Annotated in this window: 41 protein-coding genes and 1 pseudogene (1 of these 42 cut by a window edge); 16 read left to right on the top strand and 26 right to left on the bottom strand. The window is 62.4% G+C overall.

Features of this window, described 5'->3' with window-relative positions; all coding sequences use genetic code 11:
- Positions 1-45: 45 nt before the first annotated feature.
- The gene (locus BGRAMDRAFT_RS15340) at positions 46-1,035 is read left to right on the top strand and encodes a zinc-dependent alcohol dehydrogenase family protein (RefSeq protein WP_006049692.1); all 990 of its coding nucleotides are present in this window, start codon (positions 46-48) and stop codon (positions 1,033-1,035) included.
- Between the two features lie 49 nt (positions 1,036-1,084).
- On the opposite strand, the gene BGRAMDRAFT_RS15335 is transcribed toward BGRAMDRAFT_RS15340, so the two are convergent.
- From BGRAMDRAFT_RS15335 to BGRAMDRAFT_RS15325, 3 genes are read right to left on the bottom strand one after another with little or no spacing between them, the layout of a single operon-like run.
- Positions 1,085-3,280 carry a TonB-dependent siderophore receptor gene (locus BGRAMDRAFT_RS15335; protein WP_457920686.1) on the bottom strand — a complete coding sequence of 732 codons (2,196 nt, stop codon included), beginning with the start codon at positions 3,278-3,280 and terminating at the stop codon, positions 1,085-1,087.
- Positions 3,281-3,340: 60 nt separating this feature from the next.
- Positions 3,341-5,614, bottom strand: coding sequence for a sensor histidine kinase (locus BGRAMDRAFT_RS15330; protein ID WP_232292274.1), 2,274 nt, complete (start codon positions 5,612-5,614; stop codon positions 3,341-3,343).
- Between the two features lie 7 nt (positions 5,615-5,621).
- Positions 5,622-6,431 carry a response regulator transcription factor gene (locus BGRAMDRAFT_RS15325; protein WP_006049689.1) on the bottom strand — a complete coding sequence of 270 codons (810 nt, stop codon included), beginning with the start codon at positions 6,429-6,431 and terminating at the stop codon, positions 5,622-5,624.
- 444 nt (positions 6,432-6,875) lie between these two features.
- On the opposite strand from BGRAMDRAFT_RS15325, the gene BGRAMDRAFT_RS15320 reads away from it, so the two are divergent.
- The 3 genes and pseudogenes from BGRAMDRAFT_RS15320 (at position 6,876) to BGRAMDRAFT_RS15310 (ending at position 16,775) form a co-directional block, all read left to right on the top strand.
- A complete protein-coding gene (locus tag BGRAMDRAFT_RS15320; RefSeq protein ID WP_006049688.1) occupies positions 6,876-8,750 on the top strand; it encodes a YadA family autotransporter adhesin in 1,875 nt (624 codons plus the stop codon).
- Positions 8,751-9,762: 1,012 nt separating this feature from the next.
- Positions 9,763-15,979: pseudogene (locus tag BGRAMDRAFT_RS35940) on the top strand (ESPR-type extended signal peptide-containing protein).
- Positions 15,980-16,046: 67 nt separating this feature from the next.
- On the top strand, positions 16,047-16,775 hold the full coding sequence (locus BGRAMDRAFT_RS15310; protein WP_006049684.1) for an OmpA family protein: 729 nt from the start codon (positions 16,047-16,049) through the stop codon (positions 16,773-16,775).
- 66 nt (positions 16,776-16,841) lie between these two features.
- Here the strand turns inward: BGRAMDRAFT_RS15310 and BGRAMDRAFT_RS15305 are convergent, their stop codons facing one another.
- Positions 16,842-19,490 (bottom strand): hybrid sensor histidine kinase/response regulator, encoded by a 2,649-nt coding sequence (locus tag BGRAMDRAFT_RS15305; RefSeq protein WP_006049683.1) that lies wholly within the window; start codon positions 19,488-19,490, stop codon positions 16,842-16,844.
- Between the two features lie 525 nt (positions 19,491-20,015).
- Here BGRAMDRAFT_RS15305 and BGRAMDRAFT_RS15300 point away from each other — a divergent pair.
- The gene (locus BGRAMDRAFT_RS15300) at positions 20,016-21,728 is read left to right on the top strand and encodes a ShlB/FhaC/HecB family hemolysin secretion/activation protein (RefSeq protein WP_083803823.1); all 1,713 of its coding nucleotides are present in this window, start codon (positions 20,016-20,018) and stop codon (positions 21,726-21,728) included.
- A gap of 17 nt (positions 21,729-21,745) precedes the next feature.
- Here BGRAMDRAFT_RS15300 and BGRAMDRAFT_RS15295 read toward each other — a convergent pair whose 3' ends face one another.
- A complete protein-coding gene (locus tag BGRAMDRAFT_RS15295; protein WP_006049679.1) occupies positions 21,746-22,438 on the bottom strand; it encodes a phosphatase PAP2 family protein in 693 nt (230 codons plus the stop codon).
- 163 nt (positions 22,439-22,601) lie between these two features.
- Between BGRAMDRAFT_RS15295 and hmpA the strand changes: the two genes are divergently transcribed.
- Positions 22,602-23,816 carry an NO-inducible flavohemoprotein gene (hmpA, locus tag BGRAMDRAFT_RS15290; RefSeq protein ID WP_006049678.1) on the top strand — a complete coding sequence of 405 codons (1,215 nt, stop codon included), beginning with the start codon at positions 22,602-22,604 and terminating at the stop codon, positions 23,814-23,816.
- 32 nt (positions 23,817-23,848) lie between these two features.
- Here hmpA and BGRAMDRAFT_RS15285 read toward each other — a convergent pair whose 3' ends face one another.
- The 4 genes from BGRAMDRAFT_RS15285 to BGRAMDRAFT_RS15270 form a co-directional block, all read right to left on the bottom strand.
- Positions 23,849-24,382 carry a GNAT family N-acetyltransferase gene (locus BGRAMDRAFT_RS15285; protein ID WP_006049677.1) on the bottom strand — a complete coding sequence of 178 codons (534 nt, stop codon included), beginning with the start codon at positions 24,380-24,382 and terminating at the stop codon, positions 23,849-23,851.
- Between the two features lie 69 nt (positions 24,383-24,451).
- Positions 24,452-27,025, bottom strand: coding sequence for an ATP-binding response regulator (locus tag BGRAMDRAFT_RS15280; protein ID WP_006049676.1), 2,574 nt, complete (start codon positions 27,023-27,025; stop codon positions 24,452-24,454).
- A 29-nt stretch (positions 27,026-27,054) separates the two neighbouring features.
- A complete protein-coding gene (locus BGRAMDRAFT_RS15275) occupies positions 27,055-28,092 on the bottom strand; it encodes a 3-oxoacyl-[acyl-carrier-protein] synthase III C-terminal domain-containing protein (protein WP_006049675.1) in 1,038 nt (345 codons plus the stop codon).
- A gap of 175 nt (positions 28,093-28,267) precedes the next feature.
- Positions 28,268-29,323: a porin gene (locus tag BGRAMDRAFT_RS15270; RefSeq protein WP_409372868.1), complete on the bottom strand. Its 1,056-nt coding sequence runs from the start codon at positions 29,321-29,323 to the stop codon at positions 28,268-28,270.
- Positions 29,324-29,557: 234 nt separating this feature from the next.
- Between BGRAMDRAFT_RS15270 and BGRAMDRAFT_RS15265 the strand changes: the two genes are divergently transcribed.
- Positions 29,558-30,916, top strand: coding sequence for a dipeptidase (locus BGRAMDRAFT_RS15265; RefSeq protein ID WP_232292273.1), 1,359 nt, complete (start codon positions 29,558-29,560; stop codon positions 30,914-30,916).
- 26 nt (positions 30,917-30,942) lie between these two features.
- Here BGRAMDRAFT_RS15265 and BGRAMDRAFT_RS15260 read toward each other — a convergent pair whose 3' ends face one another.
- The 10 genes from BGRAMDRAFT_RS15260 to BGRAMDRAFT_RS15215 all read right to left on the bottom strand — a co-directional run bounded on the left by BGRAMDRAFT_RS15260 (position 30,943) and on the right by BGRAMDRAFT_RS15215 (position 41,445).
- Complete coding sequence (locus BGRAMDRAFT_RS15260) at positions 30,943-32,091, bottom strand: branched-chain amino acid ABC transporter substrate-binding protein (protein ID WP_006049672.1); 1,149 nt, start codon at positions 32,089-32,091, stop codon at positions 30,943-30,945.
- 201 nt (positions 32,092-32,292) lie between these two features.
- Positions 32,293-33,060, bottom strand: a complete 768-nt coding sequence (locus BGRAMDRAFT_RS15255) for an ABC transporter ATP-binding protein (RefSeq protein ID WP_006049671.1) — start codon at positions 33,058-33,060, stop codon at positions 32,293-32,295.
- Positions 33,057-33,965, bottom strand: coding sequence for an ABC transporter ATP-binding protein (locus tag BGRAMDRAFT_RS15250; RefSeq protein ID WP_006049670.1), 909 nt, complete (start codon positions 33,963-33,965; stop codon positions 33,057-33,059). The genes BGRAMDRAFT_RS15255 and BGRAMDRAFT_RS15250 overlap by 4 nt, the downstream gene beginning before the upstream one ends.
- Position 33,966: 1 nt before the next feature.
- Positions 33,967-34,881, bottom strand: a complete 915-nt coding sequence (gene nikC / locus BGRAMDRAFT_RS15245; protein WP_006049669.1) for a nickel transporter permease — start codon at positions 34,879-34,881, stop codon at positions 33,967-33,969.
- A gap of 58 nt (positions 34,882-34,939) precedes the next feature.
- On the bottom strand, positions 34,940-36,010 hold the full coding sequence (locus BGRAMDRAFT_RS15240; protein ID WP_006049668.1) for an ABC transporter permease: 1,071 nt from the start codon (positions 36,008-36,010) through the stop codon (positions 34,940-34,942).
- 20 nt (positions 36,011-36,030) lie between these two features.
- Positions 36,031-37,638: an ABC transporter substrate-binding protein gene (locus tag BGRAMDRAFT_RS15235; protein ID WP_006049667.1), complete on the bottom strand. Its 1,608-nt coding sequence runs from the start codon at positions 37,636-37,638 to the stop codon at positions 36,031-36,033.
- A 53-nt stretch (positions 37,639-37,691) separates the two neighbouring features.
- Entirely contained in the window at positions 37,692-38,258 is a 567-nt protein-coding gene (gene ddpX / locus BGRAMDRAFT_RS15230; RefSeq protein WP_006049666.1) for a D-alanyl-D-alanine dipeptidase, read from the bottom strand.
- A 5-nt stretch (positions 38,259-38,263) separates the two neighbouring features.
- Positions 38,264-39,142 carry a sap1 transcriptional regulator SapR gene (gene sapR / locus BGRAMDRAFT_RS15225; protein ID WP_006049665.1) on the bottom strand — a complete coding sequence of 293 codons (879 nt, stop codon included), beginning with the start codon at positions 39,140-39,142 and terminating at the stop codon, positions 38,264-38,266.
- Positions 39,143-39,279: 137 nt separating this feature from the next.
- Complete coding sequence (locus tag BGRAMDRAFT_RS15220; RefSeq protein ID WP_006049664.1) at positions 39,280-40,158, bottom strand: alpha/beta fold hydrolase; 879 nt, start codon at positions 40,156-40,158, stop codon at positions 39,280-39,282.
- 33 nt (positions 40,159-40,191) lie between these two features.
- A complete protein-coding gene (locus BGRAMDRAFT_RS15215; RefSeq protein ID WP_006049663.1) occupies positions 40,192-41,445 on the bottom strand; it encodes an MFS transporter in 1,254 nt (417 codons plus the stop codon).
- A gap of 72 nt (positions 41,446-41,517) precedes the next feature.
- Here BGRAMDRAFT_RS15215 and BGRAMDRAFT_RS15210 point away from each other — a divergent pair, with 72 nt between their 5' ends.
- Positions 41,518-42,441, top strand: coding sequence for a LysR family transcriptional regulator (locus BGRAMDRAFT_RS15210; protein ID WP_006049662.1), 924 nt, complete (start codon positions 41,518-41,520; stop codon positions 42,439-42,441).
- A gap of 53 nt (positions 42,442-42,494) precedes the next feature.
- On the opposite strand, the gene BGRAMDRAFT_RS35935 is transcribed toward BGRAMDRAFT_RS15210, so the two are convergent.
- Positions 42,495-42,797, bottom strand: coding sequence for a VF_A0006 family four-cysteine protein (locus tag BGRAMDRAFT_RS35935; protein WP_006049661.1), 303 nt, complete (start codon positions 42,795-42,797; stop codon positions 42,495-42,497).
- A gap of 71 nt (positions 42,798-42,868) precedes the next feature.
- The gene (locus BGRAMDRAFT_RS15200) at positions 42,869-43,792 is read right to left on the bottom strand and encodes a LysR family transcriptional regulator (protein WP_006049660.1); all 924 of its coding nucleotides are present in this window, start codon (positions 43,790-43,792) and stop codon (positions 42,869-42,871) included.
- 107 nt (positions 43,793-43,899) lie between these two features.
- On the opposite strand from BGRAMDRAFT_RS15200, the gene BGRAMDRAFT_RS15195 reads away from it, so the two are divergent.
- Positions 43,900-44,643 carry an SDR family oxidoreductase gene (locus tag BGRAMDRAFT_RS15195; protein ID WP_006049659.1) on the top strand — a complete coding sequence of 248 codons (744 nt, stop codon included), beginning with the start codon at positions 43,900-43,902 and terminating at the stop codon, positions 44,641-44,643.
- Positions 44,644-44,731: 88 nt separating this feature from the next.
- Here BGRAMDRAFT_RS15195 and BGRAMDRAFT_RS15190 read toward each other — a convergent pair whose 3' ends face one another.
- The gene (locus BGRAMDRAFT_RS15190) at positions 44,732-46,060 is read right to left on the bottom strand and encodes an SUMF1/EgtB/PvdO family nonheme iron enzyme (protein WP_006049658.1); all 1,329 of its coding nucleotides are present in this window, start codon (positions 46,058-46,060) and stop codon (positions 44,732-44,734) included.
- 125 nt (positions 46,061-46,185) lie between these two features.
- Positions 46,186-47,034: a fumarate/nitrate reduction transcriptional regulator Fnr gene (fnr, locus tag BGRAMDRAFT_RS15185; protein WP_107706929.1), complete on the bottom strand. Its 849-nt coding sequence runs from the start codon at positions 47,032-47,034 to the stop codon at positions 46,186-46,188.
- Between the two features lie 476 nt (positions 47,035-47,510).
- Here fnr and BGRAMDRAFT_RS15180 point away from each other — a divergent pair, with 476 nt between their 5' ends.
- From BGRAMDRAFT_RS15180 to BGRAMDRAFT_RS15170, 3 genes are all read left to right on the top strand, one after another.
- Positions 47,511-49,151, top strand: a complete 1,641-nt coding sequence (locus tag BGRAMDRAFT_RS15180; RefSeq protein WP_006049656.1) for a methyl-accepting chemotaxis protein — start codon at positions 47,511-47,513, stop codon at positions 49,149-49,151.
- A 231-nt stretch (positions 49,152-49,382) separates the two neighbouring features.
- Positions 49,383-51,977 carry a 2-oxoglutarate dehydrogenase E1 component gene (locus BGRAMDRAFT_RS15175; RefSeq protein ID WP_006049655.1) on the top strand — a complete coding sequence of 865 codons (2,595 nt, stop codon included), beginning with the start codon at positions 49,383-49,385 and terminating at the stop codon, positions 51,975-51,977.
- A gap of 253 nt (positions 51,978-52,230) precedes the next feature.
- Entirely contained in the window at positions 52,231-52,620 is a 390-nt protein-coding gene (locus BGRAMDRAFT_RS15170) for a response regulator (protein WP_006049654.1), read from the top strand.
- 27 nt (positions 52,621-52,647) lie between these two features.
- Here the strand turns inward: BGRAMDRAFT_RS15170 and BGRAMDRAFT_RS15165 are convergent, their stop codons facing one another.
- The gene (locus BGRAMDRAFT_RS15165; protein WP_006049653.1) at positions 52,648-53,127 is read right to left on the bottom strand and encodes a universal stress protein; all 480 of its coding nucleotides are present in this window, start codon (positions 53,125-53,127) and stop codon (positions 52,648-52,650) included.
- A 233-nt stretch (positions 53,128-53,360) separates the two neighbouring features.
- Between BGRAMDRAFT_RS15165 and BGRAMDRAFT_RS15160 the strand changes: the two genes are divergently transcribed.
- On the top strand, positions 53,361-54,050 hold the full coding sequence (locus BGRAMDRAFT_RS15160; protein WP_006049652.1) for a FadR/GntR family transcriptional regulator: 690 nt from the start codon (positions 53,361-53,363) through the stop codon (positions 54,048-54,050).
- Between the two features lie 112 nt (positions 54,051-54,162).
- Here the strand turns inward: BGRAMDRAFT_RS15160 and BGRAMDRAFT_RS15155 are convergent, their stop codons facing one another.
- Positions 54,163-54,756 (bottom strand): acyl-homoserine-lactone synthase, encoded by a 594-nt coding sequence (locus BGRAMDRAFT_RS15155; RefSeq protein ID WP_006049651.1) that lies wholly within the window; start codon positions 54,754-54,756, stop codon positions 54,163-54,165.
- Between the two features lie 154 nt (positions 54,757-54,910).
- On the opposite strand from BGRAMDRAFT_RS15155, the gene BGRAMDRAFT_RS15150 reads away from it, so the two are divergent.
- On the top strand, positions 54,911-55,228 hold the full coding sequence (locus tag BGRAMDRAFT_RS15150) for a helix-turn-helix domain-containing protein (protein WP_006049650.1): 318 nt from the start codon (positions 54,911-54,913) through the stop codon (positions 55,226-55,228).
- Here BGRAMDRAFT_RS15150 and BGRAMDRAFT_RS15145 read toward each other — a convergent pair.
- Positions 55,212-55,916, bottom strand: coding sequence for a helix-turn-helix transcriptional regulator (locus BGRAMDRAFT_RS15145; RefSeq protein WP_044021136.1), 705 nt, complete (start codon positions 55,914-55,916; stop codon positions 55,212-55,214). The genes BGRAMDRAFT_RS15150 and BGRAMDRAFT_RS15145 overlap by 17 nt on opposite strands.
- 589 nt (positions 55,917-56,505) lie before the next feature.
- On the opposite strand from BGRAMDRAFT_RS15145, the gene BGRAMDRAFT_RS15140 reads away from it, so the two are divergent.
- Both BGRAMDRAFT_RS15140 and BGRAMDRAFT_RS15135 read left to right on the top strand, forming a co-directional pair.
- Positions 56,506-57,438: a dihydrodipicolinate synthase family protein gene (locus BGRAMDRAFT_RS15140; RefSeq protein WP_006049648.1), complete on the top strand. Its 933-nt coding sequence runs from the start codon at positions 56,506-56,508 to the stop codon at positions 57,436-57,438.
- Between the two features lie 39 nt (positions 57,439-57,477).
- Positions 57,478-57,671 carry the 5' portion of an SMP-30/gluconolactonase/LRE family protein gene (locus BGRAMDRAFT_RS15135; protein ID WP_006049647.1) on the top strand. It continues 757 nt past the right edge of the window, so only the first 194 of its 951 coding nucleotides appear in the window; it begins with the start codon at positions 57,478-57,480; the stop codon falls past the right edge of the window.

Raw genomic sequence — 57,671 nt, 5'->3', positions numbered from 1 at the left:
GCTCAAATTATAGTGAGTTCGTCACTTACTCGTTGGAGAGCGAACATGCCGCGTGTCGTACGTTTTCATCAGAATGGCGGTCCCGAAGTGCTGCGGATCGATAACGTCGAAGTGCCGCCGCCCGCCGCGGACGAGATCCAGTTGCAGATTCGTGCGCTGGGCGTGAACAGAGCGGAGTCCATGTTCCGCTCCGGCTTCTATGTGGAGTCGCCCGTGTTTCCCGCGCGGCTCGGTTATGAAGCGTCCGGCGTCGTCAGCGCCGTTGGTTCGTCCGTGACCAACGTCGCCGTCGGCGACGCGGTCGCCATCATTCCGCCCATGTCGATCACGCGATGGGGCGCGTATGGCGATACCGGCAATTTTCCGGCGGCGCATGCGGTGAAGAATCCACCGTCGCTAGGATTCACCGAGGCCGCGGCGGTGTGGATGCAGTATGTAACGGCGTGGGGCGCACTGGTCGACATCGCGCAACTGCGCGCAGGCGAGGCGGTCATCATCACGGCGTCGTCGAGCAGCGTGGGGCTTGCGGCGATTCAGGTGGCAAAGAGCGTGGGCGCCATTGCGATTGCGACGACCCGCACCGACGCGAAGAAAAACGCGCTGCTGGAAGCGGGCGCCGACCACGTGATCGTCACGCAGCAGGAAGATCTGGTCGCGCGCGTCAACGAAATCACCGGCGGCGCGGGCGCGCGCGTCGCGTTCGATCCGGTGCTCGGGCCGGAGTTCGAGAAAGTGGCCGATGCGCTGTGCGAGCGCGGCATCGTGTTCGCTTATGGCGCGCTGAGTCCAGAACCGACGCCGTTCCCGCTGTTCGCGATCCTCGGCAAGATGCTGACCGTGTATGGCTACCAGTACAAGCTGATCGTGAGCGATCCGGCGCGTCTGGAAAGGGCAAAGCGCTTCGTTCTCGATGGCCTTTCGTCGGGCGTGCTGAAGCCGGTGATCGACAAGGTCTTCCCGCTTGAGCAGATCGTCGACGCTCATCGTTATCTCGAGTCGAACCAGCAGTTCGGGAAGATTGTTGTCACGGTGTGAGGACGTTTGCAGGCATAGCGTTCGGAGCCTGCAATCGCTCACATCGCCATCACCAGTTGTATTTCGCACTGGCCAGCACGGTCCGCTCGTTGCCGAACACGCACACTGCATACGACTGGCAACCGCTCACATAGCGGCGGTCGAATACGTTCGCCACATTCAATGCGAGCCGCCAGTCGCGAGTGTCGTAGTGCAATGCGGCGTCGTAAAGCGTATAGCTTGCAATCGTCAGCGAGTTGTCCGGTGCGCCCGCCAGCGCGCTTTGATAACGGACTCCGGCGCCGATGCCGAAACCCGCGAGCGCGCCCGTATGCCATGTCCAGTCCGTCCATAGCGACGCCATTTGCCGTGGACGTGGAACGTCCACGGGCCACCTGTTTAGCGACGCATCGTTGGCCTTGATGTTCTTCACGTCCTGATAGACATACGACGCAATCACCGACAGTTCCCGCGTTATCTGTCCCACGGCATTCAACTCGATGCCACGCGAACGGACCTCGCCGGTCTGCACGAACGAAGTGCCGGTCGGATCGAGATTGATCGGCGCCGGCGTGACGACATTGCTTTGATTGATCTGATAGACGGCTGCGCTTAACGTCACGTTTTTGCCTGCGGGTCGCCAGCGCAGACCCGCCTCGATCTGCCGGCCGCGCGTCGGCTTGGGCAAGCCACCGCCGTTCATCCTCACGCCAATGACCGGATTAAACGATGTCGAATAACTTGCGTAGGGCGACAGTCCATAGTCGCCCTCGTAGGTGAGCCCGACGCGACCCGAAAAGGCGCTGACATTCTGTTTGATCTGCGAGTTGTTCGCGCGGTCGTCCTGGCGCATATCGACCCAGTCTTCGCGGCCGCCGAGCGTCAGTGTCCATCGGCGGGCCTTGATCTGATCCTGCGCATAGGTGGCCAATGTACTCACCGTTGTTTGCGCATCGGTATGGCCGAACGAAGTCGGACCCGAAAAGATCGCGGTCGTGACCGGCGTGTAGACCGGCTTGTAGAGATTGAGATAGGGTGCGAGTGCGAGCCACACGCTTTCGGTCGTCGTCTGCCTGTTGTACTGGAAGCCGAGTAGCAGCGTGTGCTCGAGCGGTCCTGTCGCGAAGCGCGCTTGCGCATTGTTGTCGACGTCCAGGCGGCTGTAGTTCATCTGGAACAAGCCTGCATAACGCGTCATGGTGGTCGTGCTGTGAGGCGCGAGACCGTTGCCGAAGACAGATCCATCGTCACCCGACAAGTGCATCCAGCGCACGTTCTGGCGCAACGTCCAGATCGGATCGAGCTCGTGCGAGAACTGATAGCCGAGCGATTCCTGCTTCTTCTGATAGTGGTTGAATGCGGGATCGCCCATATAAATGTCCTGAGACAACGGGCCATTCGGGTTCGGCAGTACCGTGCCTTGCGCGGGCAGGAAGTTATATGAAATATCGCCGCGATCTTGCAGGTAGGTTGCAGTGACCGTCAGCGACGTTTTTGAGTCTGGCCGCCAGCGAAACGATGGTGCAAGCGCGACGCGCTGGTCCGCGTTGGGGCCGGTCAGCGCATTGCCGTCGCGCGCCACGCCGAGAAAGCGATACGCGTACTTGCCGTCGGCGTCGAGCGTATCGCCGACGTCGATCATCGTCTGCTTGCGTGCGTAATTACCGATCTGCACGCCGATTTCGCGGATGCGCTCGCCGTCAGCCTGCCGCGTCTGTGCATCGACGATCGCGCCGGGGTCGCCGGCTCCATATAGCACCGACGTCGGCCCGCGCAGCACGGTGAGGCTCTCGATCATATAAGGATCGACACGCCAGTTCGCGAGTGTTGCGGTATTAGGCGTTTGCAACCCATCGACGAACAGCGTCGGCGTAAAGCCGCGCAATGCCGCATACCAGTCGGTGCGGCCGTCCGATCCGAACGATGAAAAACCAGGTACGTAGCGCAGCGCCTGATTGATGTCGGTCGCGCCGGTCATCTCCATCTGCTGCGCGGTGACGATGTTGACGGTTTGAGGAATCTCGTTGATTGGCGTATCGGTTTTTGTACCCGTCGTTGTGCGCTTGCCGACGAGTCCGACGGACGATTCCTCTCGCACATCCTTCACGGTGATCGCCGGCAACGCGTTGAGAGGCATGGCGTCCGTCACGTTCGCGTCGTCGACGGGTTGCGTCGGCTGTGCGTGCGCATGGCCGACAGTCGCTGCGAGAACGATACCCTTCACCGCGACCATGATCGTGCGTCGTCCGGTGCGCATAGCCCACATCATTCGGTACTGCTCCTGTTTATTGTTGGCGGCCTGCGGGGCCTGGCCATTTGCGCACTTTCACGAGATGTTCTCTGGTTCAAGCGGCGCGAGTGCAAGCGCTTCGGCGCCCGGAAAGTCCAATGCCTCGACGCAACGGCGAACTTCGGTCAGAAACGCGGTACACGAGGGATGAATCGCGAGCATGGTTTCAATCCATTGCTCGATATCGGTGAGGCGCCCGTCTTTTGCAAGTACTGCCAGATCGCGGCGATCGCTGCGCGGGGGAATAGCCGAGGCAAGCCACCGCTTAGGCTGCGGACGAGCAGGCGCTGATCCGATGGAGGTGTACGGTACGACGCTCAACTGCGAAGCATCGAGATCTTTTGCAAAAGGAACAATGAGCTCGAATGAAAACGAAGTGCCTTGCTGCAGCGCGCTCGAAACGCGCAACTCACCGCCCATTGTGTTGACAATGCGCTGGGCGATGAACAGGCCGAGTCCGGTACTGCCGTTCACCGACTGTATCTGTCTAAAGGCGGTAAACAGTTTCGACTGTTCTTCGATGGCGATGCCAATGCCCGTATCCGCGACTTCAAAGCCCATGTGCCAATGCTGTTCATGGCGGCGCGCCCGCACTGTCATCATGACGGTGCCGTCGTGTGTGAACTTCGACGCATTGGACAATAGATTCAGCAGTACCTGCTGTAATCGACGGCCGTCTATCGTCAATTGACGCGGTAGCGATGTCAACGCCTGATAGTGGAACTGGTTATTCAGTTGCGCACAGAGTGCGACCGCGTATTCGGCGATGTCGTCGAGAAGTGCGGGCAGATCGGTCGCAGTCGGTGCGATATCCAGTGGTTGCAACTCTGCTTTCGCGTATCCAATTAGCTCGTCGATCAAGGCCAGTTGATAGTTCACACTGCGCTCGATAGCCTGTATCAGCGTGGCTTGCTTCGAATCGGCTCTATTCAGTAGAAGGCTGGCGTAACTGGAAATGGTCGCCAATGGCGCGCGGAGATCGTGGCTGACATAGCCGAGCGTTTCGATCTTTTGCCGGTTCTTCTCTTCGGCGTAACGCAGTGCTTCGTTCAATTCCAATGTGCGCCGTGCGACTTGCTCGCGTAGGCGGTCGTGTTCGGTTCTCTGCCAGTCCGCGAGTTCGGTTCTCGCCGCCCTTCGTTGTTTGCCGACGTGATTGACCCATGCCGCAAGCACGATTAGATGCGTCGCTAATCCAATGATCGCGACCGCCGGGTTCGGATGAATATCCGACTTTAACCATGCGAGAGCCGGCGGCAACGATCCGAGCGTTTCGAGCACGCGCAACGCAGAGTTGAGCAGCGAGAAGATCACGGTGAGCAACATGATCCGCGCGGTGGGCGTCGATTGACGGGCGAGACTTGCAGCCATCCCCACTGTGACGAAACCGAATACTGCGTTCACGTACAGGCCGACTTGCGCGAAGACGAACAGATTGCCGAAGGCGGCACCCGCCGCCCCAATGCACTCGAGCGACGCGAATACATACAGCACGTAGCGCCAGGGCAGACGCGCTTTCTCGTCGCGTGCAATGCGCAAGATGAATGCGATGAACAGCAGCACCGCAGTGCATCCGAATACCGTGACGCTTCTCGAACTCCACTCGATCGCCTGCGGCCATAGATAGACTCTCGTGTACCCGCGCTCGGCGGCCTCGAATAGCGCTGTCATCAAGCAGAGAGCCGCCAACACGAGAAACGGGCCGCTGCGGGAGAAATAGGCGATAAGCAGCGCACACCATGCGAGTGCGAGAGTTCCGCCGATCAGTCCGCCATTCCAGAGCGCGGCGCGCTTTTCCAATGCATCGAATGCCGCCGACGAATACAGCGCCGGTTCGAGCGTAAGCGCGGTATCGCTTGCTACGCGGATGAAAACCGGCAAGCGTTCGCCGGGCGCGAGCGTGAATTCCATCAGCGGGTAGCGTGATGAAACAGGCTGGGACACCGCATCGGTACGGCTGGTATAGAAGTCGACATGCTCTAGACGCGCGTCAAGAAGCGCGAGAACTAGTGCGACGTTTGTTGCGGCATGATTGCTCAACTCGACGCGCAGCCACCAGGCCGAGTGCGTGAAACCCGGCTTTAATCTCTTCTGCTGCGCAGTGGCGAAGCTGAGTGGACTTTCTGCGTAAAGGGCATTGATATGGGCGAGCGTCATCGTGCCCGAGACATCTTCAAAGACCTGTATCTGGCCAAGAGCGGGCAGTGGCGACTCGTTAGCGCTGGTAGTGTTGGACGTTGAAGCGAATAAATGAGTGCTCCAGCAGATGAAGAACAACAACACGACGCGCTGCCAGACGGCTCCCGGCATGATGAAATTAATCCGCATCGACGGCAGGCTCGTTCTGGCTAGCCTCTGCGTTGCCGCGACGCTCGTCGCGATACGTCGATGGAGTCACATGGAATCGCTCGCGAAATGCCGTGGCGAAATTGGCAGCACTGGAAAAACCAATTTCCTCGGCGATGCTCGCGATACTCAACGGCGTACTGCTCAATAGCGTTTGCGCAATCCGCAAGCGTTCTTCGCGAAGGTACTCAAATACCGTTTGCCCAAGGTTCTCCCGAAACGCGCGCGACAGTCGCTTTTCATTTGTTCCCACGAGGCGCGCGAGCTGCTCGACCGTTGGCGGATCGTTCAATCTTTGGGACAAGTGCTGAATGGCGGCGCGAACGAGTACGCCATTGCCCGTAGTGTCTGCTGCGGACACATCCTGTTCATCACGCTGAGTACTTTTTGCACGGATGAGGTGCACGCGAATGCGTGCAAGCACTTCCGCCGCATCGAATGGCTTGAGTACATAGTCGACGCCACCGATCTCCAGGCCATTGATACGTTCGTTGAGATCGCTCGCCGCAGTAAGAAAGATGACGGGAATCCCACACGTGCGGGGGTCCGCGGCGAGAAGCCGGCAAGCAGCGAATCCGTCCATGCGCGGCATCCGCACATCCATCAGGATCAGATCGGGCGAAATGGCGAGTGCCCGCTGATAGGCCTGCGATCCGTCAAATCCAACGCTGATCCGGCATCCGGCATTGCGCAGAAGATCAATTAACAATCGCAACTGGTCGGGCTGGTCGTCGACAACGAGAAGATGAGCGCCTGCCAGGGCGGTGTTGAGAAGCGGCATCGTGTAAGCGGACACACCTTGCGGGTGACGTTCTCGGAGGTTTATCGGCGACGGGATACGCCGGTCGGCGTTGATGGCTCTCCATCAATAGGCCGAGCGAGCGGCGAAGAATATCAGATACATGTTTCAGTTCAAATTAAGTTGCGTTGGAGGCTTCGTTGCCGGCGACGCCCATTCGCTTCGGCAACAAATCGCGCGACCTGGCGACAGTCGACAAGATGCCTGGCGGATAAAGAAAGAATTTTCTCTCCAGCAAAGCAATTCGCCGCTCGGGCAAACAGATGCGCCGATAGCGCTACCCATAATTCCGCGAGTCCTTACACGGTGTTTCTAGTGCTTACTCGCGCAACTGTCGGTGAGAAACGGCTTTGATTCCTGCGATATGCGGCGCGGAGAGCAAGAGAAACCCTTTCGTCTACTAGAGAAGTCAGAACGGGAAACGCAATGAACAAGAGCCGATATGAAGTGGCGGGTACTCCGCTGAAGTCTAAGCTGTCACTCGCAGTACTCACGGCGCTAATGCTGCTGCCGGCGACGCAGGCCTATGCAGATAACCTCGCTGTCGGCGGTGAAAACGCTGGTCAGACTGCAACCGTCGGTGGGGCCACGGCGCCTGTCGCGAGCACGGGCGGCGTATTCCCCGCAGTCGCCGGTGCGGACGGTACGAGCCAGAATACGGCTGTCGGCATCAATGTGTCGGCGCAAGGCGGTGCGGCAACGGCCTTGGGCGATACGGTCACGGCGAATGGAACGAATGCCACCGCGGTGGGCGCAAATTCGGTTGCAAATGGCACGAGAGCAGTAGCGTTCGGCGGTGGGGCAACCACGACGACCGGTGACGCGACTGCAATCGGTGCTCTTGCACACACGACTTCTGAATTTTCGACGGCGGTCGGTACCAATAGCTCAGCCGCTGGCGGCACGGCAGTGGGTTTCCAGGCGAGCGCGAACGCATCTGACGCTACGGCAGTCGGTGTAGATTCCTTCGCGTCGGGTATCGGCAGCGTTGCAATTGCCCGCGCACAGGCGACTGCCCAGAACGCAATCGCTATTGGTGAGAATGCCTCGGCAGTCGATGTGAATGCCGTAGCGGTAGGCACGGGGTCGAACGCGACCAACAGCGCCACGGCACTTGGTCCCTTAGCGACGGCAAGCGGCGGCAGCAGTACGGCGATCGGCAACTCGAGCGTGGCGAGCGGAGGATCGGCCATTGCGATTGGTCAGTCTTCCACCGCATCATCAAACACTTCTGTTGCGATTGGTTTTGCCGCGAACGCCGCATCGGCCAACGCGATTGCGCTGGGCACGCTCACGCAAGCGACGGGCAACAATTCCATCGCGATCGGTAACGCAGCCGTCGCTTCGACCAACGAATCGACGGCGCTCGGTTCGGGTGCTGTCACGCGCGCGGCTACGAACGTGAGCAGCGTCACGCTGAACGGAGTCACGTTCGGTGGCTTCGCGGGCGCGACGCCGACGGGTGTCGTGAGTATCGGCGCGGTCGGTCAGGAACATCAGTTGCAAAACGTCGCCGCCGGTCAGATCAGCGCAACCAGCACCGACGCCGTCAACGGCTCGCAGCTCTTCTCGATCGCATCGCAGGTTTCCGCGCTGTCGACTAACCTGACGTCGCTCACGACCACGGTCAACACCATCTCGACTACCGGTTCGAATGGCACCGCTATCGACAGTTCCGCCACCGCAGTAGGCAGGAACTCGCTGGTATCGGCAGAGAACGGAACCGCGGTGGGGAACGGTTCGACTGTCTCAGGTCAGGACGGCACGGCAATCGGCGCTAACTCGACTGTCACGGCTGCGCGCGCCACCGCCATCGGCACGAACTCCAAAGTCACGGGCACGGACTCCACTGCAATCGGCACCAACAGCCAGGCTACCGCAAACAATTCGGTTGCCTTGGGTGCAAATTCAGTTGCAACCCGGGACAACACGGTTTCGGTCGGTGCGCCGGGTGCTGAACGTCAGATCACCAACGTTGCAGACGGTACGGCTCCGACCGACGCTGTGAATGTGCGTCAATTGAATGGCGCCATCAACAGCGTTCGCGATGACATGCAGAGGTATCGTCGCGACGCAAACGCGGGCTCGGCATCGGCAATCGCGATGGCGAACTTGCCGCAAGCCGTATTGCCTGGCGAGAAAGTCGTCTCGCTCGCAGCCGGCAATTACAGCGGCCAGTCGGCGATGGCACTCGGCGTGTCGGTCGCGACGCAAAAGTGGATGGTCAAAGGTTCGGTGAGTACCGGCGTTTCGGGCCACGGCGCAGTGGGTGCAGGCGCGGGCGTCGGCTATCGCTGGTAATCATGCTCTCATGAGCGCGTTGTGAAACCGCTGCGATGCCCGGCAATACGCGGGCATCGCAGTGGGTTTTGGTGGACCGCAAAGCGATGTCGGAATTTGCGCAGAATCCGAGCAAAAAAGTATTGGCCGGCCGGATCGATTTAACGAGAAATACATAAAAAATGCGTATGGGCACGAAACGATTTTGTAAGGAATATTCGCTCAGTCGTTTGAATGACATTCGAGAGGAACACGGTGTCGCCGCTACCGCTCGTTCCCCGCTGATGGCCGTATCACGGCGTGCTGCTCAGTTTCCGGGTAACTGCCAGGCAACCTCGCGCTCAGCCTTAATAGGGGCGGCTTCTTTCAATTGTTAAATCTTGCAATAGCCCAAAATAGTTAAAGACTTTACGTGGACAAATGAAAAGTCTTATGAGAAAGTTCCCTTGAGCACAGAACTTTCTTTTTGTTACACGATACCCCGGACGAGATGCCGCATCCAAAGCGAATAGGTCGGTCATCGTCTCAGATAGTGCTCAATCATTTGAATAAACGGCGCTTGTGCACGGCATGAGGTGGCTCATCACTCAGGCGCCGGCGAAACGAAGTGACGCATATCCAGGGGGCTGGCAGCTATGAGTATTCCAGGCGCAAAAAAGTCGGGCGCACGCCCGGCGAAAGAACAATATCAAGGCCGGCAATTGGCGTTCCGCCGCTCAATCGCTGCTCGCGTCTCAGTGCCGTGTCCGTTCGGACCTTCATAACGCGGCAATTCATCAATCGTCTCAGTGGTTAGTCGTCGGAAACCGGGAATGTCCGGTTGACGCGCGCGTTTTCCTTTAGCTATGCGAATTGATAGTGTGGCGATGTTTTTTGCCGGCACCGAAGATTCGTCGTCGAAAGATCAACGCTAAAGCTGTTCGCCACTGAGCGATGTTTTAAACGCAGTAAATAGTCATCCTAAGTAAGCGGGAGGCGAGCGCACGCTCGTGCTTAAGAACTCCGCATTTCAATTATTCGGCGAGACAACGACATGAACAAGGCATATCGGACAATCTGGAACAAGGCGCTGGGCGCTTTCGTCGCGGCGTCGGAACTGGACGCGTCGCGCGGCAAGGGCAAGTCAGGGGCGGCGGCCTCGGTATGCGATGCGCGCAACGGTGAACCCGGCGAAGGCCGCGTCGCTCCGCAGCGCAACGCCAATCCACGCGTGCTGACCGTGCTGGTGGCAATGGGCGTGGGCGGATGGGGCGCGCAAGCGCAGGCGCAGGTGAACTGCGCCGCACCGCCGTACAACTCTTTCAGCGGCAGCGCGTCGTGCATGGGCGTTCAGTCCTCGGCCACTGCGGGCGGGGCGACGGCGGTAGGTTATGCCTCCAGCAGCACGGGGCTCAATGGCCTGGCCGTCGGCTATCAAGCCATTGCCGCGGCTACTAATGCCATTTACCTCGGCGCTCGCACTGCGGCAGGTACGGGCGCAACTGCGCAGTCGGCGATTGGCATTGGTACGGACGTCACCGCGAGTGGCTCAGCCGGCATCGGTATTGGCGTCCAGGCCCTCGCTAGCGGCAATGTGTCGACTGCCGTCGGCGCCTTGGCGAAAGCCGCCGGAGACAACGGCGTTGCAGTCGGCGCGAACGCAAGCGCCGCGGCGTCGGGCGTGGTGGCGGTGGGCAGCGGAGCCGTCGGTTCAGCAACCAATGGTGTAGCGGTCGGTTCCGGAGCTTCCGCGACCGGTGTCAACGCGGTCTATCTGGGATCGCGAACCGCTGCCGGCACTGGATCGAGCGGACTATCGTCCAATGCGATCGGCACTGACGTTGTTGCCACCGGCGACTACGCGAACGCCTTCGGCTTTCATGCGGTGGGCAGCGGAGCCGCATCGGTCGCGATTGGGTACGTCGCCAACGGTTCGGGCACGCATGGCGTAGCCGTCGGCTTTCAGTCCATTGCCAGTGGTTTGAACGCCGTCTATCTGGGCGCGCGTACCGTCGCGGGCACCGGCGCAACGGCGGACGGCGCCGTTGCTCTCGGTACGGACGTCGTCGCATCGGGCCTCTCTTCGCTGGCCGCGGGCACCGTGTCCAGAGCCACCGCACAGAACGCAGTCGCATTGGGCGCGGGAGCCGCCGCCTCGGGGCTCAACTCGCTCGCCATGATGAACGGCTCGCAGGCCACCGGAGCTAATGCGATAGCGCTGGGCTCATCGGACTCTGTCGCGGAAGGCGGTTCATCTTCGCCGGCCGCAGTCGGAGGCGCCGCGGCATCCGGCATTCGCGCGGTTGCTCTCGGTTCCGGCGCGAGCGCTGCGGGTTTGTCGTCGATTGCGCTTGGCGACTCGGCAGTGACGGGCACGAATGCGAATGCCATTGCGTTGGGCACGAATGCAACGGCGTCGGGAACCGGCGCCGTCGCGTTGGGCAAGCAGACGGTCGCAAGCAGCGGCAATGCGACGGCCATCGGCGTTACATCGCAAGCACTGGCCGCGTCGACGGTGGCGATCGGCGACAGCAACATCGTCGCGGCGGCGGCCGGCGCCGGTTCGATCGCCGGCGGCCAGAACTCGCGCGTGCTGGGCGGAACGGGCGCGGTGGCGCTCGGTCAGGCGCAGACGGTCAGCGGCAACGGCGCCGTTGCGATCGGCGATCCGAATACGGCGAACGGCAACGGCGCAATCGCAGTGGGCGCGAACAACACGGCCACCGGCAACGGCGCGGTAGCGCAAGGCAACGGCAATACGGCAAGCGGCCAGGGCGCCGTCGCACTCGGCAACGCCGCAACGCGACGGGCGCGAGTGCGCTCGCATTCGGCGACTCCGCCGTGGCGAACCTGGGCGGCGCGATTGCGTTGGGCGCCAACGCGACGGCGGCCAATGCAAACGCCGTGGCGCTCGGCGCCGGCAGCGTCACGGGCGCGGCCGTCAACACCGCCACTGTCACGGTGGGCGGCGTCACGCATGGCGTGCAAGGCACGACGCCAGGCAGCACCGTGAGCATCGGTTCGGTCGGCAACGAGCGGACGCTGACGAATCTCGCCGCGGGCCGCGTGACTGCAACCAGCACCGACGCCGTGAACGGCAGCGAACTGTATGCGACCAACCAGGCAGTCGACAGTCTGACGAGCGGCACGGTCGGGCCGTTCGTGTCCAACAACTCGGTCACGTCGACGCAGCCGGTATCGTCCGGCGCGAATGCGGCGGCCGGCGGCTTCGGCGCGACGGCGAGCGGCGCGGCGTCGCTCGTGGTCGGCAATCAGTCCACCGACAACGGCGTCGCGAACTCCACCGTGTTGGGCCAGGGCGCGAGCATCGCGAGCGGCGTGACCGGTTCGAACGTGGCGCTCGGGCAGGGCTCGTCGGTGACGTCGGCGGCGGTGCCGACCGGCAGCGGCGTCATCAACGGCTCGACGGTTATTTATGCGGGCGGCGCACCGGCCGGCGTGGTCAGCGTCGGGACCGCGGCGGCGCCGCGTCAGCTCACCAACGTCGCGGCCGGACGCGTGAACGCGTCGAGCACGGACGCGGTGAACGGCTCGCAGCTTTTCGCCGCCGATGCCGCCATCGACACAATCGGCGGCCAGGTGACGAACCTGGGTAACACCGTGGCGTCGAGCCTCGGCGGCGGCACCACGTACAACAGCACGACCGGCGCGCTGACCACCAACCTCAGCTACGGCGGCAACACTTATTCGTCGGTGCAGAACCTCATCACCGCGATCACGGGCGGCGGCAGCGCGCCGGGCATCAAGTACTTCCACGCGAACTCGACGGCGCCGGACAGCCAGGCGCTCGGCACCGACAGCATCGCGATCGGCCCGAACGCGGTCGCGACGAATGCAAATGACGTGGCGCTCGGCTCCGGTTCGCAGACCGGCACCGCGACGCCGACCGCCAGCACGACCATCAACGGCACGGTGTACAGCTTTGCCGGCACGAACCCGACGAGCGTCGTGAGCGTGGGCGCATTGGGCGCCGAGCGGCAGATCCAGAACGTGGCGGCGGGCACGCTGAGCGCGAGCAGCACGGATGCGGTGAACGGCTCGCAGCTCTACCAGACCAACCAGGCGGTCGACAGTCTCGCGACGACCGTGGCCGCCGACAAGACGCATTACTACAGCGTCAACGACGGCGGCACACAAGGCGCCAACTACAACAACAACGGCGCGACCGGACTGAACTCGCTGGCGGCGGGCGTTGCGGCAGCGGCAAGCGGCGCGAGCAGCTTCGCGGGCGGCAACGGCGCTTCCACGCTCGCGGACAATGCTGTTGCGTTGGGCGCTTTGTCGAGTGCGTCGGTGGTGGGCGGCGTCGCCATTGGCTCGGGTTCGGTCTCCGATCGCGCGGTGCTGTCGGGCGTCGGCTCGATTGCAAACGGCAGCCATTCGATTCCGTTCAACACAGCGGACCAGACCTTGCTCGGCGCGGTGTCGTTCGGCAGCGCGAGCGCCAACACGTATCGCCAACTCACGAATGTCGCGGACGGCACGCAGGCGCACGACGCCGTCACGATCCGGCAGTTGGCGGGTGCGCTGTCATCGTTTGCCGTGACGGGGCAGTTGTACTTTCACGCGAATTCGGCGGCAGCGGATTCGCTCGCGGTCGGTGCGGAGTCGATTGCTGTCGGACCGACGACCGTGGTCAACGGCGACAACGGAGTGGGCGTCGGCAACGGCGCAATCGTCGATGCCACTGCGCCTGGCGGCGTCGCAATCGGCCAGGCCGCTAACTCGGCACAGGCTGATGCGATTGCGGTCGGCAGCGGCTCAGTCGCGAGCGGCGCGCAGTCGATTGCTCAAGGCGCGAACGCAAGCGCCGCCAATGCCGGGTCAATCGCAATCGGCTCAGGCGCGCAAAGCACTGCAATCGATGCCCTCGCGCTCGGCGCCGGCGCGAACGCGACATCGGCGAACAGCGTCGCGCTCGGCTCCGGCTCGCAAACCGGCACGGCAACGCCGACGCCGAGCACGACCATCAACGGCACGGTCTATGGCTTCGCGGGCACGAATCCGACGAGCGTCGTGAGCGTCGTGCGGCGGGCGCCGAGCGGCAGATCCAGAACGTCGCAGCGGGACGTCTCGACGGGACGAGCACGGACGCCGTCAACGGCTCGCAGTTGTATCAGAGCAATCAGGCGATCGACGCGCTCGCCACCACCGTCGCGCGACAGACGCATTACTTCGACGTCAACGACGGCGGCACCCAGGGCGGCAACTACAACAACGACGGCGCGACGGGCGTCAACGCGTTGGCGGCGGGCGTCGGAACGGTCGCGGCGGGCGCGGGCAGCACCGCGCTCGGCCAGGGCGCGACGGCGAGCAACGCGAACGACGTGGCGCTCGGTTCAGGTTCGCGGACCGGCACCGCGACGCCGACCGCGAGCGCGACCATCGGCGGCACCGTGTACAGCTTTGCCGGCACGAACCCGACGAGCGTGGTGAGCGTGGGCGCGCCAGGTGCCGAGCGGCAGATCCAGAACGTGGCGGCGGGCACGCTCAGTTCGGGCAGCACGGATGCAGTGAACGGCTCGCAGCTCTACGCAACCGATCAGGCAGTCGACAACCTCGCCAGCGTCGTGACGGCCAACGCGAAGCACTACTACAGCGTCAACGACGGCGGCACGCAAGGCGCCAACTACAACAACGACGGCGCGACCGGTCTCAACGCATTGGCGGCGGGCGTCGCTGCAGCGGCGAGCGGCGCGAGCAGCTTCGCGGGCGGCAATGGCGCTTCGGCGCTCGCGGACAACGCGGTCGCGTTGGGCACTTTGTCGAGTGCATCGGTGGTCGGCGGTGTGGCAATCGGCTCGGGTTCGGTGTCCGATCGCGCGGTGCTGTCGGGCGTCGGCTCGATTGCCAACGGCACGCACGCGATTCCGTTCAACACGGCCGACCAGACCTTGCTCGGCGCGGTGTCGTTCGGTAGCGCGAGCGGCAACACGTATCGTCAATTGACGAATGTCGCGGATGGCACGCAGGCACACGACGCCGTCACGATCCGGCAGTTGGCCGGCGCGTTGTCGTCGTTTGCCGTGACGGGCCAGTTGTACTTCCACGCGAATTCCACGGCGGCGGATTCGCTTGCGGTCGGTGCGGAGTCGATCGCAGTGGGGCCGACCACTGTGGTCAACGGCGACAACGGAGTGGGCGTCGGCAACGGCGCAATCGTCGACGCGACGGCGCCTGGCGGCGTCGCAATCGGCCAGGCCGCGAACTCGGCGCAGGCGGATGCGATTGCGGTCGGCAGCGGCTCGGTTGCAAGCGGCGCACAGTCGATTGCTCAAGGCGCGAACGCTAGCGCGGCCAACGCCGGATCGATTGCAATCGGCTCAGGCGCGCACAGCACCGCAATCGACGCGCTCGCGCTCGGCTCAGGCTCGAGCGCATCGTTTGCGAACAGCGTGGCGCTCGGAGCCGGATCGGTGACGACGGTCGGCGCGGTCAGCAATTACATCGCGTATGGCTTGAGCACGCCGCAGTCGTCGGCGGGTGAAGTGAACATCGGCAACCGGCAGATCACCGGCCTCGCGGCCGGCAAGGCCGGCACCGACGCCGTGAACGTCTCGCAACTCGATGCAGTGGCAAGCCGCTTGACCACACTCATCAGCCAGCAGACGACCAACAACGGCGGCAGCTTCTCGTCGTCGCCCGGCACGCCCACGCCGCCGACGCCCTCGGGCACGAACTCGTCGGCGGGCGGGCAGGGCGCGGTGGCGTCCGGCACGAACAGCTCGGCGGTGGGCAACGGTTCGACGGCATCGGCCAGCGGTTCGACTGCGGTGGGCGCCGGGGCGACATCGACGGGAGCAGGTTCGACGGCGCTCGGCTCCGACAGTAACGACGGCGGCCGCTCGAATGTCGTGGCAGTGGGCTCGAGCGGGACAAACCGGCAGGTCATCAACGTGGCAGCCGGCACCGCGCCGACGGATGCCGTCAACGTCCAGCAGTTGAACGCCACGCTTTCGCAGGCGAACGCCTACACCGATGCTCGCATGAACGAACTGCAGAACGGCATCAATTCGACGGCGCGCAATGCGTATTCGGGCATCGCGGCGGCGACCGCGCTCACGATGATTCCGGAAGTGGACAAGGACAAGACATTGTCGCTCGGCATCGGCACGGCGGGCTTCCGCGGTTATCAGGCGGTGGCGATCGGCGGCACGGCGCGTCTCACCGAGAACGTGAAGATGAAAGCCGGCGTCGGCATGAGCCCCGGAGGCACGACGGTCGGCGTCGGCGCGGCCATGCAATGGTAAGTCGTGAACGCGGGGCCGCAGCCGCGCGCCACGCATTCTTCGCCACACACAGTTTATGGAGTACCAGATGAACCGACTCTTTTTTGCAAGCCTTTTCAGTAGCGCCGTGCTCGTCATAACCGGATGCACGGCGGCGAGCGGCCCGACCTTCAACGCCTATTCCGTCGACTCGAACAACGGCGTGCGCACCTACCGCGCCGAGTGCCACGGATTGTTCGAAAGCGCGTCGACCTGCATGGACGTTGCGAAACGCATTTGCGGCGACAAGGGCGTGCAGCCGATCGACAAAATAGACCGCGTGCGCGCCGCCGACGACAACCGCAGCGACCCGCGCATTCTGCTGTTCAAATGCGGCCAGGAAGCGGGCAACAATGCGGCGGCCGACACGGGCGCCGTCGCTGCGCAAGCGCCCACGCTCGAGAGTTTCGCACTGGAAAGCGATGCGTTGTTCCCGTTCGGCAAGTCAGCGGCTGACACGATGTTGCCGTCCGCGAAAGCGCAACTCGACGACGTCGCCGCGCGCATCCGCAAGCACGAGCAGGTGAGTGCGATCGAGGTCGTCGGCCACACCGACAGGCTCGGTCCCGAATCGCTCAACGGACCCTTGTCGCTCGCGCGGGCCAACACCGTGCGCGACTATCTGATCGCTCACGGACTGGACGGCAGCATCATTCAGGCGAAGGGCGTGGGCGCGAGCCAGCCGCGAACGAACTGCGCGGACCGCGAGGGCCGTGCGCTGATCGCGTGCCTGCAACCGGACCGGTATGTGTCGATCACGGTCCAGGGCCGCAAGTGATGTGAGCGTGGGGGCGGCGCGGGTGGCTTGATGCACCGCTCCCGGCTTAATGCTGCGTTCGATGCTTCACTCCGCATGCGGCGACGCCGCGGCGGGCGAGAGTTCCGCGAGCAGCGACATCAGGTACTCGATGTCGACCGGCTTGACGAGATGATGGTCGAAGCCGGCCGCCTGCACACGCAGATGATCGTCGGCCTGGCCGTAGCCCGTCACCGCGATCAGCACGGGCCGCGTCTCGCCCTTCTGGCGAATCAGCCTCGCGAGTTCGTAGCCGTCCGTGTCGGGCAGACCGATGTCGAGCAGCGCGGCATCCACCGGCTCGGCCTCGGCTTTCGCGAGCGCATCCTGCGCGCCATACGCGACATCGACGTGATAGCCCTCGCTCTCGCAGAGCAGGGCGAGCGAGTCGGCGGCGTCCTTGTTGTCGTCGACGATGAGCACATGCAGCGAAGCGCGCTCGGCATGCGAGGCACCGCTCGCCGACGGTTCGTCGTGCGACGGCGCGGCCGTTTCCGGCGCATGCGAAAGCGGCAGTCTGATCGACACCGTCGCGCCGCGGCCAGGGCCGGGGCTAGCGATCTCGATTGTGCCGCCGTGCAGTTCGACCAGCTTCTTCACCAGCGACAAGCCGATGCCGAGACCGCCATGCGCGCGGTCGAGCGTGCGCTCGCCTTGCGCGAAAAGATCGAAGATGTGCGGCAGCAGATCGGGCGAAATGCCGCTGCCGTTGTCCTCGATCGTGACGGTCGCGAAGCGCTCGTCGGCGAGCGCGGTCACGCACACGCTACCGCCGTGGTCGGTGTACTTGCACGCGTTGTTCAATACGTTGACGAGAATCTGCGACAGACGCAGCGGGTCTGCATGCAGCCAGACGGGCGTAGGCGGCAAGCGCACGGTGAGGTGCTGGCCGCGCGAGGCCGCCATCGACGAGACGGTTTCCAGTGCGCCATAAACCGCGGTGCCGAGCAGGAGCGGCTCGCGTCGAAGCACGATGCGCCCGTGCGTGATGCGCGACACTTCGAGCAGATCGTCGACGAGTTGCGCCATATGATCGACCTGCCGGCCGAGCATGCCGACCAGTTCGCCGGGCTTCATGCCCGCGTCTTTCTGCCGGCGCAGCAATGCAATCGCGTTGCGCATCGGCGCGAGCGGATTGCGCAGTTCGTGTGCGAGCATCGCGAGGAATTCGTCCTTGCGGCGGTCCGTTTCGCGCAGCGCAAGTTCGAGCGTCTTGCGCTGCGTGATGTCAACCGCGCTCGCAATGACGCGCCACGGCCGGCCGTCGGCGTCGCGTTGCAACACGGCCTGGCTTTGCAGCCAGCATTCCTGGCCGTTCATCGCGATGCGGAACTCGAGCGGCTCGTCGAATTCGCCGGTGAGCGCGACGCGGCGCATCGCGGCGTCCACCGCGGCGCGGTCTTCAGCGTGCACGCGATGCAGCGCCGCGTCATACGACAGCGCAATCGGTCCGGCCAGCACGCGGGGCATTGCGTCGACGGTGTCCCAGCAGACCGTCCACGAATCCAGCGACAGATACCCGATGATCATCTTCGCGGCGCGCATCGCGACCTGAAGACGCAGGTTGCGCTCTTCGAGTGCGGCCGCGGCCGCGCGTTCGTCGGTCACATCGGTTGCCATGCAAAACCATTCGCGCAGCGTGCCGTCGTCGTCGCGCAACGGCGCGGCACGCGCGGACATGGTCCGCCAACTGCCGTCGCGCCGGCGCAAGCGGAACGTCATCGAGCCTGGCCGCTCGGCCTTGACGATGCCCAACCACTTGTCGCGCGCGCTGTCCTGGTCGTCGGGATGAACGAGATCGAGCCATTCGCAGCCTGTGCTTAAGCCCTCTTGCGGAGCGAACGAGTGCCAGTTGCCGAGCTGATGGTTACGGCCCGCCGCGTCCGCAATCCACGTCAGTTCCGAACTCGCTTCGACGAGCGCGCGATAGCGCTGCTCGCTGCGTTCGCGTTCGGTTTGCGCGTCGTGCTGCTCGGTGATGTCGAAGGTCACGCCGAATACGCGCTCGATTTCCGAGCCGCTGCCGCAGTCCGTTTCGCCGCGCGTGCGCAGCCACAAACGGCGTCCGTCCTCGAGTTCGATCGGGAAATCGAGTTCGAACGGCACACATTCGTGCAGGCGCCCCGTCAACTCGCGCGCGAACCACGCGCGGTGGCTTTCGGGGATTCTGTCGAAGAGCCATTGCAACGGCACTTCCGCCTGCTGCTGCTCGAGCCCGTAGATGTGCGCGAGCTGCGCGCTGATGCGCGCCGTGCGGCTGCCCATGTCCCATTCCCACGCGCCGACGCGCGCTGCGTCGAGCGCGAAGCGCAGACGCCGTTCGCCGATTTCGTAAGCCTCGCCGGCCTTCACGAAGTCGTCGATGTCCATCGCGATGCCGCATGCGCCAGTGACGACGCGCGCGTCGTCGAAAATCGGCTGAAGGCGCAGCTTGTGCCAGCGGTACTTGCCGTCGAAGCGCTGCAGGCGCGCGTTGACCTTCGCGCTTTCGCCAGCCGTGAGCGCGCTGCGCCAGGCGTCGAGCACTTTTTTCACATCGCATTCGAGAACGAACTGGTCCCAATGCAGCGTGGTGTTCGGCGCGAAGGGATTGCCGAGGTAGTTGCGGCAAGCGATGTTGGTATAGGTGACAATTCCGCGCGCGTCCGCGGTCCAGACAAGAGCCGGAACCTGATCGGCAATATCGTTGTTGCTCATTGCGTTATCAATCGCACCGTTTTACTGCTTCGAGAGAACGTCTGCCTACACCGCAAGTGGATTGAAGCACTGCGCTGCGTGAGCGAAGTGACAATCCATCGTCCTGTGCGCGGCGCCTCGCTGCTATTGGGGAAAGCCTGGGTTCGCGCCCCATTGCAGCGCGCCGCTGCTTATGCCCTGGCCAATTCCGCAGACCTTTAGGCGCAATAGGTCGAGATCGCGCGATCCGTGCCCCATTGTGCGCCTGAAAGCCGCTGCAATAATACGGGCGTGCGCACAATCGGGCCGCCTCGCGAGAGCCCAATCCACTTATTAGCATGCGGCGCGCCTCGCGCGGGACAGGAGACGTGATGAACAGTATTTCGCCGACATCGTATGCAAGCCGTGCCGACGGCATGCGTGCGATGCCGTTCGATGCGCCGCATTCCGTGTTGCGCTCGCAGCTTGCGCGTTAAGCGGCGTATTTCATCGACGGATGCGCTGGCGCGCGTCGGCAGCATGCGCTGCGCGCTGCTGGCGTGTTGCATGGCGTGTTGCGTAGCAGCGGCGCTTCACTCTTCGGCCGTGCTCGCGCAGGCCTGGCGAGACCTTGCGCCGCAGCCGACGCCGCCCACTCCGCGTAGTGCGCCGTCGCAACCTTCCGCGCCATCGGAAGAGAATGCCGCGCAGATCGCAGTGTCCCGACTCGAGGGACTGGTGTTCCAACCGGCCGGCGCGAGCGCTCCTGCCGCCACAACGCAGCCCCGCATTGCCGCCGAAGATTTGCCCCTGCTCGACGCGGCGTTTCTTCATTCGTTCGACAGCGATCTCGACAAGCCCCTCACGTTCGGACGCCTTGCCGACATGCGCCGTGCCGTGGTGGAGCGCTATCGCGCCGCCGGCAAACCGCTCGTGGATGTGTACGTGCCCGAGCAGGACGTGAGTTCGGGCGTCGTGCATATCGAGGTCGCGGAGTTTCGGCTGGGACAGGTGCGCACGAATGGCAACCGCTATTTCTCCGACGATCTGCTCAAACGTGAAATGCCGCTCGAAGCGGGCGCGCCGATTCTGCAGTCGGACGTTTCGCTCGGTCTCGCGGTACTCAACGCCAATCCTTATCGACGCGTGGATGCGGTCTTTGCGCCAGGTGAAGCGGCGAATTCAACCGACGTCATCCTGCAGACCGACGACCGCCTGCCGCTTCGCGTGAGCGCCGGCTACGACAACGCGGGCGTGCGCGATCTCGGCCGCGACCGCTTTTTTGCCGGCATCGACTACGGCAATCTGTTTGGGCTCGATCAGCATGTCGCGTATCAATTCACGGCGAGCAACGATTTCTTCAGCGGCAACCCGGACATTGAAGGACGCCCGAACCGCGCGCGCTTCATGGCTCACGCGCTGAACTACATTGCGCCGCTGCCGTGGCACGACAGCATCGAACTATTCGGCGTCTATGCACAGAGCACGCCGCGTCTGCCGGACAGTTACGGGCAAACGGGCATTTCCGCGCAGATGAGCGTCCGCTACGACTGGCGTCTGCCGACCACGACGAATACCGCGCAGCTCGTTCAGTTCGGCTATGACTTCAAGCGCAGCAACAACAATCTGGAATTCGGCGGCTTTCAGGTGTTCAACTCGAACACACACATCCACCAGTTTCTGCTTACCTACGATGTCAGTCAGCCGGGCGACGCGGGCGTCGGGCACCTATCGGCGACACTCGTGGGAAGTCCTGGCGGACTGGACGGCTCGAACAACGACGCCGCGTTCGCCGCCGCGCGGCAAGGCGCGACCGCCCGCTATGCGTATCTGCAACTCGCAGCGCAACGCGCGATCGTGCTGGGCGGCTTTACGTTGACCGGGCGCGGCGCGTTCCAGTGGACGCCGAATACGCTGCTACCGAGCGAGGAAATGGGCCTCGGCGGCGAGACCAGTGTGCGAGGCTACGAGCCGTACGTCGTGCTAGGCGATCGCGGCTGGAACGTGCAGACGGAATTGCGTGCGCCCGCGTTGCAGTTCGGTGCGAGCGGCGCGGCCGCGCAACCGTTTGTGTTCGTCGACGCGGGCCATGTGTGGAACCGCGACGATCAACTCGCGGAACCCGCTCATGGGTCGCTCGTTAGCGTCGGCGCGGGCGTGCGTTTTCAATGGTCGCGTTTCGTCGATTTTCGCTGCACGTATGGCGTGCCGCTGCGTGCGCCGACGCCGGGCGCATCGAAGGCACCGATGGTGCTTCTGTACGTTTCTATCGGCAGTTAAAGCCTGCGTCGCACGCGTTATACATGTTTCAGCACGCTGCTCGCGAGCTTGCGCAGTTCGTCGAACTGGGTGACGAGTTCGAGACAGAGCACGAAGGCCAGCATCGCGGAAGGGCCTGGGTAGCGTTCGCTCAATCGCAATAGCGGGCCCGCGTAACGCGCGCGAACGGCTTCGCGTGTCATGACCCACGTGATCGCGATTCCGATTGCCGCGCCGACGAGGAGATCCGTCGGATAGTGAAAGCCGAGATAGGCACGCGGGACGCAGATAAAGAGCGCGGTGTAGATCAGCGCCAGCACGCCGATGCGCTTGCAGATCAGAAAGATGCCGGTGGCGATGGCCATCCATAGCATCGCGTGGTCGCTGGGGAATGAACTCCACGAAGACAGCAACGCGTCTTTGGACACGCCGGCCGCAAAGTGCAGATTCAGTTCGGAACTGTAGACGGGGCGCACTCTGAACGGCAGCCAGTGCGTGAGCGTTCTTCCTACAAAAAGCGCGACGAGACCGCTGAGTATCGTTGCAATGACCATTTCGCGCCGCCATGCACTGCGCTCGCCGGATTGAAACCACATCCACCACAACACCGGTATCAGCAGAAGACCCTTGAAGGTGTAGAGATCGGCGAGTGCCTGTATTGCATGCGTTGTGTGCAAGCCGAAGTGAATGTTTGAAAGATATGTCTCAATGGTTATATCGAAGCTATTCATCTTTTTGTGGGGTTCCCAATCAAACGGCTAATGGTCAGTGTAACTGATGATTAGCCGTCGCCAATTTTCACCGGATGCTGCGCTGTCACGCGGTTTGCTACATGCGTTTATTCATGGACTCTCGCGCGCTCGCGACGCGTGCACCGCATGAAAGGAGAGGCAAATGCTTACGCAGAAAACGAAGGACGTTGTAAAAGCTACGGCCCCTGTGCTGGCGCAGCATGGGCTGCCGATCATCAAGCGCTTTTACGAACGGTTGTTCAACGCGCACCCGGAACTGAAGAACGTATTCAACATGGCCCACCAGGATCAGGGCCAGCAACAGCAGGCTCTCGCTCGCGCCGTCTACGCTTACGCAGAGAACATCGAGAATCCCGGCAGTCTCGCGGCGGTGCTGAAAAATATCGCCAACAAACATGCGAGCCTGAATGTCCGGCCGGAGCATTACCCTATTGTCGGAGAACATTTGCTCGGCGCGATCAAGGACGTACTCGGCGACGCCGCCACCGACGAGATCATCTCCGCGTGGGCACAGGCTTATGGCAATCTCGCGGACCTGTTGATGGGAATGGAAAGCGAGTTGCGCGAGAAGTCGACGCAACAACTCGGCGGCTGGACGGGCTGGCGCAAGTTCGTGGTCAAGGAAAAGCGGCCTGAGAGCAGCGTGATTACATCGTTCGTGCTTGAACCGTCGGACGGGCAGCCGGTCGTCAACTTCGAGCCGGGCCAGTACATCAGCATTGCAGTAGATGTGCCTTCGTTGCAGTTGCAACAGATTCGCCAGTACAGTCTGTCCGACATGCCGAATGGGCGCAGCTATCGCATCTCCGTCAAACGCGAGGAGGGCGACGCTTCGCGGCCGCCGGGCTATGTGTCGTCGCTGCTTCACGAGCATGTGAACGTGGGCGACGAAGTCAAACTCGCCGCGCCGTACGGCACGTTTTATATCGACGTACACGCGAAAACGCCAATCGTGCTGATCAGTGGCGGCGTCGGTTTGACGCCGATGGTCAGCATGCTCAAGCGCGCGATTCAGGACCCGCAGCGGCAAGTGGTATTCGTGCATGGCGCGCGAAACGGTGCGGTCCATGCGATGCGCGACAGGCTTCGGCAAACCGCCGCGACGTATGCGAACTTCAAGGCGGTGGTCTATTACGAGAACCCGCTACCCGCCGATATAGCGGGTCAGGACTATGACCGTGCGGGCTTTATCAATCTCGATGAGTTGCGTGATCTGATTCTGCTGCCCGACGCGGACTACTACATTTGCGGGCCTATTCCATTCATGCGCTTGCAGCACGATGCATTGCGCGCGATGGATATTCCCGAGACGCGGATTCATTACGAGGTGTTCGGCCCGGACCTGTTCGAGGAGTAAAAGCCACGGCTTATTGAATGGCTTTACGACGTTTATGCAATGAGTTGCTTATGAAAGAAAGTAGTGCCGCAAAAGCTGCCGTCGGGCATTAACGCATAGTTCGGCACTTCTCCGACACGTTGCCAGCCTGCGCGCTCATAGAGCCGCTCGGCATCTCCGCCGGTCACGGTATCGAGCACGAGTACGGACTTGCCGGCGCGGCGCGCTTCGTCGTCGGCGGCGGTCATGAGACGCGCCGCAATGCCGCGACGCCTCGCGTCTCGGTGCACGAGCATCTTCGCGACATCCGCGCGATGAGGCTGGTTCTCGGGCTGCGCCGTGATCAGTTGCACGGTGCCGACGATCTTGCCGTCAGCGCGTTCGGCAACCAGTAGGATTCGCTCGTCGCGGGCCACGCCATTCGCGACCTGTTGCCAGAAGTGAAGCGCGGTTTGCCGCGAGATAGGCAACATGAAGCTGACCGACGCGCCGCCTTCCACGCAGTCGATCAGCAGATCGGCGAGCGAATCGACACAGGCCATTGCTTCGTCGGCATGGATGCGTCGAATGGCTATCGTTTCAGTCATCGTTGGCTCCGTGAGTTGAAAGGCAAGTATGTTTAGTGCTGCCGGTTAGCAAGGCGTTTTGAAAGATCATTAGTCGCTCAATGTCTTGCGATGATTCTCAGGCGCCTTCGCCGAAGCAAAATATGTCTGCAACGCGGGCGCCGACCGGTCGCTTAACGAGCAGATTCGCGCGAGCCAGTCTGCCTCAGCAGGCCATTCGCCTTCCAGCACGCGCGGATAAATCTGGCGCACGAACTGATGCAGCGCTTTTGCGCCGATATTGCCACTGACGCCGAGCAGCACATGCAAGGCGTCGCGTGTCGCGTCGAAGTCGCGCGCGCTAACGCTCGCGGCGAGTTGCGCCACCGTCGAGCGAATCTGTTCGATGCCGTTGAGGAATGTCTGGTCAAGCAAGTCCAGCGCGACCAGTTCCTGAAGATGTTTCTCGTCGAGCAACGGACCTTCATGCAACGCGGCGAGCTTGCCCGCAGGCAACGTGTTCTCCGGCGACGACACCGTGTCTGCCGTCACATGGTTCACTCGATGGCGTGCAAATTGCCGCGCCAGCGCTGCATATAGCGCGCCGATTTGCGCGGGCTTGGTCATCACTTCGTTCATGCCCGCGGCGAGACAGCTTTCTATCGCCTCGCGATCCGATTGACTGGTCAACGCGATGATCGGCACGCTCGCGTAGGCATCGGAGCGCGCGCGGATCAGCGCGGTGGTCTCCACGCCGCCCGTGCCGGGCATGTTCATATCCATCACGATGGCGTCGATAACGACGCCTTGCTGCAAGCGCGCCAGCACGGCCGGTCCATGCTCGGCTTCGACGACCGTCGCGCCGAATCGCTCCAGATAGCCTTTCGCGACCAGTCTGCTGTAGGTGTCGTCGTCCGCGAGCAGAATCGTTCTGCCGACGAAGCCATCGAAGCGCTGCGTACGGCCATGCCGATGACCGTTCTCGAAGAGCTTATGCAAAACACCGATCAACTCGACCATGCTCGCCGACTTGCTGACGAATTCGTCCATGCCTGCGCGGCGCGCGAGAGATCGCGCCACGTTGCCCGGCTCCGCCGTATAAGCGACGACGATCACATTGCAGTTCGGGTTGCGACGATCGGCGCGAATTCGTTCGGTCACCGTGTAGCCGTCAAGCGTCGGCATGTTGATGTCCATCAGCACCAGGTCCCACGGCTGGGACTCGCTGAGCGCGGCGAGCGCGGCCTCGCCGTCCGCTGCTTCACCAGGCTTTGCGCCCACCTTCGACAGTGCCCGTTGAACGCGCGCGCGCTGGTCTGCATCGTTATCGACAACGAGAATACGTTTGCCGTCGAAAAACGGGGCGGCACGATTAAACATGTGCTGCTCGTGCTGGGCGACTTCGCTTTCGGAAACGCGCGGAAATTCGAGTGTGAACTGCGTGAACTGACCGACCTCGGAACGGCAGCGTATCGTGCCGCCGAACGCGCGCATTGCGCGCTGACAGTAAGCGAGTCCGAGGCCCGTGCCTGCGGAATTGCCCGCCGTGCGAAACGGCTCGAAAAGATGCGGCAGGATTTCGGGCGCAATGCCCGGACCGGTGTCGTGCACGATCACTGTTTGCCGATCCACCGTCAGCGTGAGCGTGGCCAAAGGATGCGCCGCAATGTGATGCAGCGCATTCTTGATCAGGTTGAAAAGCGTAAACAGATAAACCGTTTCGTCGACCTTGAAGGTGAAATCTTCGAGCACGGCGAGTCTGACTCTCGCGCGTTCGTTCTGGTCGCCGAAGCCGTATTCGTCCAGCGCCTTGCGCGTTGCGGCCGCCGCACTCAGATACGTGAATTGATCAGGGCGGATGGCTTTCGCGCTGACTTCGTCAAGTGTCATCGCGATGATGCGCAACCCGCGCTCAATCGACAACTGGCCGTGTGCCAGGTGCCGATACAGCAGTGCAATCCGGCGCTGTGATGCGGCCGGCGGCGAGTCATGACCTATTGCCGCGGGCAAGACTTCTTCTACTCTATCGAGAACATGCTTGAGCTGGCTGAGAGGATTGCGCATCTCATGAGCGATCGACCCGGCAAGCGCGCGAAGCGCTCCGGTTCTCGCCTGTGCGACGATCCCCTTCAGATTGCTGTATGAGAAGGTGATGCCGGCGAAAATGCCAAACGTGAAAACCGGCAGATAGGTGTAGAGAAAGAGATGCGCATCGACGTGGACGGCTTCCGGAATAACGATTCGCGCGCACAGAATAGCAGCGCCTATGCCGAGCGCAAGATTCAGCGACAAGGCAACGAAAGACGGAAAGATGGCGATCAGAAAGAACACCATGCCCAGTTCCGCCATCGACCAGAGCATCGAGTAATGACCGGACAGCAGGTAGTAAGTGAAGAAAAACGGTAGCGTGTACGCTACCGTTACGAAGTAAAACCACGGCAGGAGGCGCGCTGTCCTTGCGGGCCAGAAACGGCGCAGGAGCAGCAATGCGCAGCTTACGGTGCCGACAACCCGCATCAGCAGGTTCTCGTTCGGTTGCGGATCGATGAACGTCCACCACAACCAGTACACCGGATGTCCAACGGTGCCGATCAGGCCCACAGCCAACACGCTGTAATCGGAGACCTTCGCGGCATCGGACACGACCCGGTTGAGATAGCGGATGCCCCCTGAAATGGCTTTCATGTCGCTCTTTAACTTTTATTGAACCGGCCTCAGAACTTGAAGCTGCTGACGTTGAATGACATGCCGGCACTGCCAACCCAGCACAACACTCTGTCGCCGCGCTTCAGTTCTCCGCTGTCTTTTGCCATGGCTATCGCGGCGGGAATAGAGGCCGAAACGAGGTTTCCCGTTTCCGGATAGATGTGATACATCTTGTCCTCTATTCCGGCCTTTTCTCCGTAGCCGTGCCACGCTGCCTTCGAAGAAGCATGGGTAAAGACAATGTCGATGTCTTTCCTCGGAATCGGCAGTTTAGCGAGTACCGCGGACAGTTCGTCGGAATTCTTGTGAAGCTCGTGGCCGAACGATGTAAAACGCATGTCGCCGTTCTTGCCAATTCTTTCCGACGGATGGCAGAAGCCTTCGTAGCCGGGAATCGGAATGGTGCACAGGTCCGATACCTGGGGCTTGCCCCGAAAGGCAAAATTGAAGTTGTCCGGCTCGTTGGCGACCAGCAGCGTGGCGGTGGCGGCCTCGCCGATCGTAAACGACGGCAGCGTGTATTCGATTTGCGCCTGGTTCTTCAACGCAAAATTCCCCGGGTAGAGTGGACCGCCTGCGAGCATATTGAATTCGGCATTCACGATCATAGCGTTTCTGTACTGACCGCACTTGAACAAACTGTCGATAATCGACATCGCTCGTGTCCAGCTCATGCAGGCGTCCACCACGTCGAAGCATTCCGCATTGATGAAGCCGAGCGTGCTCGCCATCATGTGGCTATTGCCCGGCTCGAGAAACCCTCTGCCGATGCCGACATAAATGAACAGCTCGATATGCTCGGGCCGCAAATAGGTTTCCGACAAAGCCTTGCGAGTGGCCATGGCGACGTGATCGATGGGCGATTCGTGGCTGTCGCACCAGCGCCGGTTGACGAGCCCGCTTCTGTCGAGCAGTGTCTTGATGGTGCGTATGCCTCTGTCGATGTCCCCGTCGTAGCCGGTGGAATGAAACCGGATCATGTCGGCGACTTCGTCATTGGTGACGATTCGGGAAGGCAGGCTGACCGCAACGTTCTTGATAAGCATAAACAATCCGTGAAAGAGGGTTTTTGGTGGATGGAGTCCCGTTCGCGCGTGGCGGCGGGCGCGGGTACTTCGGCGTCCGCCTCACGGCGCTCGTACATTAACGCGTCCACCGCGACTGGCGAAAATACCGTCGCCCTCGCTGGATCATTTAGTCGGCCTCGCGGCCAATGTCTGGCTAGAACCGCTCGATCATTCCCAATTGCACGCCGCGAACCGGCGCACCCGGATAGGCCGCGGGAAGGCCGGTGACGTTGACGCCGCGCAGGGTGAAGGTGGCGTCGTGGTGGTTGCGCAGCATTGCGCCGCTCGCGTAGAGCGTGAGTTTCGGCGAGAGATCGTATTCGCACGCCACGCTGAACTGGTCCGCGTCGTTGTCGCCGCCCGAGCGACCGCGTGCGTACGCATAGCCCAACGAAGCGCGCAGGCGCGGCGAGAACGCATAGCGCATCGAAAGCGAAAGGCCGTCGTCGTGATACCGCGGCGAACCGCCGTCGCCGTTGAAGAACGACGCATAGGCGGTCGCTTGGCTGAACTGGTAGGAGACACCGCCGAGGTTCGCGCGCAAGGTCGTTCCGCCATGCGTTTGCTGATGCGCGTAGGAAACGCGAAGCGGTCCGTTGCAATAGGCAAACGTTTCGTAGTCGCCGGATAGTCCGTTGCCATCGCCGCTGTCGCGCAGTGCGACCATGACCGTCGTCGTGAAGCCGTGAAAGTCCGGCGACAGATAGGCGATGCCGTTGTCCGTATAAGGCGTGATTTTGGACAGGTTATTCAACCCCGAGGCGATCGTCCCCGCGCCGAAGGCGTCGAGTTGTCCTTTGAACGGAATGTAGATCGGCGAGTACTGGCGGCCCACACGCACTTCGCCCCACGGCGCGCCGATGCCAATCCACGCCTGGCGGTTGAAGATCGTGCCCGCGGTGGCCAACGTGCCGTCGGCCGAGCTGAAGCCGTTTTCCAGTTCGAACAGAAGGCGTGTGTCCGAGTCCAGTTGCTCCGAGCCGCGCAAGCCGATTCGCGAGCCGCGGTAAGCGCCCGAGTCGAGGCGCGGCGTCCATGATGAGCCGGGATTCGTGACTTCGATACTGGTGTCGATCGTGCCGTATAGCGTGACCGTGTTTTGCGCGAGAACATTCGGCGCTACGGAAAAGCATGAACTCGCGATGGAGAGAAAGAGCACCAGCCGCGCCGTGCGGTTGTTGCATGAATGAAAGGGCTCGGTAAAGTGCATCGAATGTTTTTGATGGAATAGCGGATATACCGCGAAAATAAAGCGGAGGCTCTGCCGACGGAGTCTTTGCATACGTCGCGTTTAACTGCATGCTGCCATCAGACCATCAATCGGATACTAATGACAATGCTGCCAACCGACGACGACTCTATTTCACTTTCATTGATATGGGCCATGATCCGAGATGACCCGGCAATAGATCAAAACCGCTGCATGGTGGAAATAACAGGCTGGATGATTCCACTAGACCCGACCGCAATCACCGTCGACTATTTCCTCCTCGCCGCGCAAGAACCTTGTTGCGGCGGCTGTGTGCCACGCGATCCTTTCACTTGCATTGAAGTCATTCCGCTCGAGCCGGTCGCGCTCGACGCAGGCCTAGTCACCATGCGTGGCCGTCTGATGCGACTCGTCGACGATCCTGCGGGCTGGCGTTATCGGCTCGAACTGGCCGAGCGTATCGATGAAGCGGCGAGCGTCACCCAGCCGCCGGTTTCGCGAATGAGCCGCCGTGCATTCCTCGCGTCAAGCACCGCGCTGGGGCTCGCGGCTTGCGCGCCTGGCCGCTTTGCCGGATACACCGAGTCGCGCTCAGAGCAGCAGCAATGGCAGGCATCTCCGGGCGCATTGACCATCGACATGCACAGCCATGCGGGCCATGTCATCGTCTCACGCGATCCGGCCATAGGCGACCATCGGCCATTGACGCCCGTCAGCGCCTCGATGCGAGCGGGCGGGATGAATGTGATCTGCCTCGCCATCGTCACCGACACGTTGGTCACCCACGTCTCGGCCGATCGCAAGCGTTTCGAGGCGTGGCGCGAGCCGCAGCCAGGCGAGCTATATCGACTCGGCCAAACGGAATTCGCCCGCGCGAAAGAACTGGTCGATCGCGAGCAACTCGTCATCGTGACGAATGCAAGCATGCTGGCGTCGACGGAAAAAGAAAGACCGCGCGTGATCATCGCCGCCGAGGGCGCGGACTTTCTCGAGGGGCAACTGGAGCGTGTCGACGAGGCGTACTCGCGCCATCATCTACGTCACCTTCAATTGACGCATTACCGTGTGAACGAACTCGGCGACATTCAAACGGAGGCGCCTGTTCACGGCGGCTTGACCGATTTCGGCGCGGATGTCGTGCGCCGCTGCAACGAACTGGGTACTGTGGTGGACGTTGCTCACGGCACGTTCGATCTCGTGAAGCGCGCGGCGTCGGTCACGACGAAGCCGTTGGTGCTCTCGCACACGGCGCTCGCAGGACATCCGGGCGCGCGCAGCCGCCTGATCACAGCCGACCATGCGCGCGCTGTCGCGGACACGGGCGGCGTGATCGGCGTGTGGCCGAGTTCCGGCACATTCCACGACCTCGATGCGATGGCGCACGGCTTCAAGCGCATGGCGGATGTGGTGGGCGTCGAACACGTCGGCCTCGGCACCGACATGTTCGGCTTCATTGCGCCGCCGGTTTTCACGCGCTATGAACAACTACCGGCGTTGGGCGCAGCATTGCTCGCCACCGGCTTCTCCCAAACACAAACCGAACAGCTACTAGGCGGCAACTATCGGCGCGTGTTCGAGGCGTCGTTGAGTTGACTCTCACTCAACAACGCCCCCAACCCTCAAAGCCCACTAACCGTCTTCACCGTCACCCACTGTCCGTTCTTCACCTGATAAAGCGTGGAAGAACCCGTCTTCAGCGAGCCGTTCGCGTTGAACTCGATCTGCCCTGTGATGCCTTCGAAGTTGATGCTTTGCAGCTTCGCGCGGTAGTCGTCGGGCTTGGTCGAATTGGCTGCCTGCATCGCCTTGATCGCGGTCCACGCGGCGTCGTAGCCGAACGGCGCATACGAGAGCACGTCCTGGCCGAACTTCTGCTTGAAGCGCTCGGCGAACTTCGCGCCGACTGGCGTGCTGTCGAGCGGGCGCCCGTACTCCCATGCCATTGCGCCTTCGGACACGTTGCCCGCGAGCTTGATGAAGTCGACGTCCTTCACGCCGCCGCCGCCCACGTACTGCGCCTTGAGGCCGAGCTGGTTCATCTGCTTCATGATGCCGGCCGCTTGCGGATTGAGCGCGCCCACGAAAATCAGATCGGGGTTCTTGCTCTTGAGGTTCGTGAGCTGCGTCTTGAAGTCCGTCGCCTGATTCGTCGTGTATTCGCGATCGATGATGTCGCCGCCGTGCGCCTTCACTGCCTTCACGAACTCATCGGCTTCGCCTTGACCGAAGGCCGTGCGGTCGTCGATCACCGCGATGCGCTTGGCCTTCGTCGTCGTCACTGCATAGGCGCCCGCGGTGCCGGCGTTTTGCGCGTCGCTCGAAATCACCATGAAGACGTTCTTGTAGCCGCGGCTGCTGATCACCGGATTAGTGGCGGCCGGATCGATGACGGGCAACCCCGCTTTCTCGTAGAGATCGGAAGCAGGAATAGTCGTGCCGGAGTTGAAATGGCCGACGACAACCGACACGCCTCCATCCACGAGCTTTTGCGCGACCTGCACGCCGACACGCGGGTCGGCCTGATCGTCTTCGGAGACGAGTTCGAACGAGACAGGCTGGCCGTTGATCTTGACGCCTTGCGCTTTCGCGTCGTCGAGCGCCATTTTGACGCCGTTCTGCAGGTCTTTGCCGTAACTGGCGTTGGGCCCCGTGAGCGGTGCCGCAAAGCCGATTTTGACGACCGTCTCCGCGCGAGAGGCGAGCGGTGCGACGGCGAGCAGTGCCGCAACTGCAACTGCGATAGGGGTGAAAGTCTTAGCAAAACGCATGTCTTCTCCTTTTTGTCGGTAAGCATGAGGTCACTGCTATGGCGTCCGCGAACGGCCGCCAGGAAGACTGATAACGCTCCGTCTTTAACTTTCTCGACGGTCCCTGTCCGCATTACGGCACAGCAGGGCAACACGAAGCAATCGGGACAAATACTCCTGCTGCGCGCGAGCGCGAGTCGGCGGTTGCTTCGACGCGATCTTTCATAAAGACGCATCCACGCCCAATGCTTCGACGGCCTTGCGCTGATAACCGCCGGTCGCGAGCAACAGCGTGCGCGAGTACTCGCTTTCGACCTGCTGCGCGCGAATCTTCTCGATCGGAAGCTCTTCAACGATCTCTCCATTGCGCATGATCGCCACCCGCGAGCACAGAAAGCCGACTACCGCCAGGTTGTGACTGACGAGAATCATCGTGAGATTCCGCTCGCGATGCAGGCGCTTAAGCAGGTTGAGAATTTCGGCTTGCACGGAGACGTCGAGCGCGGAAGTCGGTTCATCGAGAAGCAACACGCGCGGCTCGACGATCAACGCACGCGCGATCGCAACGCGCTGTCGCTGTCCGCCCGACAATTGATGCGGATAGCGGAAGCGATACGACGGATCGAGGCCGACTTCACGCAGCGCATTCACAATGCGCGCTTCCTCGCCGCCGATTCCGTTTATGTTCAGCGGTTCGCGCAGCGTCTGGTCGACGGTGAAGCGCGGATGCAGCGAGCCATAAGGGTCCTGAAAGACCATCTGCACATGGCGCCCGCGCATGTCGCGATCCGCTCCGGCGATGTGCACGGACCCTTCGGCAGCCGGCGCGAGTCCGCTCAGCGCGCGAAGAATAGTCGACTTGCCGGAGCCCGATTCACCGACGAGACCGAAGACTTCACCGGCCTCGACATGAAAGCTCGCACCGCGTACCGCATCGAAGAGTCCGGCAGCCGTCTTGAAGCGCACGGTCAGTGCATCGACGCGAATCATAGCGGCGCTCCTTGCTGCTGGCCGATGTCGCCGACGTCGCCGATCTCGCTGAGCCACGCTGCGTCGCGCGAGAGCACGGGCAATTCGGCGGGCGGGTCGACAAGCGGCGGATTCGCCGCAAGCAGCCCGCGAGTATAAGGATGCTGCGCGTGAATCAGATCGCGCGCGGCGCACGTTTCGACGACACGTCCCGCGTACATCACGATCACGCGGTCGCAGAACGACATCACGAGCGGCAGGTCGTGACTGATGAAGATGAGGCCGGTCTGATGCTTTTCGATCAACTCGTCGAGCACTGCCAGCACTTGCATGGAGACGAGTACATCGAGTGCGCTCGTCGGCTCGTCGGCGATCAGCAGACGCGGGCCTGTTGAAACCATCATCGCGATCATCACGCGTTGGCCCATGCCGCCCGATAGTTCATGCGGATAAGAGCGGGCGACGCGTTCAGGATTGCGGATATGCACGGACTCGAGCGCCGCAATGACTTTTGCCCGCATTGCACGACGGCCAAGCTTCGGCTCGTGCAGCGCGAACGCTTCGCGCATCTGCTGCTCGACGGTCATGACCGGGTTGAGCGAATACTTCGGGTCCTGCAGCACCATGCCCATCTGCGAGCCGCAGAAGCGGCGGCGTTTGTCCGTCGGCATGGTCAGCATGTCGTGTCCGTCGAAGCGCAGCCGTTTGGCCGTGCAATGCGCGGCGGGCGGCAACAAGCCGAGCAGCGCGCGGCCCGTGAGCGACTTTCCAGAACCCGATTCGCCGACGATGCCGAGTCGCTCGCCCTTCTTCAACGTCAACGACAAACCCCGCACCGCTTCATTCAGCGTACCGTCGTGCGCGCGAAAGGCAATGCGCAGATCGTCGATTTCACACAGCGGTGCATCCGCTTCGTCGTTGCGCATGTCAGTCTCCGTGGCGCGGATCGAACACGTCGCGCAATCCGTCGCCGAGCAGGTTGAACGCGAGGCTCACGAGCAGGATCGCGAAACCTGGGAGCGTCGCGACCCACCATGAATCGAGCAGCACGTTGCGGCCGGAAGCGACCATGAAGCCCCATTCGGGACTCGGCGGTTGCGCGCCGAGCCCGAGAAAGCCGAGACCCGCGACAGTGAGAATGATGCCCGCCATGTCGAGCGTGGCGCGCACGATCACGGACGACATGCACAGCGGCATCACATAACGCAGCAAAATCCGCAGATTCGACGCGCCTTGCAGACGCGCGATCTGAATGAAGTCGGCCTGCACGAGCCTCAATGTTTCGGCGCGCGCGAGACGCGCATACGCGGGCCACGCGGTGATGGAGATCGCGATCACCGCATTGATCACGCCGGGCCCAAGCGCAGCAGCGAACGCGAGCGCGAGCACGATCTTCGGAAACGCGAGCGCAATATCGGTGATGCGCATCAGCACGTTATCGACCCAGCCGCCGAAGAAGCCCGCGGTCGTGCCGATCATCAGGCCGATCGGCACCACGACGACGACCACGAGGATCGCTATCGACAGAGTCAGTCGCGAGCCATAGATGATGCGCGAGAGAATATCGCGCCCAAGCTGATCGGTGCCGAGCCAATGCGATGCCGAGCCCGGTGGCAGCAAGCGGTCGGAGAGCACCTGGCGCAACGGATCATGTGGCGCGATCCACGGTCCGATGATCGCGACGATCACGAGCACCATCAGAATCGCAAAGCCGAACACGGATAAAGGATTACCCGCAAAACGCCGCCAGCGTCGATAGGCAAGGCCCAACGCGGCCTGCTTGCGCGACGCGGGCGTGTCGGTGAGCAGCCATTGCTTCCACGAAAGGCGCGGCGCATTCATCGGCCAGTCCTGCGTCGAATGTTCGAGAGGAGGACGCACGTAAGTAGTCTCCTTTGCATCAGCGGGCGCGCGGATCGAACACGCGATAGAGCGCGTCGGTGAGCAGATTCAACGCGATGAAAGTAGCGCCTATCACGAGCGTGCTGCCGAGTACGGCATTCATGTCGGCATTGAGCAGCGCACCCGTCAGATACGATCCAATGCCGGGCCACGCAAATACGATCTCGGTGAGCACCGAACCTTCGAGCAGGAAGCTATACGAAAGCGCGATCACCGTGAGCAGCGGCACCGCGATATTGCCGAACGCATGCACCCACACGACGCGGCGTTCGGGCACGCCCTTCGCGCGCGCCGTCGTGATGTACTCCTGGTTCAACTGATCGAGCATGAACGAGCGCGTCATTCGACTCAGATACGCAACTGAGTAATAGCCGAGTATCGCGGCAGGCAACGCGACGTGTGAGACCGCGTTGAAGAACACGTCCCATTCGCCGGCCATCAGCGAATCGACGAGCAGGCTTCCTGTGCGCGAGTCGACCATGCCGTCGAACACCGGGTCGAGTCTGCCAGGGCCCGACACCCAATGCAGCTTCGCGTAGAACAGCAACAGTCCCATCAGGCCGAGCCAGAACACAGGCACCGAACTGCCGATCAGCCCCACGAAGCGCGCAACGTGATCGATCCAGCGGTTATGCCGCGTCGCCGCGACGACGCCGAGCGGCACGCCGACCAATACGCCGACGATGGTCGCGAGCGTCGCCAGTTCGAGCGTCGCGGGAAAGACGCGGCGGATGTCGTCGAGCACGGGCTTGGCCGTTAGCAGCGACATGCCGAGGTCGCCATGCAATACCGCATTCACGTAGATCAGGAATTGCTCGGCAAGCGGCTTGTCGAGACCCAACTGGATACGCGCGGCCGCATAGGCGGCCGCCGACGCGCGATCGCCGAGTATCGCGAGCACAGGGTCGATCGGCACCTTGCGGCCAATCACGAACGTCACGGCAAGCAGGCCCGTAAACGTGATGGCGAGCGTGAGCGCCCAGCGCAGCACGCGCAGTGTCCAACGCACGCTTGCGCGGCGCGCGGACACGGCGCGAATGCGGTCGATAGGAGTCAGGGTTGTCGACATGATCCAGCGCCGCCAGGCGATTACTGCTTCTTCACGTGCAGATACGAAACGAGGTCGTTGATCGGCCCCACTTCGAGTCCAGACACGCCTGGGCGCATCGCTACCTGCGATACCTGCTGGAACATGATGACGAACGGCGAATGCGCGAGCATGTCCTTTTGCATCGTCTGATAAAGCTGTGCGCGTTTTGTGGTGGACGACTCGGCAAGCGCGGCGTTGGTCTGTTTCGTCAGATCGGGAATGTCCCACGAATTACGCCATGCGAGCATCTTGTACGAGGACTTGTCGGAGTTGTCCGGATTCCACGCGTAGCCCTGCGCATTGCTGTGCGGGTCGATATAGTCGGCGGACCATTCGCCGATATAAATGTCATGCTGACGCGCGCGATACTTCGCGAGCGTCTGCTTGTTATCGCCAGGAATGATCTCGACTTTGATTCCGCCTTGAGCCAGATTGGCTTGCACTGCCTGTGCAATTTCGTTGTACGGATAGGCGCTGCGCACATCCATCGTGACGCTAAAGCCGTTCGGCAAGCCCGCTTTGGCGAGCAGTGCCTTCGCCTTCGCAACGTCCTGGTGATAGGGGTTGCTATTGAGTGCGCCGAGAAAGCCTTCCGGCAAGAACGTTTGATGAACCTTATAAGTCGTCTTCACGACGTTCGTCTGAATGCCGTTGTAATCGATCAGCCATTTCATTGCTTCCTGTACTTCCGGCTTCGCGAGATTCGGGTTCTTCACGTTCAGACCGAGATAGAGCAGTGTCGCTTGCGGCACTGCCATCACATGCGCCTTGTTGGATTTCGTCAATGCCGCGAGATCGTCGGGACTCAGATTGCGCGCGACGTCAGCATCGCCATTTTCCAGCAGCAGGCGCTGGCTCGATGCTTCGGGAACGTGACGGAGCACGATGCGCTTCATCGCGAGCGGCATGCGGTAATCGTCGTATTTCTGCAGAATGATGCTGTCGTTGGCGGTCCATTTGACGAGCTTGTATGCGCCCGATCCGGCCTCGTTCGTGCGCAGCCATTCGTTGCCGAAGTCGTTGCCTTTCTGATGCGACATCAGCAGCTTTTTATCGAGCACCGATGCGGGCCACGCGCCGAGAACATTGAGTACAAAGGTGGGCGCGTATTTCTGATCGGTCGTGATGCTGACTGTCGAATCGTCGATCTTTTGGACTTTCTGCAGCGCGTTGTCTTTGGTGAGGCCAATGCCTTGCAGCACGGCGGCAGCGCCTTTATCCAGCAGCACGCAGCGCTGGATCGACCACGCGACATCATCGGCCGTGAGCGGATTGCCCGAATGGAACTTGAGGCCAGAGCGAATCTTGAAAGTGAACGTGAGTCCGTCGGGGCTCACGCTCCACGATTGTGCGACGTCGCCATTGAATTTCGACGGGTCTTTCAGATCGACTCGCACAAGACGGTCATAGGTATTCGCGACGTATTCCTCGGGCACCAGTTCATAGACTTCGCCGGGGTCGAGTGTCGAGAATTCGTCGAGCGTCGTGGCCATGACAAGCATGTCTTTCGGCGTCGCCGCGAGCGCGCTGCCTGTCATGGTGACGGAAAATGTCAGCGCGGATACCACCGCGACTGCTGCCAGCGCATTGCGCAAAACCAGATTCATACTCGCTCCGTATCTAAAGGAAGAGAACCTGCAAATGGACAGCCGGAAACCAATCACATCAACTTCAATGGGCCGCTTTCGCTGTTGTCGATGACCGGCAGCGCGCGCGAGCCAGGCAATTCGTAATGCCACCATTCGCTTGCGATGTGCGTAAAGCCGGCTGCGTGCATGATGCCGAGCAGCAGCAGCCGATTGCGCTGCACGTGTTGCGGCAGGCCGTGGTGAAAGTGTTCCGAGGCTTTCACCATTTCATCGAAACCGGTGCCCATGTCGAGCGGTTCGCCATTGCCGTCTATCAACGTCAGGTCGATAGCCGTGCCCCGGCTATGGTTCGAGCCGCGGCCGAGTTCCGCGATGTAAGTCGGATCGGGCAGAAAGTCCCACAGTACTTTTTGCGCTTGAGGCGGACGGTACGCGTCGAAGATGAGCAAGCTCATGCCTATACTCTCCGCGAGTTCGACGGCTTTACGCAATGCGGCTTCGGCCGGTTCGAGCAGCAGGCAATGCGCTTCGCGGTAAATCGGCTTGCCGGTGAAGTTGCGCGGCGTCGCGTAAACGAGGTCGATGTCCACGCGATGCGTGTCGCGCGTAATGTGTATCAGGCGATGTTTGTCGGTCATGGTGGTCAGAATTCGAACTGATCGAGTTCGCGTTGCAGTTCGCGGTTACGCGCAACGCGCTCGTCGATGGCAGGGCCGAGGTGCTCGACAATCGAGCTCAGCAAGAGATTGAACAGACACGTGAGCGGCGCAAGGGAATCCCAGAACTGGCCGACATCCGTCTTCACTTGCAACAGATCGCAATTGAAGTCGCGCGCCCACGGGCAATAAAGATCGGTGACGAGCGCAAACGCGATGTTGCGCTGCGCCGCGGCTTCGCAATAACGGCGTGCGATGCGCGAATAGGCGCGCGTGTCCGTCACAATCAGATAGGGCGAAGCGAATTCGGAGTTCAATGAATCCACATAGGAACCCGACATGCCGTCGGAATAGAACACACGCGGGCGCAGATATTCGAGGTAGCTGAAGAACGCGTTCGATATGCCGCGAGTCGATTGAATGCCGACGATATAGACGGCGTCCGCCGTCGCAACATGTTGAGCGACGCGGCCAAATGCTTCGCTTTCTGCGAGCTGATAGACGTAGCGCACGGCATCGACTTCAAGATCGAGCGACCGTGCGAGTGCCGCATGCTGCCGGCTCATGCCCTCCGAGTGTTCGTCGTGGCGCTCGTTGCGATACTCGTCGAGCCGGTCGGTAATAAACCACGGACGCGTTTGCGCTCCGCGCAACTCGCGCTTCAGGTCATCCAGATTGCGATAGCCGATGCTGCGCAGAAAGCGTCCAACGGAAATGCCGCTCGTTCCCGTTTGCTGCGCGATCTGATCGGCCGTCTCAAGGCCGAGCCGATCGAGATTCGCCAGCATATAGGTGGCAATGCGCTTGGCTGTCGGCGTGAGCGTGGTGAAGCTCTCCTGGACCGTATCGGTAAACGCAGTGCGCATCGCGGGCTATTCGTTATTTACCTGTCATGAAAGCGTGCTGTGGTAGCTATCTGACAAGGACAATAAAGCCGGCGCTACATTAATTTTTTAATCAAAGAGCGCGGGTCGATAGTCGGTGATGCGCGATGCATACTGTGTCAACGTGCCCACACGCGCCGCATGAAATCGAGCGTCAACGCGGCGATGTCGTCGCTCGCTTCTTCCAGCGCGAAGTGGCCGGCATCGAGCACATGCACTTCGGCGTCCGGAACGTCGCGCTTGTAGGCGTGGGCGCCATGCACGGTGAACGACGGATCATACTTGCCCCAGGTCACGAGCGTAGGCGGCCGATGCTCACGCAACCACGCTTGCCAGCGCGGATACGATTCGAGGTTCGTGCGGTAATCGTAGAAGAGGTCCGTCTGAATGGCGGCCTGTCCAGGGCGCGCAAGAAACTGTTCTTCGTCGCGCCAGTTGTCCGGGTCGTAGCGCTGTGGGTTCGGGCTCGTGCCCACGTGCCGCAGCTTCAACGCATCCGGCGAGGCGAGATTGGCCCACAAGCTCGCTTCGTGTTGCGCGCGGTCTTTCCAGAACGCCTTGCGCGTTTCCCACAGCGGTCCGAGTCCTTCTTCATGCGCAACGGCATTCTGAATCACGATGCCCTTCACTTTGTCGGGCCGGGCCATCGCAAGCCGGAATCCTACCGGGCCGCCATAGTCGGCCATGAACAGCACGTAGCGATCGAGCTTTAACGCATCGGCGAACTGTTCAATGGATCGCGCGATGTTGTCGAACGTGTACGCGTAGCTTTCGGGCGACGGAGCCTCGCTATTGCCGAAGCCCGGATAGTCCGGCGCGATAACGCGAAACTCCGGCGCGAGAAACGGCATAAGCGGTTCGTACATCCGCGAAGACGATGGGAAGCCATGCAGCAGTAGAAGGGTCGGCGCGTCCTTCGGCCCTGCCTCGCGATAGAAAATGTCGACGCCGTCGACGTTCACCGTCGAATAGCGGAAAGTAGAACGGGTTGCATCCATGATCGGTTTGTCCTCAAGTGGAAAGGTGCGATATCAAGGGCGTGGCTCGGCACCAGAAGGCGCCGTGCGCGACGTGCGCGTCGGCGCCGCCGTCTGCACGACATGCAGTACGTTTGCGGCGAGCGCAAATGCCGCGGCGGCGATGCACACACCCATCCAGTGGCCGAACGCCCATGCGGGCCCCGCGAGCAGCGCACCGATTGCGCTGCCGACGAAAAAGAGTCCGGTGAAAAGGCCGTTCACGCGGCCGCGTGCCTGCGGGTTGAGCAGGTTGACCGCGCGGCGCCCCATCGCCTGATCGCCGATCACGCCGAGATCGAGCAGCAGCGCCGCGAGCACGAGGAGCGCGAGCGAAGCGGCCGGCGACAGGCCGCTGCTGCCGCCGAGCAGCGCGATGCAGCTCGCCAGCACCACGATCGAGTGGAAGGCGATGGTCGCTTGCCGGTCGAGGCCACGGTCGCCAAGACGTCCCGCGACCGGCGCGATGATCGTGCTGCCCGCGCCGGCCAGCGCGAACAGACCCACCCCGACATGGCCGAGCCGCAGCGGCGCGCTCGCGAGCTTCAAAGCCACGCTCGTCCAGAACAGGTTGAACGACACCATCAACAGACCCTGGTACAGCGCGCGCCGCCGCAGCACCGGTTCGTCGCGGATCAGATGCAGCAGCGAGCCGATCAACGCGGCATACGAGCTTTGATGAACGGGACGCCGATCGGGCACATGCGTCCACAGCCATGCCGACATGACGGCAAGCGCGGCGGCGTCGATCGCGTAGTAGCTGCGCCAGCCGAACGCGCCGGCGATCAGGCTCGCCGCCGGCCGCGACAACAGCACGCCGAGCATCAGGCCGCTCATCACGTCGCCGACGACGCGGCCGCGATCGGCCTCCGGCGCTTGCGATGCGACGACGGGCACGAGCATCTGTATCGCACTCGACGTCAGCCCAACGAAAAACGACGCCGCCAGGAAGGCCACCGGCTCGCGAGCGGCGGCGAGCACGGCGAGCGACAACACTTGTGCGCCGAGCGTCGCGATGATGAGCGGCCGGTTCGGCAACAGGTCGACGAGCGGCACGAGAAGCAGCAGGCCGGCGGCGTAGCCAGTGAGCGTCAGCATCGTCACCATGTTGGCCCACGCGCCGAGTCCGACAGACGTGGCGAGATCGTTGACGAGCGCCTGCGACGCGTACAAACCGAGTACCGCAATGCCGACGGCAATCGCATAAGGGCGCGTCGCGATGGATGCGGGCGTCGCAACGGCGACAGGACTCTGATTGGTCGATGGCATACGCAGGTGGCTCCGCGAGAACGATGCTTCGTATGCTACTCGCGCTTAACTGATAGATAATCAGGGCGGAAAATGACTCTTTCTCCCGCAAAAATGGATAATGGATCGCTGCGCGACCTCGAGGTTTTTGTCGCGATTGCCGAGGAAGGCAACCTGACTGCAGCCGCGCGACGGCTCGACCGGTCGTTGCAGGCGGTCAGCCGCTCGCTGCAAGTGCTCGAGCGCGAGGCGGGAACGCTGCTCGTCGCGCGCACCACGCGGCAGTGCCGGCTCACCACGGCGGGCGAGCAGTTCTACACGCGCATCAAGCAGGTGCTCGCCGATCTCGCGATGGCGCGCGCCGAACTGGCCGAGCATGCAACCACGGTGTCGGGGCGTCTGCGTATCTGCGGTCCGACGCTCTTCGGTCCGCGCTATATCGCGCCGCTGGTGGCGGCGTTTCTCGCGCGCTATCCGCGACTCACGGCGTCGCTCGATCTGTCCGAGGAGTACGACGATCCGGCGACAAGCGGCGCGGACGTCACCATCCGTATCGGCGAGACGCCTGACTCGAATCTGATTGCGCGGCGGCTCGGCACCATCCGCCGGGTGACGTTCGCGTCGCCCGCTTATCTCGAGGCGCGCGGGCGTCCGCTGCGGCCGGCTGATTTGAAGCAGCATGATTGCGTGGTCCGCTCGTCATTACCGGAAGCCTCGCTGTGGCGCTATCGCAGCAAACGCGGAGTGGAGGAGTCGGTGCAGGTGCGCGGGCGCTTCGAAAGCAACAGCACGGCGGCGATCAACGATGCCGTTGCGAGCGGTCTCGGCATTGGCCGCGCCGCGTACTGGCAGATTGGCGAACTGGTGCAGCAGCGTCGCGTGGAACTGATCCTGACCGACTATGAACTGTCGCCGCTGCCGTTGCAGGCGCTATGGTTGCCTACGCGGCGCCTGCCCGCGCGCACGCGGCTATTCGTGGAGTTTCTGGCGTCGCGGCTCGAGAGCGTCGCGCTTTAGGGCGGCGGGTTGATTAGAACAAGCGCGGTTGCGCAACGTGAGTCGGCATCGCCTCACATGGGATTCTGCCGACGGCACGCGTGCAAGATTTCGTTGACTGCAAACGCGCCTCGCACGCTCTGCACATTCTGCAAGACACACACGTGATAGGCCCTTTCACGCGGCAACAGCAGTGCCCCGTTTTTGTAGAGCGCGATGCACGAATTGGTAATGGCGCGCGCCGCGTAATTGCTCTGGCTATTCGCGAGCGAATTCAGAATGCATTGGTCGTACTCGGGATTCCCGCCTCCGAATGCGAAAGCCGACAGCGGCGCGGCGAGCGCTGCTGAAACAAGCACAAAAACGAGTCTGAGCATGAGTGCGGAAAGCTCGCTGAGATGACGGCAGATAATCGTAGCATGTGCGTTATAGGCGGCCACGCGCCGCCTTATCGGCCGTCGAATTTCGCGGCCAGCTTCTGCTTTCGAAATGCATCGACGACGAAATCGATAAACACGCGCGTCCTCGCCGGCAACAGTTTTTTGTTCGGGTAGTAGATCGATATCGGTCCCTGGTCCGCGTACCACGCCGGCAAGAGACGCATCAACGCGCCGCTTGCGAGCCAGGGCGCTGCGTGCGGCATCGGCAGGAAGGCGACGCCCTGGCCGTGCATCGCCGCATGCGCGATCGCTTCGGGGTCGTCGAAGATCATGCGCGTGCGGCACTCCGCCTGGTACTGCTCGCCCACATGGTTCTGCAGCGTCCACGCGCGCAACCGGCCGGTTGTCGACGAGCGGCGAACGATTCCGTCGAACGCGCTCAGTTCGGATGGGTGCCTCGGCATCGTGCGCGTCGCCATATAAGCCGGCGATGCCGCCACGATCACATGCGTGCGCGCCAACTCGCGCGCCACGATTCCCGGCGTCAGTTCAATGCCGCCGCCGATGGCGACGTCGAAGCCGTCGGCGATCAGATCGACGGGCCGGTTATCGAAGTGCCAATCCGGCACGATCGCCGGATAGTGCTCGAGGAATTCGCCCAGCAAGGGCACCAGATATTCGCGGCCGAATGCCAGTCCCAAACTCACCTTGAGCGTGCCCGCGGGCCTGCCGTCCTGAACCGCCGCGCCGGCAAACGCGTCTTGCAGCGCGGTGAACGGCGCGGCGACTTCGCGCAACAGCTTTTCGCCTTCGGTCGTCAGCGTGAGCTTGCGCGTGCTGCGCTGAAAGAGCCGCAGACCCAGCGAGGTCTCGAGCCGCGCCACGTTCTTGCTCACGGCGGCCGGTGTCAGGCCGAGCCGGCGCGCCGCCGCCGAGAAGCTCAGGTGCTCTGCGCTGAGCACAAACGATTCGATCAGGTTGAGAGGCTCCACGGCGATTTCGGACAAATAGTTGAAAGAGATAGTCTAGATCACACGCTAGTCGAAGGGGAATGTCAGGACGATACTGCTCTCCACTCACTCACCCATTGGAGCAAGACATGACTGCAAATCTGACTGGCAAAGTTGCATTCGTCACCGGCGGCAGCCGGGGCATCGGCGCGGCAATCGTGCAACGTTTGTCGAAGGAAGGCGCGACGGTAGCGTTCACGTACAAGGGTTCGTCGGCGGCCGCGCAGGCACTTGCCGGCAGCATCGAGCAGCAGGGCGGCCGCGCGCTCGCACTGCAAGCGGACGCGGGCGATGCCGCGGCGGTGAGCCGCGCGATCGACGATGTCGCCGGCAAATTCGGCAAGATCGATATTCTTGTGAACAACGCGGGGGTGCTCGCGCTAGGCCCGGTCGAGACGTTCTCGCTCGAAGACTTCGACCGGACGCTGCAAGTCAACGTGCGCGCTGTTTTCGTCGCGGTGAAGGCGGTGTTGCCGCATATGGGCGAGGGCGGCCGTATCGTGAACATCAGCAGCGTCAACGCCGAACGCATGCCGTTTCCCGGCGGCGCCGCGTACGCAATGAGCAAGTCCGCGTTGCGCGGACTCGTGCAGGGCCTCGCGCGCGATCTCGGTCCGCGCGGCATCACGGTCAACAACGTGCAGCCCGGTCCGACCGATACGGACATGAACCCTGAATCCGGCGATTTCGCGTCGATGCTGCACGGTTTCATGGCGCTTCCGCGTCATGGACGGCCGGATGAAATCGCAGGGATGGTCGCCTATGTTGTCAGCCCGGAGGCGGCATTTGTCACGGGCGCGAGCTTGACGATCGACGGCGGTTTCAACGCCTGATCGAGTCGCGCGCGTAGGAAGCGACGCATAAGCAAGCCTGCCGGTTTTTTCGGCAGGCTTATGCTCTTGTTCTCTTATGCGTGATTCGTCACGCGCTCACGCAGCGGAACCCCGCATAAACGTACTGATAATGCGGCTGAAACCAGTTGCGAAACGTCGGCCGCAACATGCACTGTGCGGTGCGCGCCGATCCGCCCTTCAGCACGTAATGCTTGCCGTCGAAGAAATTGGCCGAGTAGCCCAGATAGAACGGAAACGGCTCGAACCCGGGCAAGCCGTCGAACAATGTCGACGTCCATTCCCAGCCGTTGCCGAACTGGCCTTCCACGCCGAATGCGCTCACGTTCTCCGGATAAGCGTCGACGGGCCGAGGATCCCAGCTACGGAAATCGAAGTTGCCCGAGCCCGCGTGCGGCGCGCCCTGTGCCGCGCGTTGCCATTGCGCTTCGGTGGGCAGCGCCTTGCCGGCCCAGCGCGCATAGGCGCTCGCCTCGGCGTGGCTGACGTACGCGGGCCAGTCGAGCGGCAAGGGCACGTCGTCGAACATGGTGCGCAACGTCCATTCGTCGCGACGGCCGTTGCCTTCGCCGCTGTCTTCACCGTTACGTTCGCTGTTGACGCTGCGCCGCGACCAGCATGCCGGATGCTCGATGCCCTCGGCTTCCTTCCACGCCCAATCCTGCTCCGACCACCACTGCGGCTCGCGATAACCGCCCGCGTCGATGAACGCGCGAAACGCGCCGTTCGTCACCATATAGCGGTCGATCTCAAAGGCCGGCACGTCCACTTGCAATTCGCCGAACTCGTTGTCCCAGCCGAAGCGGCCGCCGTCGCGCCGCATCCCGAGCGTGGCCGAACCCGCAGGCACGCGGACCATCGACGATACGCCGTTCGCGCGCCCCGGACCGGTCACGACAGGCTCGCGCAACTCGGTCACTTTCTGTGCGAGCGGCAATTGATGAAGCATGTACGCAAGCGTCTCCGCGTGCATCAGCCGATGCTCGATCGCGACATTCAGCAATTGCTCCGACGCATCGACGCGCGCGGAATCGGTCAGCGCGCGCAGTTCGCGGTCGATCTGTTCGCGAGCGCGCAGGCCATACTCGCGCACGGTCTGGAGCGAAGGCCAGTCGCCTGGTTGATCGGTGGGAAAGCCGCCATCAACCGGATCGATGCCGAAGGCGAAAAGCTGATCGAGTTGCGGATCGAAAGCGGGCAGTTCGAACAGACGCTGATCGAACAGATTACGGTCGAAAGCTTCGAGGTGACCGATATAGAACACGATGCGATGCCGCTCGCGAATCGGTCTTTCGTACAGAAACTCGGGCTTGACGATGGAGAAGAGAGCGTCGGTAACTTGACGCGCGTCGATCAGACGCTGAACGAGCGGGTGATGCGGGCGGGGATCGCGGTTCATTTCGCCGGGTCTCCTTGCGGGGGACGGACTAAACAAAGACTGTACCCGCTCGCAGTTGCCATGCCAAGGCAAAAGACCCGCCGGAAAAACGTGCAAAGAGCCGCGGCCGGCCCTGTGCATGGAGGTCAGACTTGCCGCAAGCCGTCCAGATCGACGATGCGAATGTGCTTGCCTTGCGTGTCGATCAGGCCGCGCTTTTGAAATCTTGACAGCGTGCGGCTCACGGTTTCGAGCGTCATGCCGAGGTAGCTGCCCATGTCCTCGCGTGTCATTCGCAGATTGAACTCCGCCGACGAATAGCCGCGCTGCGCATTGCGCTCGGACACGTCGAGCAGAAAGGCCGCGACCCGTTCGTCCGCCGACAGCGAGCCGAGCACCATCATCTGGGCCGCCTCGCGCACGATCTGCTCGCCGAGCAGCTTGTGCAGGCGTTCCTGCATCGAGCCGATTTCGCGGCACAGCGACTTGAGCGCGGTGTAGGGGACGATGCACACCGTGCTGTCCTCGAGCGCGAGTGCGCTGCACGCGTGCCGGTCTTCGCTGATGCCGTCGAGGCCGAGCGCTTCGCCGGCAAGCCGCAGGCCCGTGACCTGTTCGCGCCCGTCGCGGTGCGCCATGACGGTTTTCATCGAGCCGGAGCGCACCGCATAAATGTTGTCGAAACGGTCGCCGCTGCGGTACAGCGCTTCCCCGCGATGCACGGAGCGCGCCGAGCAGATCAGCGTTTCGAGTTTGGAAAGTTCGTCGTTCGACAAGCCTTGCGGCATGCACAACTGCCGCATCGAGCAGCTCGAGCAGCGCGCGGCGCTGCGGGTGGGCGTGCGCGTGGCGGCACGCGGCGTCGCCCGGCGGCTGGCTCGCGGTGCGGGCGAGGTGACGGCGGAGCCGCCCGGAACTGCGGAAGCCGGGGCCGAACTCGGGGCGGAAGTCGGGGCCGAAGGCGGGGCGGGAATCACAACGGTAGGGGTCAACATGTCTGAGCCGATGTCAGGAGGTAATGATTGATTGTCCCACCGGCTCTGTCCCCCGTTTCGCGGCAAAATGACGCGCTCCCGCGCTCAAGCCTCTTGAGCGACGTCAGAACGCCGCGCCTTGCGTCCTCCAAACGCGGAAGCGTCCGAATGCGCTTTCCCGCCCGCGCGAGCTCTTACTCAACGTTTTGCGTCAACCAGCGACTTTCCCGCGCACTCGCAAACGTTTGGCGAATTTTTTTCTTTCTCGCGCACACCACTCTCAAGGTTTAGGAATTTTTGTCGTCATATTGTCTGAAGAATGCGGCGGCAACGAGAAAGGGGCGGACTACAACGTGCCCATGTCGGCGTCATCTAGTGAACCGCCTTGAGACGAGGCGGATGTGTTCACGCCGAAGCGCGGGGCGGCGCCGCAATGCGGTGAACTGCGCGCGCTTCGCGACAACTTTTATCGAGCGGTTGGGGAAGGAATTAGACACATGAAGATTTCGAATTTGAAAATCGGGGTTCGTCTTGGCTCCGCCTTTGCGCTGATGGTCGCGCTGCTGGTCGGCACGGCTGTCGTCGGTATCGAGCATCTCGAGTCGACCAACACGAAGATGGATGAGATCGTCAGCAATCGCTATACGCTGATCGCGCTCAGCAATCAGATCAAGAGCAACGGATACAAGGCGAACGGCATTCTGAGCAATCTGCTGCTGACCACGTCGCCCGATAAAGCCAAGCAGTACATGGACGACTACGCGGCGATCCGCAAAGCGAACGCGCAAGCCTACGCCGAGCTCGAAAAGCACCTGACGAGTGATGAAACCCGGGCGCTCTTCAAGCAGCAGTTCGACGCGCGCTCCGCTTACGGCGTGAGCGTGAAGAGCTTCTTCGATCTGGTCAGCAAGAACCAGCAGCAGGACGCGCGCGACGTCTATCAGGGCGACATGGCGCGGCTGCAGGATGCGTATTACGTCCTCGTCGACAAGATGGTCGACGTGCAGGCGGACCGGATGGCGCGCGATGTCGCCGAAGCCGTCGCCGAAGCGCACAACGCGAAGCTGCAAATGATTCTGCTCGCGCTGTTCGCCACGGTGATCGCGATCGCGACCGGCATCTTCATCACGCGCACCATCACGCGGCCGATCAACCGTGCGGTCGTTCTCGCCGAAGCGGTCGCGGCCGGCGATCTCACGCATCATCTACACATCGATTCGACCGATGAAGTGGGCCGCCTTCTCACCGCGCTCGAACGCATGACCGGCAATCTGCACGGCATCGTCGCGCAGGTGCGCCAGGGCACGGACACGATCAGCCAGGCGACGCGCGAAGTCGCGAGCGGCAACATGGACCTGTCGAGCCGCACCGAACATCAGGCGAGCTCGCTCGAAGAGACGGCGGCCGCGATGGAGGAGTTGACGTCGACGGTCAAGCAGAACGCCGATAACGCACGCGAGGCCAATCAGCTTGCGTCGAGCGCGTCGGATGTCGCGGTGCGCGGCGGCGAAGCCGTGAACCAGGTCGTGAGCACGATGACCGCCATCAACGAGTCGTCGCGCAGGATCGTCGAGATCATCGGCGTGATCGACGGTATCGCGTTCCAGACCAACATTCTCGCGCTCAACGCTGCCGTGGAAGCGGCGCGCGCGGGCGAACACGGGCGCGGCTTTGCGGTGGTCGCGAGCGAAGTGCGCGGCCTCGCGCAGCGCAGCGCCGTTGCCGCGAAGGAAATCAAGGAGCTGATCGCCGACTCGGTGAGTCAGGTCGGCACCGGCGGCAAGATGGTCGAGGAAGCCGGACAGATCATCGGCGAAGTCGTGAAGAGCATTCGCCATGTGACGGAAATCGTGGCCGAGATCAGTTCGTCGAGCAAGGAGCAAAGCGAAGGCATCGAGCAGATCAACCACGCCGTCACGCAGATGGACAAGGTGACGCAGGAAAACGCCGCGCTCGTCGAGCAAAGCGCCGCCGCGGCGCAGGCTCTGCAAGACCAGGCGCAGCAACTCACGCAGACCGTCAGCACCTTCAAGCTCGACGACGCCACGTCGAAACAACGTCGCGTCACGCGCGACTCGCATGCGCATCGCTCGAATGATGTGAGCGATGCGGGTGCTTGGCTCGTGTCGGCCCAGTAGAAGTCGAGGCAGGCAACGGACGGAGACACGAGCCGGTCGCGCGGACCGGCTCGATAACACATAGAAGACCGAGCGCTGCTGCAAGTCCGCATCCGCATCGCGCTCTTTCCCGTTTCGCTGTCTGCCGAAGATCACGGCCAACCGTCGCGTTGCCGTCGCGGGCGTACGCCCCGAGCATTCGCATGCGGACAGCGGAATCCGATTAACGGTTTCTTCCGCACGCTATCCAACATGTCCCACGTCTCTTCCGAATCGATTGTTCTTTCACGCTCGCCGGCCGGCGCGGTTATCGAACCGGCAGGCGACCTGTCGCCGGTAGCGCGGACGCTGCAGGTCCGGCGCTTCATCGACGCGTTCCGTCAGCACGGTCATCGTCAGGCGTCGCTCGATCCGCTGCGCCTTGCGCCCGTGCCCGAGGTGCCCGAGCTCGACCCTGTGTTTCATGGGCTCGATCCGGCGCAGCCGATCGGCGCCGAAAATCCGCTGCTGCCGCCTTCGGCCGCGGTGCATGAACTCGAGCGGCAATTGCGGCGCGTCTATTGCGGCGCGATCGGCCTCGATCTGACCGGCATCCGCGATCAGCAGCGCCGCCCCCAGTTGTCCGCATGGCTCAAGACGGAGCAGCTTGCGCCGTTGCCGGCGCGCGAGCCGCGCCGCCGTCTGCTGCGCCGCCTCGTGGCCGCTGAAACGTGGGAGCGTCATGTGGCGGCGCGATTCGAACATGCGAAGCGCTTCTCGCTCGAAGGTTGCGAGAGCCTCGTGCCGCTCATTGAAGCAATCGTCGATCAGGCTGCCGCTCATGGCGTTCGGCAGGTGTTCGCGGGCATGCCGCATCGCGGGCGCCTGAATGTGCTTGCCAACGTGATGGACTTCGATCCGGCGAAGCTGATCGATTGCCTCGATCCGGATTCGGAGGCCGCGGCCGTGCAGCGCGATCTGCCGTATCACCTCGGCGCCAGTACGGTAAGAAAGACGCAAGACGGCGATGTCGCGATCTTCCTTGCGCCCAATCCGTCGCATTTGCAAAGCGTCTATCCGGTGGTGAGCGGCATGGCGCGCGCGTACCAGGACGAGCATCGCGGCTTCGGCTGCCTGCCGCTCGTCATGCACGGCGACGCCGCCTTCGCGGGCCAGGGCATCGTGATGGAAACGCTCAACATGACACGCAAGGACGGCTATGCATTGGGCGGCACGATCCATGTGATCGTGAACAATCAGATCGGCTTCACGACGCCGAACCGGATGGACGCCGAAGCCTATTCGTATTGCACGGACATTGCGCGGATGATCGACGCGCCCGTGATCCGCGTGAACGCCGATCGTCCCGACGAAGTGATGCGCGCCGCGAAGCTCGCATTGCAATACCGGATAGAGCACGAGGCCGATGTGATCATCGACCTGATCGGCTATCGGCGTCTGGGTCACTCGGAGCATGACATTCCCGCGCTCACGCAGCCGTTGCAGCAAGCGGCGATCGCGACGCATCAGACCGTCACCGAGTTGTATCACGCGGCCATCGGCGAAGACACGCCGCTCGACGTGCTGCGCGCGGAAGCGTTGAAGGAGCTTCAGACGACGCCGCCGTCCGCGCTAACTTCGTCACGGTCTCACGGCAACCGGATAAAGCGCACGCGGCCGTTGTCGCTCGCGCGCATGCAGTCGTTGACCGCGGCGTTGACTCGCACGCCGCCCGCGTTCCGGCTGCACGAGTTGCTGCGCAACATCACCGCGCAGTGGCAAAAGAGCGTCGCCGATGAAACCGCGGCCGTCGATTGGTGCTTCGCGGAAAACCTGGCTTATGCGACGTTGCTTGACGACGGCCATAGTGTGCGCATCTCCGGCATGGACGTCGGTCGCGGCACATTCATGCATCGGCATGCGGTGTGGCATTCGCAAGGCAATGCGGCAAGCGACACCGCAAACGCGACCGAGCCTTATGTGCCGCTGCAAAACCTCGGTGTGCATCAAGGCGAGTTCGACATCGTCAACTCGCCGCTGACCGAAGAGGCGGTGCTGGGTTTCGAATACGGCTACAGCGTGCAGACCGGCTCGCACCTCGCGATCTGGGAAGCGCAGTTCGGCGACTTCGTGAACGGCGCGCAAGTCATCATCGATCAATACATTGCCGCGGGCGAGTACAAGTGGGACCAGCGCTCCGGTTTGACGATGCTGCTGCCGCATGGCCACGAAGGCGTCGGCCCCGAGCATTCGACCGGGTATGTCAGCCGCTTTCTGCAACTATGCGCGGGCGGCAACATGAAGGTCGTGATGCCGTCGACGTCATCGCAATGGTTCCATATGCTGCGTGAGCAGGCGTTGAGCGCGGAGCCGAAGCCGCTCGTCGTGATGTCGCCGAAAGGACAGCTCTATGGCAATGCGCGCTCGCATTCGCCGCTCGGCGAGTTGATCGGCGGCGCGTTTCTTCCCGTGCTGCACGATAGCGGCGTCGCTTCGCCGCAAGACGTGACGCGCGTCGTGCTGTCGAGCGGCAAGTTCTTCTATGACTTGCAGGCAGCGCGCGATGCTGGCGGCGACACGCGAACCGCGCTCATCCGCGTCGAGCAGTTGTATCCGTTTCCGACGAGCGAGCTTGCCGTTGCGCTCGCCGCCTTCCCGCAACTCGAGGAAGTGGTGTGGGCGCAGGAAGAGGAAAAGAAGCACGGTGCATGGCATTTCGTACGCGACGAAATCGAGCAGGCGGTGCCGGCGAACTGCCGCATTGTCGACGTGTGCCGGCGCGAAAGTCCGTCGGGCGCGCACTCGTCGATACGCGCGCATCGCGACGAACAGCAGCGCCTCGTCGCGGCTGCTCTCGCGCGCGGCTGACGTTGCAACGTCAAGCGGTTTGCCTGCCGAGGTGCGATTGAGTTGCTATTGTTAACAACAACAGGCAGCAACACGCGAGGTTGTCGCGAGCGGCAATTAACCATGCCGCATGGCGGCAGCCTCGCGCTTTCCGGCTTCGTTTCACAGCCTGATTTCGCGGCTTGCCTACGGGCACGCCGGCTCGCGCAAGCGGGCAGCGCGCGTTGGCATGCGGGTTGCGAAGCAGGTCGTCGAAGCGATAGGACAATTGCACATGGCAACCGTACTGCTGGTCGATGACGACGCCGAGGCGCTCGATGCATGGAGCGCCGTCTGCGCCGCGGGGGGTTACGAAGTAAAGACGGCGCTCGACGGCAAGTCGGCGCTCGCGCAGTTCATGGCCGCGCCGGTCGACGTGGTCGTTGCCGACTGGCGCATGCCGGTCATGTCGGGCAGCGAGCTATGTCACCGGTTGCGCACGCTGCCGGGTCTCGCCGACGTCGCGTTCATCCTTGTCTCGGGAGAACCGAGCCCGCCCGCCTTCGTGAGCTTCGACGGATTCCTGCGCAAGCCCGTGGACGGCGCGATCCTGCTCGCGACGATGCGGCGCTTGCTGGACGATCACGTGACTCATCGCGCATTGCAACGCGGCGGGCAGCCTTGATGCACGCCGCACGCCGTTGCGGCGACTTCAGATATCCGCGTGCGGATCGTCGGCCTGCTTGGTTGCCGCCGATGGAATCAGCAGCACCGGCAAGCGCGCCTGGCGCACGCAGCGCTCGGCGACGCTGCCGAGAATCAGCCGTTGAAATCCGCGCCGGCCGTGCGTGCCCATGACGAGCAGATCGGCGTTGAAGTCGGCAGCGGCTTTCAGCACGGCGGTTGATACATCATCGAGCGACGCGGCTTCGCTGACGACAATCTCGCCCTTCACACCTTGCGCGTCCATTTCGCGCGCCAACTCCACGCCGAGTTCCTTGCCCTGTTCGATCAGCCGGTTGCGAAGCACCGAAGGATCGTAGCCGGGCGCCTCGAAATACATCGGCGTATTTTCGACGACATAGAGCGGCTGCAAGACAGCGCCCGTCGATCTGGCGAGCGCGAGCGCCGCCTCGAAGGCGTGGCGCGAAGTCTGGCTGCCGTCGACCGCTACAAGAATGCGTGTGTACATATCCACTCCACGTCAGGTTGCGAAACTTCAATCATGATCCACCGACTTGCGTTCGGACAGGATGTAAATCAACCGGTTCACAAATTTTGACGCGGAGCCGCGCGGGCCGGCCCGCGTTTGCGATCAGGCGCGGCGGCCTTTGACTCGATTGCAAGAGCGCGAAACGCGGCGAATGCCGCCAGGGTTTGCCTTACAATTGGAGCCTACTCTGACAAGCTGCATCCGCCCGGCCGATGAACGAGCGCAAAACGACGGGCTTGCCCGACAAGATCTACGGCGACATCCTGAATCGCATTCTCGAAGGCGAGTACAAGGAAGGTCAGCGGCTGCCCACCGAGCACGCGCTGGCCGAGCGTTTTTCGACCTCGCGGCCCACGGTGCGCGAGGCATTGGCGCGGCTGCGGGCGGACGGCATCATCGTGACGCGCCACGGTTCGGGTACGACGGTCGCGCGACGGCCCGATCCGGACGTGCGGCGTTTTGCGCCGCTCGAAACACTGTCCGACATCCGCCGTTGCTATGAATTTCGCATCGTCACGGAGACGGGCGCGGCGGAGCATGCGGCACTCAAAGCCGACGCCGACGACATCGCCGCAATCGAAGAAGCGTGGCAGCAACTGGAACGCATCATCGAGACGCGCGGCATCGGCGCACACGACGACTTCCTGTTCCACCTCGCGGTGGCGCGCGCGTCGCGGAACCCGTTTTTCATTACGGTGATGTCGTTCATCGAGGAACAGATTGTTTTCAGCATGAACCTGTCGCGCAATCTCTCGCTCGTGAAAACCGTGGAGCGGCAGCGCCTGGTGCAGGCTGAGCACAGAGCGGTGCTCGACGCGATCCGCCGTAAAGACCCGCAGGCGGCAGGGCAGGCGATGCGAGCGCACCTGGAAAATGCGCTCGAACGGATGTTTGGTTCGTAGGGAGCTTCGCGTGATCCGCCGCGCGCGGATCGAGCAGGGTTAGCAGCGCGTGGACAGTTGCGATGGCCGGCGGCCGGCAGCCAGGCGGCGGAGCAGCGAAGCAGTGGAGGAGCTAAGCGGCCGCGGCCATCGGCCCGAACAGAGCCGCGCGCGTTTTCGGACTCACGGCAATGTCGAGCGCCACCGCACGTTCCACGCCGATCTGCAGCGGTGAGCCGAGCCGGCTGATCTCAATGCCTGTCTTGCGCAACAGCCGTTCAATTGGCGTCGTGGTCACCGTCACATAGCGCGTGATGCCCATGCGGTCCGCGAACGTGACCAGCTCGTGGATCGCCTGCATCGTCACATCGGCGAAACCGAACGACTTCTCCTCGCCGCTGGTGTCGATCGCGAAGCGGCTCAGTTCCCAGATGTGCCGCCCAACCGGCGCCGCCGCGCCGTGCAGCAGTTGCGGGAAGGTGTCTTTCAGCATGTTCGGCCCCTCGGTCGGCATGAGGCGCCAGCAGCCGCGCACGCGCCGGTCGTCGCCCTGAATCAGCATGTAATGCGGTCCCAGCGCATCGTAGCCGTCGATCTCCATGCCCGCTATGGTCGGAATATCCCACCCCAGCCGGCCGTGAAAAACCCGCGCCCGCAGGCGGTACATCTCGTTGATGTCCTCGTTGTCGAACTCTTGACGCATTCCAATCCGGATTGCTGTTTGCATGACGTTCTCCTGAACGTGTTGGGGAAAACCAATACGCAGGAAAACTTATGCATTCTGAATCGTTCCGCCACCTATCTACCTGGATAGGTGTGCATGCTTATCGGATAACGCAGAATTTGAGATAGCAACAGCACTCAACCGACGGGACACGAAAATGGAACTTCTCGACAATCACTGGCAACCGCAAACCGGCCTCCAAACGCGTTCGGCGGAGCCTTCCACGGCGGTGGACCGGGTTCTGATCATTGCTTACCGCAAAAAGAAAAAAGAGAGCCAGCGCCGTTTCTGGGCGCGTTTCGGTGTCACCCAGTCGCGCGGCAGCCGCTTTGAATCCGGCGCCGAAATTCCGGCACCGGTCTCGATCCTGCTGGGCCTGTACTTCACCAAGACCGTTTCGGATGCGGACCTCGGCCGCGCCGAGCGCGTGCTGCACAGCCGCGACGCCGCCGCCTTGCTCAACCCGGGTCAATAAGCCCGAGTTGTGTCGCAATGACGGCTGCCGCGCGCCGCGAATTCACGCCGAGTTTCGTCCTGATGTTTTTCATGTGGAAGTTCACCACGGCTTCCGAGCAGTTCAGGATATGCGAAATTTCCCACGTGGATTTGCCGCGCGCGGTCCATTGAAGACACTCGCGTTCGCGCGGCGTCAGCTTTGGCAACAGCGTCTGCGTGTGCGTATGCAGATGGCGCTGGCTGGTGTCGATCACCAGGTCGCGCAGTAGCACAAGGTTGGGCAGCACGACGTCGATATGACGCCAGAAGGTGTCGGTGGGATTTGCGTCGTTCACGAAGCACATCATGCCGGCTTCCTGATTCGGGCCGTGAATCGGCAATGTCACGCCGGCGCGCAGACCGTGCGCGCGGGCTTCCTCGTACATGGACCGCTGCGGCGCCGTGATGAAGATTTCCGGCGACCAGACAAGCGGCGTGGAGCGCGTCGCACAATGTGCGACGGTCGGGTCGATGTGCACGAGACCCTGCTCGTCGTAAGTGCGGCGCCACGCGGGCGCATAGGTGCTGCGCACGTACGCGTCTTCCAGCCGAATGGTCGGGCGCGGCAGCATGGCAATCAGAAGCCGGTCGAATCCCCACGTCTCGGCGAGATCCGCGACGGCACCGAACCACGCCGCCTCGTCGGCGGCGTCCAGTAGCGGCGCCATCTGCTCGATAAAATGTAGCGACAATTTCGACTCTCTCAGACTCGCAAATATCCGGTAGGTCATTTGCGCAGGTTTTTATTTACGGCTGCTTTAATCGCAATCTATCACTAAAAGCCTGTTGCACAGAAAGAGCCCCGCACGAGACTGCCGGCATTAATCCGGGCTTTACCTCTGCATAATTGCTGCCCGCAGTAAATCCGCTCGTCGCGGATTGCAGGTTATGCGTCCTCTAGCCCCTATGCCACCGCGAGCCGCACGCAGCAACGGTTTAGCGCTGCGCCGCCGGTTCGCGGCCTCATCCCCGCGCTGCGACGGCTGCCAATCAAACGGGCAAAACGACCTCATTTGCCAAATCGCGGCTATTACCGCAATCACCGATTTGCGATGCAGTTTCGCTTCCTCACGCTATTCACGGTCCTCGCATGCATTGTCATATAAAAGGCGATGCGTTGCGTTTGGGCATTTCGCCGCGAACGCGAACCCTTCGCGCCCGCGCTGCTGCTCGCAAAGTTGTTTGACAACTTCTCGCAGCCGATGCTACCTTGGGAGCCTGTTTCCATTCCACTCCACTCGACTCCCGTCCCGTCTCATGAACGAATCCCCATTCGAAGACAGCGAACTCGCTGCGTCGGTCATGGCTGTGCCGCCTTTGGCGCGCCGCGCGGACCATGCACTCGACGCCGCTCAGAACGCCGCGCTGATCCGCCACATCGAGGCGGGCGGCGTGCGCACGCTGCTCTATGGCGGCAATGCCAATCTGTATCACGTGGCCGTGAGCGAGTATCGCGACTTGCTGGATATGCTGTCCGAAAGCACGAGCGACGACACGCGCGTCATTCCGGCAATCGGCCCGGACTACGGAAAAATGCTGGATCAGGCGCGGATTCTCGCGCAGACCCGCTACCGCACGGCGATGGTGCTGCCGCTCGCGGGCTTCACGACGTCGGAGGGCGTCGAAGCGGGGCTGACACGCATCGTCGATGCAGCCGGCATTCCGCTCACGCTGTACATCAAGAGCGAAGACTATGTGGAAGTGGAGACGCTCGCGCGGCTTGTCGAGCGCGGCACGTTGCTGGCGGTCAAGTATGCGATCGTCCGCAAGAATCCCGCTGACGATCCGTACCTGCGCCGGCTGCTTCAACATGTGCCGGCGGGCAAGATCGTATCGGGCATGGGCGAGCGCCCGGCGCTCGTGCATCTGCGCGAGTTCGGCCTCGCCGCATGGACGACGGGCTCCGGCTGCATCGCGCCGCGCATGGTGACCGCGTTGTTGCACGCGGCGAAGCGCGGCGACCATGACACCGCGCAGCGCCTGTACGACGCGTTCCTTCCGCTCGAAACCTTGCGCGACGACATCTCGCTGATCCGCGTGCTGCATGACGCGGTCACGTTCGCGCAGATCGCCGACATGGGGCCGCTGCTGCCGCTGCTCAGTTCGACGCCGCCCGAACATCATGCGAAGATCGCCGATGCCGCGCGCACGCTGCTCGCGCTCGAAAGAGAATACGAGCGCGCGACGTGACCGCTCAATCCACGCTCAATCCATCCACGTAGAGACAGCATGACCGACAACAGCCGACGCTATCCCGATCCTTCCGTGCGCGTGTTCGATCCGCGCTTCAAGTCACTGATCCTGGCGTCGGCGTCGGTCGAGTGCCTGTATCAGGGCGCGCGCTGGTCCGAGGGACCGGTCTGGTTCGGCGACGGCCGCTATCTGCTGTGGAGTGACATCCCGAACGACCGCATCTTGCGCTG

The organism is Paraburkholderia graminis C4D1M (assembly GCF_000172415.1).
GTDB classification, from domain to species: domain Bacteria; phylum Pseudomonadota; class Gammaproteobacteria; order Burkholderiales; family Burkholderiaceae; genus Paraburkholderia; species Paraburkholderia graminis.
The sequence above is the reverse complement of the archived record's forward strand: the minus strand, read 5'-3'. Positions and strand labels throughout refer to the sequence as shown.

What these genes read in the sequence shown, in the direction of transcription:
- BGRAMDRAFT_RS15340 (WP_006049692.1), top strand. Translation starts at nt 46, where the DNA reads ATGCCGCGTGTCGTACGTTTTCATCAGAATGGCGGTCCCGAAGTGCTG.
- BGRAMDRAFT_RS15335 (WP_457920686.1), bottom strand. Translation starts at nt 3,280, where the DNA reads ATGTGGGCTATGCGCACCGGACGACGCACGATCATGGTCGCGGTGAAG.
- BGRAMDRAFT_RS15330 (WP_232292274.1), bottom strand. Translation starts at nt 5,614, where the DNA reads ATGCCGGGAGCCGTCTGGCAGCGCGTCGTGTTGTTGTTCTTCATCTGC.
- BGRAMDRAFT_RS15325 (WP_006049689.1), bottom strand. Translation starts at nt 6,431, where the DNA reads ATGCCGCTTCTCAACACCGCCCTGGCAGGCGCTCATCTTCTCGTTGTC.
- BGRAMDRAFT_RS15320 (WP_006049688.1), top strand. Translation starts at nt 6,876, where the DNA reads ATGAACAAGAGCCGATATGAAGTGGCGGGTACTCCGCTGAAGTCTAAG.
- BGRAMDRAFT_RS15310 (WP_006049684.1), top strand. Translation starts at nt 16,047, where the DNA reads ATGAACCGACTCTTTTTTGCAAGCCTTTTCAGTAGCGCCGTGCTCGTC.
- BGRAMDRAFT_RS15305 (WP_006049683.1), bottom strand. Translation starts at nt 19,490, where the DNA reads ATGAGCAACAACGATATTGCCGATCAGGTTCCGGCTCTTGTCTGGACC.
- BGRAMDRAFT_RS15300 (WP_083803823.1), top strand. Translation starts at nt 20,016, where the DNA reads ATGGCGTGTTGCGTAGCAGCGGCGCTTCACTCTTCGGCCGTGCTCGCG.
- BGRAMDRAFT_RS15295 (WP_006049679.1), bottom strand. Translation starts at nt 22,438, where the DNA reads ATGAATAGCTTCGATATAACCATTGAGACATATCTTTCAAACATTCAC.
- hmpA (WP_006049678.1), top strand. Translation starts at nt 22,602, where the DNA reads ATGCTTACGCAGAAAACGAAGGACGTTGTAAAAGCTACGGCCCCTGTG.
- BGRAMDRAFT_RS15285 (WP_006049677.1), bottom strand. Translation starts at nt 24,382, where the DNA reads ATGACTGAAACGATAGCCATTCGACGCATCCATGCCGACGAAGCAATG.
- BGRAMDRAFT_RS15280 (WP_006049676.1), bottom strand. Translation starts at nt 27,025, where the DNA reads ATGAAAGCCATTTCAGGGGGCATCCGCTATCTCAACCGGGTCGTGTCC.
- BGRAMDRAFT_RS15275 (WP_006049675.1), bottom strand. Translation starts at nt 28,092, where the DNA reads ATGCTTATCAAGAACGTTGCGGTCAGCCTGCCTTCCCGAATCGTCACC.
- BGRAMDRAFT_RS15270 (WP_409372868.1), bottom strand. Translation starts at nt 29,323, where the DNA reads ATGCACTTTACCGAGCCCTTTCATTCATGCAACAACCGCACGGCGCGG.
- BGRAMDRAFT_RS15265 (WP_232292273.1), top strand. Translation starts at nt 29,558, where the DNA reads ATGATTCCACTAGACCCGACCGCAATCACCGTCGACTATTTCCTCCTC.
- BGRAMDRAFT_RS15260 (WP_006049672.1), bottom strand. Translation starts at nt 32,091, where the DNA reads ATGCGTTTTGCTAAGACTTTCACCCCTATCGCAGTTGCAGTTGCGGCA.
- BGRAMDRAFT_RS15255 (WP_006049671.1), bottom strand. Translation starts at nt 33,060, where the DNA reads ATGATTCGCGTCGATGCACTGACCGTGCGCTTCAAGACGGCTGCCGGA.
- BGRAMDRAFT_RS15250 (WP_006049670.1), bottom strand. Translation starts at nt 33,965, where the DNA reads ATGCGCAACGACGAAGCGGATGCACCGCTGTGTGAAATCGACGATCTG.
- nikC (WP_006049669.1), bottom strand. Translation starts at nt 34,881, where the DNA reads ATGAATGCGCCGCGCCTTTCGTGGAAGCAATGGCTGCTCACCGACACG.
- BGRAMDRAFT_RS15240 (WP_006049668.1), bottom strand. Translation starts at nt 36,010, where the DNA reads ATGTCGACAACCCTGACTCCTATCGACCGCATTCGCGCCGTGTCCGCG.
- BGRAMDRAFT_RS15235 (WP_006049667.1), bottom strand. Translation starts at nt 37,638, where the DNA reads ATGAATCTGGTTTTGCGCAATGCGCTGGCAGCAGTCGCGGTGGTATCC.
- ddpX (WP_006049666.1), bottom strand. Translation starts at nt 38,258, where the DNA reads ATGACCGACAAACATCGCCTGATACACATTACGCGCGACACGCATCGC.
- sapR (WP_006049665.1), bottom strand. Translation starts at nt 39,142, where the DNA reads ATGCGCACTGCGTTTACCGATACGGTCCAGGAGAGCTTCACCACGCTC.
- BGRAMDRAFT_RS15220 (WP_006049664.1), bottom strand. Translation starts at nt 40,158, where the DNA reads ATGGATGCAACCCGTTCTACTTTCCGCTATTCGACGGTGAACGTCGAC.
- BGRAMDRAFT_RS15215 (WP_006049663.1), bottom strand. Translation starts at nt 41,445, where the DNA reads ATGCCATCGACCAATCAGAGTCCTGTCGCCGTTGCGACGCCCGCATCC.
- BGRAMDRAFT_RS15210 (WP_006049662.1), top strand. Translation starts at nt 41,518, where the DNA reads ATGACTCTTTCTCCCGCAAAAATGGATAATGGATCGCTGCGCGACCTC.
- BGRAMDRAFT_RS35935 (WP_006049661.1), bottom strand. Translation starts at nt 42,797, where the DNA reads ATGCTCAGACTCGTTTTTGTGCTTGTTTCAGCAGCGCTCGCCGCGCCG.
- BGRAMDRAFT_RS15195 (WP_006049659.1), top strand. Translation starts at nt 43,900, where the DNA reads ATGACTGCAAATCTGACTGGCAAAGTTGCATTCGTCACCGGCGGCAGC.
- BGRAMDRAFT_RS15190 (WP_006049658.1), bottom strand. Translation starts at nt 46,060, where the DNA reads ATGAACCGCGATCCCCGCCCGCATCACCCGCTCGTTCAGCGTCTGATC.
- fnr (WP_107706929.1), bottom strand. Translation starts at nt 47,034, where the DNA reads ATGTTGACCCCTACCGTTGTGATTCCCGCCCCGCCTTCGGCCCCGACT.
- BGRAMDRAFT_RS15180 (WP_006049656.1), top strand. Translation starts at nt 47,511, where the DNA reads ATGAAGATTTCGAATTTGAAAATCGGGGTTCGTCTTGGCTCCGCCTTT.
- BGRAMDRAFT_RS15175 (WP_006049655.1), top strand. Translation starts at nt 49,383, where the DNA reads ATGTCCCACGTCTCTTCCGAATCGATTGTTCTTTCACGCTCGCCGGCC.
- BGRAMDRAFT_RS15170 (WP_006049654.1), top strand. Translation starts at nt 52,231, where the DNA reads ATGGCAACCGTACTGCTGGTCGATGACGACGCCGAGGCGCTCGATGCA.
- BGRAMDRAFT_RS15165 (WP_006049653.1), bottom strand. Translation starts at nt 53,127, where the DNA reads ATGTACACACGCATTCTTGTAGCGGTCGACGGCAGCCAGACTTCGCGC.
- BGRAMDRAFT_RS15160 (WP_006049652.1), top strand. Translation starts at nt 53,361, where the DNA reads ATGAACGAGCGCAAAACGACGGGCTTGCCCGACAAGATCTACGGCGAC.
- BGRAMDRAFT_RS15155 (WP_006049651.1), bottom strand. Translation starts at nt 54,756, where the DNA reads ATGCAAACAGCAATCCGGATTGGAATGCGTCAAGAGTTCGACAACGAG.
- BGRAMDRAFT_RS15150 (WP_006049650.1), top strand. Translation starts at nt 54,911, where the DNA reads ATGGAACTTCTCGACAATCACTGGCAACCGCAAACCGGCCTCCAAACG.
- BGRAMDRAFT_RS15145 (WP_044021136.1), bottom strand. Translation starts at nt 55,916, where the DNA reads ATGGCGCCGCTACTGGACGCCGCCGACGAGGCGGCGTGGTTCGGTGCC.
- BGRAMDRAFT_RS15140 (WP_006049648.1), top strand. Translation starts at nt 56,506, where the DNA reads ATGAACGAATCCCCATTCGAAGACAGCGAACTCGCTGCGTCGGTCATG.